General features: G+C 67.9%; 45 protein-coding genes and 1 riboswitch (1 of these 46 running past the window's edge). Of the genes, 15 read left to right on the forward strand and 30 right to left on the reverse strand.

Going from position 1 to position 57,671, the window contains the following annotated elements:
• Positions 1-70 precede the first annotated feature (70 nt).
• The 7 genes from VG561_RS18120 to rpmB all read right to left on the reverse strand — a co-directional run bounded on the left by VG561_RS18120 (position 71) and on the right by rpmB (position 6,867).
• Positions 71-397 (reverse strand): low molecular weight protein tyrosine phosphatase family protein, encoded by a 327-nt coding sequence (locus tag VG561_RS18120; protein WP_032960648.1) that lies wholly within the window; start codon positions 395-397, stop codon positions 71-73.
• 121 nt (positions 398-518) lie between these two features.
• Positions 519-2,711 (reverse strand): DNA helicase II, encoded by a 2,193-nt coding sequence (uvrD, locus tag VG561_RS18125; RefSeq protein ID WP_014648867.1) that lies wholly within the window; start codon positions 2,709-2,711, stop codon positions 519-521.
• Positions 2,712-2,720: 9 nt separating this feature from the next.
• Positions 2,721-4,142, reverse strand: a complete 1,422-nt coding sequence (locus tag VG561_RS18130) for an FAD/NAD(P)-binding protein (protein ID WP_423179852.1) — start codon at positions 4,140-4,142, stop codon at positions 2,721-2,723.
• Between the two features lie 45 nt (positions 4,143-4,187).
• Positions 4,188-5,606 (reverse strand): cardiolipin synthase, encoded by a 1,419-nt coding sequence (gene cls, locus VG561_RS18135; RefSeq protein ID WP_423179862.1) that lies wholly within the window; start codon positions 5,604-5,606, stop codon positions 4,188-4,190.
• Positions 5,607-5,731: 125 nt separating this feature from the next.
• Entirely contained in the window at positions 5,732-5,980 is a 249-nt protein-coding gene (locus tag VG561_RS18140; RefSeq protein WP_126411524.1) for a hypothetical protein, read from the reverse strand.
• Between the two features lie 472 nt (positions 5,981-6,452).
• Positions 6,453-6,620 (reverse strand): 50S ribosomal protein L33, encoded by a 168-nt coding sequence (gene rpmG, locus VG561_RS18145; protein ID WP_169411268.1) that lies wholly within the window; start codon positions 6,618-6,620, stop codon positions 6,453-6,455.
• Positions 6,621-6,630: 10 nt separating this feature from the next.
• Complete coding sequence (gene rpmB, locus VG561_RS18150) at positions 6,631-6,867, reverse strand: 50S ribosomal protein L28 (RefSeq protein ID WP_005411638.1); 237 nt, start codon at positions 6,865-6,867, stop codon at positions 6,631-6,633.
• A 279-nt stretch (positions 6,868-7,146) separates the two neighbouring features.
• Here rpmB and VG561_RS18155 point away from each other — a divergent pair, with 279 nt between their 5' ends.
• The gene (locus VG561_RS18155; RefSeq protein ID WP_423179853.1) at positions 7,147-8,361 is read left to right on the forward strand and encodes a glycosyltransferase; all 1,215 of its coding nucleotides are present in this window, start codon (positions 7,147-7,149) and stop codon (positions 8,359-8,361) included.
• A gap of 13 nt (positions 8,362-8,374) precedes the next feature.
• Here the strand turns inward: VG561_RS18155 and dnaQ are convergent, their stop codons facing one another.
• On the reverse strand, positions 8,375-8,884 hold the full coding sequence (gene dnaQ / locus VG561_RS18160; RefSeq protein WP_014648871.1) for a DNA polymerase III subunit epsilon: 510 nt from the start codon (positions 8,882-8,884) through the stop codon (positions 8,375-8,377).
• A 146-nt stretch (positions 8,885-9,030) separates the two neighbouring features.
• Complete coding sequence (locus tag VG561_RS18165; protein ID WP_423179854.1) at positions 9,031-9,924, reverse strand: LysR family transcriptional regulator; 894 nt, start codon at positions 9,922-9,924, stop codon at positions 9,031-9,033.
• Between the two features lie 108 nt (positions 9,925-10,032).
• Here VG561_RS18165 and VG561_RS18170 point away from each other — a divergent pair, with 108 nt between their 5' ends.
• The 5 genes from VG561_RS18170 (at position 10,033) to VG561_RS18190 (ending at position 16,728) form a co-directional block, all read left to right on the forward strand.
• Positions 10,033-10,422 (forward strand): RidA family protein, encoded by a 390-nt coding sequence (locus VG561_RS18170; RefSeq protein ID WP_014648873.1) that lies wholly within the window; start codon positions 10,033-10,035, stop codon positions 10,420-10,422.
• 241 nt (positions 10,423-10,663) lie between these two features.
• Positions 10,664-10,996: a hypothetical protein gene (locus tag VG561_RS18175; protein WP_164076983.1), complete on the forward strand. Its 333-nt coding sequence runs from the start codon at positions 10,664-10,666 to the stop codon at positions 10,994-10,996.
• 56 nt (positions 10,997-11,052) lie between these two features.
• Positions 11,053-12,306 (forward strand): TolC family protein, encoded by a 1,254-nt coding sequence (locus VG561_RS18180; protein ID WP_423179855.1) that lies wholly within the window; start codon positions 11,053-11,055, stop codon positions 12,304-12,306.
• Positions 12,303-13,508 (forward strand): efflux RND transporter periplasmic adaptor subunit, encoded by a 1,206-nt coding sequence (locus tag VG561_RS18185; protein ID WP_126411526.1) that lies wholly within the window; start codon positions 12,303-12,305, stop codon positions 13,506-13,508. The genes VG561_RS18180 and VG561_RS18185 overlap by 4 nt, the downstream gene beginning before the upstream one ends.
• A 10-nt stretch (positions 13,509-13,518) precedes the next feature.
• Complete coding sequence (locus tag VG561_RS18190) at positions 13,519-16,728, forward strand: efflux RND transporter permease subunit (protein WP_049442091.1); 3,210 nt, start codon at positions 13,519-13,521, stop codon at positions 16,726-16,728.
• 95 nt (positions 16,729-16,823) lie between these two features.
• On the opposite strand, the gene VG561_RS18195 is transcribed toward VG561_RS18190, so the two are convergent.
• The 9 genes from VG561_RS18195 to VG561_RS18235 form a co-directional block, all read right to left on the reverse strand.
• Positions 16,824-18,596: a DUF885 domain-containing protein gene (locus VG561_RS18195; protein ID WP_049442093.1), complete on the reverse strand. Its 1,773-nt coding sequence runs from the start codon at positions 18,594-18,596 to the stop codon at positions 16,824-16,826.
• 212 nt (positions 18,597-18,808) lie between these two features.
• Complete coding sequence (locus tag VG561_RS18200; RefSeq protein WP_014648879.1) at positions 18,809-19,156, reverse strand: lipid-A-disaccharide synthase N-terminal domain-containing protein; 348 nt, start codon at positions 19,154-19,156, stop codon at positions 18,809-18,811.
• A complete protein-coding gene (locus tag VG561_RS18205) occupies positions 19,156-19,878 on the reverse strand; it encodes a glycosyltransferase family 2 protein (protein WP_005420380.1) in 723 nt (240 codons plus the stop codon). The genes VG561_RS18200 and VG561_RS18205 overlap by 1 nt, the downstream gene beginning before the upstream one ends.
• 90 nt (positions 19,879-19,968) lie before the next feature.
• Positions 19,969-20,934 carry an NAD-dependent epimerase/dehydratase family protein gene (locus VG561_RS18210; RefSeq protein ID WP_014648881.1) on the reverse strand — a complete coding sequence of 322 codons (966 nt, stop codon included), beginning with the start codon at positions 20,932-20,934 and terminating at the stop codon, positions 19,969-19,971.
• A 45-nt stretch (positions 20,935-20,979) separates the two neighbouring features.
• Positions 20,980-21,714, reverse strand: a complete 735-nt coding sequence (locus tag VG561_RS18215) for a suppressor of fused domain protein (RefSeq protein WP_049407664.1) — start codon at positions 21,712-21,714, stop codon at positions 20,980-20,982.
• Between the two features lie 127 nt (positions 21,715-21,841).
• Positions 21,842-22,765, reverse strand: a complete 924-nt coding sequence (locus tag VG561_RS18220) for a ParB/RepB/Spo0J family partition protein (protein ID WP_014648883.1) — start codon at positions 22,763-22,765, stop codon at positions 21,842-21,844.
• Positions 22,765-23,562 carry a ParA family protein gene (locus VG561_RS18225; RefSeq protein WP_014648884.1) on the reverse strand — a complete coding sequence of 266 codons (798 nt, stop codon included), beginning with the start codon at positions 23,560-23,562 and terminating at the stop codon, positions 22,765-22,767. Before VG561_RS18225 ends, VG561_RS18220 begins: the two co-directional genes overlap by 1 nt.
• Positions 23,563-23,674: 112 nt before the next feature.
• Positions 23,675-24,313 (reverse strand): 16S rRNA (guanine(527)-N(7))-methyltransferase RsmG, encoded by a 639-nt coding sequence (gene rsmG / locus VG561_RS18230; RefSeq protein WP_014648885.1) that lies wholly within the window; start codon positions 24,311-24,313, stop codon positions 23,675-23,677.
• Between the two features lie 39 nt (positions 24,314-24,352).
• Positions 24,353-24,952: a 4'-phosphopantetheinyl transferase family protein gene (locus tag VG561_RS18235; protein WP_046433275.1), complete on the reverse strand. Its 600-nt coding sequence runs from the start codon at positions 24,950-24,952 to the stop codon at positions 24,353-24,355.
• Between the two features lie 84 nt (positions 24,953-25,036).
• Here VG561_RS18235 and VG561_RS18240 point away from each other — a divergent pair, with 84 nt between their 5' ends.
• Positions 25,037-25,288, forward strand: a complete 252-nt coding sequence (locus VG561_RS18240; RefSeq protein ID WP_014648887.1) for a GlsB/YeaQ/YmgE family stress response membrane protein — start codon at positions 25,037-25,039, stop codon at positions 25,286-25,288.
• 72 nt (positions 25,289-25,360) lie between these two features.
• Here the strand turns inward: VG561_RS18240 and xth are convergent, their stop codons facing one another.
• The 4 genes from xth to VG561_RS18260 form a co-directional block, all read right to left on the reverse strand.
• A complete protein-coding gene (gene xth / locus VG561_RS18245; RefSeq protein ID WP_423179856.1) occupies positions 25,361-26,128 on the reverse strand; it encodes an exodeoxyribonuclease III in 768 nt (255 codons plus the stop codon).
• Between the two features lie 170 nt (positions 26,129-26,298).
• Positions 26,299-27,708 (reverse strand): coniferyl aldehyde dehydrogenase, encoded by a 1,410-nt coding sequence (locus tag VG561_RS18250; protein WP_423179857.1) that lies wholly within the window; start codon positions 27,706-27,708, stop codon positions 26,299-26,301.
• 198 nt (positions 27,709-27,906) lie between these two features.
• Positions 27,907-29,571, reverse strand: a complete 1,665-nt coding sequence (locus tag VG561_RS18255) for an MFS transporter (RefSeq protein ID WP_014648890.1) — start codon at positions 29,569-29,571, stop codon at positions 27,907-27,909.
• 127 nt (positions 29,572-29,698) lie between these two features.
• Positions 29,699-31,126 carry a DcaP family trimeric outer membrane transporter gene (locus VG561_RS18260; protein WP_423179858.1) on the reverse strand — a complete coding sequence of 476 codons (1,428 nt, stop codon included), beginning with the start codon at positions 31,124-31,126 and terminating at the stop codon, positions 29,699-29,701.
• Between the two features lie 245 nt (positions 31,127-31,371).
• Here VG561_RS18260 and acs point away from each other — a divergent pair, with 245 nt between their 5' ends.
• Positions 31,372-33,315 (forward strand): acetate--CoA ligase, encoded by a 1,944-nt coding sequence (acs, locus tag VG561_RS18265; protein ID WP_180835605.1) that lies wholly within the window; start codon positions 31,372-31,374, stop codon positions 33,313-33,315.
• Positions 33,316-33,425: 110 nt separating this feature from the next.
• Entirely contained in the window at positions 33,426-34,091 is a 666-nt protein-coding gene (locus VG561_RS18270; protein ID WP_006477308.1) for a response regulator transcription factor, read from the forward strand.
• 102 nt (positions 34,092-34,193) lie between these two features.
• Here VG561_RS18270 and VG561_RS18275 read toward each other — a convergent pair whose 3' ends face one another.
• From VG561_RS18275 to VG561_RS18290, 4 genes are all read right to left on the reverse strand, one after another.
• Positions 34,194-34,649: an REP-associated tyrosine transposase gene (locus VG561_RS18275; protein WP_241887606.1), complete on the reverse strand. Its 456-nt coding sequence runs from the start codon at positions 34,647-34,649 to the stop codon at positions 34,194-34,196.
• 146 nt (positions 34,650-34,795) lie between these two features.
• Positions 34,796-35,371, reverse strand: coding sequence for a manganese efflux pump MntP family protein (locus VG561_RS18280; protein WP_032957840.1), 576 nt, complete (start codon positions 35,369-35,371; stop codon positions 34,796-34,798).
• Positions 35,372-35,459: 88 nt separating this feature from the next.
• Positions 35,460-35,549: riboswitch (yybP-ykoY riboswitch) on the reverse strand.
• A gap of 140 nt (positions 35,550-35,689) precedes the next feature.
• A complete protein-coding gene (locus VG561_RS18285) occupies positions 35,690-39,148 on the reverse strand; it encodes a hybrid sensor histidine kinase/response regulator (protein ID WP_262093727.1) in 3,459 nt (1,152 codons plus the stop codon).
• A gap of 207 nt (positions 39,149-39,355) precedes the next feature.
• Positions 39,356-41,503: a S46 family peptidase gene (locus VG561_RS18290; RefSeq protein ID WP_032957842.1), complete on the reverse strand. Its 2,148-nt coding sequence runs from the start codon at positions 41,501-41,503 to the stop codon at positions 39,356-39,358.
• A gap of 126 nt (positions 41,504-41,629) precedes the next feature.
• Here VG561_RS18290 and VG561_RS18295 point away from each other — a divergent pair, with 126 nt between their 5' ends.
• The 3 genes from VG561_RS18295 to VG561_RS18305 are packed head-to-tail and all read left to right on the forward strand — an operon-like array spanning position 41,630 to position 46,013.
• Positions 41,630-43,318, forward strand: coding sequence for a molecular chaperone HscC (locus VG561_RS18295; protein WP_046433293.1), 1,689 nt, complete (start codon positions 41,630-41,632; stop codon positions 43,316-43,318).
• Positions 43,315-44,769, forward strand: a complete 1,455-nt coding sequence (locus tag VG561_RS18300) for a heat-shock protein (RefSeq protein WP_230548429.1) — start codon at positions 43,315-43,317, stop codon at positions 44,767-44,769. The genes VG561_RS18295 and VG561_RS18300 overlap by 4 nt, the downstream gene beginning before the upstream one ends.
• Positions 44,766-46,013, forward strand: coding sequence for a heat-shock protein (locus tag VG561_RS18305; protein ID WP_111205389.1), 1,248 nt, complete (start codon positions 44,766-44,768; stop codon positions 46,011-46,013). Before VG561_RS18300 ends, VG561_RS18305 begins: the two co-directional genes overlap by 4 nt.
• A gap of 11 nt (positions 46,014-46,024) precedes the next feature.
• On the opposite strand, the gene VG561_RS18310 is transcribed toward VG561_RS18305, so the two are convergent.
• From VG561_RS18310 to glyQ, 4 genes are all read right to left on the reverse strand, one after another.
• Positions 46,025-49,879, reverse strand: a complete 3,855-nt coding sequence (locus VG561_RS18310) for a translocation/assembly module TamB domain-containing protein (RefSeq protein WP_423179859.1) — start codon at positions 49,877-49,879, stop codon at positions 46,025-46,027.
• Entirely contained in the window at positions 49,876-51,672 is a 1,797-nt protein-coding gene (locus VG561_RS18315) for an autotransporter assembly complex protein TamA (RefSeq protein WP_049407641.1), read from the reverse strand. Before VG561_RS18315 ends, VG561_RS18310 begins: the two co-directional genes overlap by 4 nt.
• Positions 51,673-51,885: 213 nt before the next feature.
• Positions 51,886-53,961: a glycine--tRNA ligase subunit beta gene (glyS, locus tag VG561_RS18320; protein WP_142235021.1), complete on the reverse strand. Its 2,076-nt coding sequence runs from the start codon at positions 53,959-53,961 to the stop codon at positions 51,886-51,888.
• Between the two features lie 87 nt (positions 53,962-54,048).
• Positions 54,049-54,960, reverse strand: coding sequence for a glycine--tRNA ligase subunit alpha (gene glyQ / locus VG561_RS18325; protein ID WP_014648902.1), 912 nt, complete (start codon positions 54,958-54,960; stop codon positions 54,049-54,051).
• A gap of 83 nt (positions 54,961-55,043) precedes the next feature.
• Here glyQ and VG561_RS18330 point away from each other — a divergent pair, with 83 nt between their 5' ends.
• The 3 genes in view from VG561_RS18330 to VG561_RS18340 are tightly spaced (at most 49 nt apart) and all read left to right on the forward strand, a layout consistent with a single transcriptional unit that may run on beyond the window.
• Positions 55,044-56,879, forward strand: coding sequence for a GspE/PulE family protein (locus tag VG561_RS18330; protein WP_014648903.1), 1,836 nt, complete (start codon positions 55,044-55,046; stop codon positions 56,877-56,879).
• Positions 56,851-57,597 carry a glutamine amidotransferase gene (locus VG561_RS18335; RefSeq protein WP_014648904.1) on the forward strand — a complete coding sequence of 249 codons (747 nt, stop codon included), beginning with the start codon at positions 56,851-56,853 and terminating at the stop codon, positions 57,595-57,597. The genes VG561_RS18330 and VG561_RS18335 overlap by 29 nt, the downstream gene beginning before the upstream one ends.
• A 49-nt stretch (positions 57,598-57,646) precedes the next feature.
• Positions 57,647-57,671 carry the beginning of a BPSS1780 family membrane protein gene (locus VG561_RS18340; RefSeq protein WP_197605212.1) on the forward strand. 887 nt of this gene lie beyond the right edge of the window, so only the first 25 of its 912 coding nucleotides appear in the window; it begins with the start codon at positions 57,647-57,649; its stop codon lies beyond the right edge, outside the window.

A 57,671-nucleotide genomic window follows, 5' to 3' on the forward strand; every position in this document is an offset into this window, starting at 1 on the left:
GGGGGGCCGATGCTGGGCTGCTTTTCGCGCCAGACGCCGCCGAGCATCGGCTCGGCTCTATAACAGCCTGTCAACGCAGGAACGGCGTGACCTTGCGCTTCAGCAGTTCCACCAGCACCGGGTCCATGTACTCGTAGTCATCCGGAATATCCAGGCAGATCACCCGCTTGCCGTTCAACCAGGCCTTGTAGCGGCTGGACAGCCGGTTGCGGTGGGCGCGCTCCATCACGAACACGATATCGGCCCACTGCAGCAGCTCGGGGCTGAGCACTTCCTCGGCGTCGGCCAGCAGCCCGGCCGAGGCGGTCTCGATGCCCGGCCAATCGGCGAATACCTGCTCGGCCGTCGGGCTGCGCAGGCGGTTCTGGCTGCAGAGGAAGAGCACATTGCGGGTCATGAGCGCAGCCTAATGGGGGCAGAGCCCTTTTCCAACGGAAAAGGCTCCGGCCCCAACCACGTGCATTCCGCGATGGGGTCAGAGCCCTCCCTGCGGGAGGGATCCGACCCCTCGACGGCGATCAGATCACCGTCAGGTTGGCGTAGGCCATCACCAGCCACTTGCTGCCGGCATCAGCAAACTCGACCTGCACGCGGGCGTGCGCGCCGCTGCCTTCGTAGTCGGTCACCATGCCTTCGCCGAACTTGGGATGGGTGACCAGCGCGCCGAGCTTGACCGGCGGCGCCTCGATCGAGGCATGGCCCATCACCCGGCTGGCGCCCATGGAGGCCGGCCGCGAGACCTGCACCTTCGGGCGCACTTCGTGCAGCAGTTCGCGCGGAATCTCGCGCAGGAAGCGTGACGGCAGGCTGTAGTTGTCCTGGCCGTGGATGCGGCGCGATTCGGCATAGCTCAGCACCAGCTTCTGGCGCGCGCGGGTGATGCCGACATAGGCCAGGCGGCGCTCTTCTTCCAGCCGCCCGCTTTCCTCCAGCGAGCGTGCGCTGGGGAACAGGCCTTCTTCCAGGCCGGCCAGGAACACCAGCGGGAATTCCAGGCCCTTGGCCGAGTGCAGGGTCATCAGCTGCACGCCCTCTTCGCCCGCCTGCGCCTGGCCCTCACCGGCCTCCAGCGCGGCATAGGCCAGGAACGCGACCAGCTCGTCCATGTCCTCGCCCACTTCCTCGATGTCGTCAGCCCGGCGCACGAAGCGCGAGGCCACCGAGACCAGTTCGTCGAGGTTGTCGGTGCGCGACTCCGAGTCCAGCGCATTGCGGCTTTCCTTGCTCCAGTGCTCGCGCAGCTGCGAGCGGGCCAGCACGTGGTCCACGCGCTCGGCCAGGGTCATGTGCACAGTCTGCGCCTGCAGCTCGTTGACCAGCCCCAGGAAGCCGGCCAGCGCATTGCGCGCGCGTGCGGCCAGCGCGTTGCCCTGGGTGACCAGCATCGTTGCTTCCCACAGCGAGATACCCTGCGCGCGTGCCTCGCGGCGCACTTCGTCCAGCGTGCGGTCGCCGATGCCCCGGGTGGGCGTGTTGACCGCGCGCTCGAACGCGGCGTCATCGTTGCGGTTGGACAGCAGGCGCAGGTAGGCCAGCGCGTCCTTGATTTCGGCACGCTCGAAGAAGCGCATGCCGCCATACACGCGGTACGGCACCTGCTCGCTCAGCAGCGCCTCTTCCAGCGCGCGCGACTGCGCGTTGCTGCGGTAGAGCACGGCCACTTCGGTGTAGCTGCCACCGTCGCGCACCCACTGGCGGGCGCGCTCGACGATGTAGCGCGCCTCGTCCATCTCGTTGTACGCGGCGTACAGGTCGATCGGCTCGCCGTCACCGCTGTCGGTCCACAACTGCTTGCCGATGCGGTCGGGGTTGTGCGCGATCACCGCGTTGGCAGCGCCGAGGATGTTGGCGGTGGAGCGGTAGTTCTGCTCCAGGCGGATGGTCTGCGCGCCCGGGAAATCGCGCAGGAAGCCCTGCACGTTCTCGACCTTGGCACCGCGCCAGCCGTAGATGGCCTGGTCGTCGTCGCCGACCACGAACACGTGGCCGGAATCACCGGCCAGCACGCGCACGAAGGCGTACTGGATGGCATTGGTGTCCTGGAACTCGTCCACCAGGATCTCGCGGAAGCGGGCGCGGTAGTGCGACAGCAGCGCCGGGTTGTCGCGCAGCAGTTCGTGCGCGCGCAGCAGCAGCTCGGCGAAGTCGACCAGGCCGGCGCGGTCGCAGCGCGCCTGGTACTCGATGTAGGCCTGGCGCATGGTCTCCAGCCACGCGTCGTGCGGTTCGGGCTGGATGTGCTGCGGGCGGCGGCCCTCGTCCTTCTGCGCGTTGATCCACCACGCGATCTGCTTGGGCGGGTACTTGCCGTCGTCCAGCTCCAGCGCCTGCACCACGCGCTTGACCAGCCGCAGCTGGTCATCCGAATCCATCACCTGGAAGCCTTCGGGCAGCTTCGCGTCCTGCCAGTGCAGGCGCAGCAGGCGGTTGGCCAGGCCGTGGAAGGTACCGATCCACATGCCACGGCTGCCATGGGGCAGCTGGGCATCGATGCGGTGGCGCATTTCGCCAGCCGCCTTGTTGGTGAAGGTCACCGCGAAAATGCCATGGGTCGGCACGCCATCGACTTCATGCAGCCAGGCGATGCGGTGGGTGAGTACGCGGGTCTTGCCGGAACCGGCACCGGCCAGCACCAGGTGGTGGCCGGGGGGAGCGGAGACGGCTTCGCGCTGGGCCGGGTTCAGGCCATCAAGCAGGTGGGAGACATCCATGCCCCCATTTTACGGCATCGCCGTCGCGGCTCCTGCGACCACCTGGGTGGCCAGTGCCTGCGCCTGCTGACGCAGTTCAGGCACCGCCAGGCTTTCCCACAGGCTGCCGATGCGCAGGCTGCCGAGTACGCCCAGCCGCGCCTGCGGCTGGCCACCGGCGGCACGCAGGCGGTCGCCCGGCACTGTGCTGTCCAGGCCCAGCCCGTGCGGGCCGGGGCGGGCCAGGCCATCGCTCTGCAGCTGTTGCAGCAAGGGATTGCGCAGCGCGCTGGCGCGGGTTTCCACGCCGGTGGCGTTGATCACGCCGCCGATCGTCCAGTGCTGATCCTTGCCGGAGGCGTCGCGACCCGACAGCCGCAGGGCATCGCCTTCGCGGCCGATGCGTTGCAGGCGGGACCGGTGAATACGCAGTTGGCCGCTTTCGATCAGCGCCTGCAGCTGTGCGTCGACCTCTTCGGCGATGCGGTGGCGGTGCACGTCCCAGTAGCGCACCACATGGCGCAGGAAGCGGCGCTGGTCGGCCGCGTCGAGGCTGCACCACAGTGCCTGCCCGTGCGGACGAATGCGGTCCATCACCCCCTGCCACGGCAGACCATCGGCCTGCGCCTGGCGCGCGAACCCGCGCAACGCGCGCAGGCGCTGGCGCAGGCTCATCGGCAGCAGCGCAGCCGGGTCGAACGAGGGCAGGCCGCCATGCGCATGCGGCAACGGCAGCAGCCCATGGCGCGAGATCACGTGCAGCGGGCCGGTGTGGCCGGCAGCGACCAATGCCAGCACGGTGTCAGCCATGCTCAGGCCGGAGCCGACGATGGCCACGGCCTGCTCACCGGCCAGGGTGCGTATGCCGTCGTAGTCCCAGGCCTCGATCACGTCATCGGCGGGCAGTGCCTCGGCACCGGCTACCGGCAGCGGCCGCATGCTGTTGCCGGTGGCGAGCACTGCCTGTGCGGCGTGCAGCGTCTGGCCATCGCCGAGTGCCAGCTGGTAGCCGTGGTCATCCGGCTGCAGGCCCAGTACCGGCTGCGCGATCACCTGCAGCTGTGCCGGGCTGGCCGCGGCGGCCTCCTGCAGGCGCCGCTGCAGGTACGCTGCAAAGTAGTGGCGGCACACGTAACGCTCGCCCAGCACCTCGCGCGCCTCGCCCGGGTAGGCGTTGGCGGCCATCAGGTAGTCGAGGAAATCGCCGGGCTGGTCGGCAAACGCACTCATCTTCGCCGCCGGCACGTTCAGCAGGTGCTCCGGCCACGGCGTGGCATAGGCGATGCCCTGCGCCAGCTGCGAAGCCGGTTCGAAGATGGCCAGCGCCAGCGGCGCCTGGGCCTGGCGCAACACCTGGATCGCCACCAGCACCCCGGCCGCACCACCACCGATGATTGCCAGGTCCAGTTCGCCATTACGCGGTGAATCAGTCATGCGCCGATTGTAGGCCATCGGCGATGACGGGCCGGATTGCCGAAGCGGGCGGTTGCCGCCGTTTCACATCAACGCATCGGCCAGCCGTGCGATACCTTCGCGGCTGCGCCGCCACGTGGGACGGCTGCGCCACTGCTCCAGGTCCAGCTGCCGCGACTCGCGCAGGTAGCCATCCTCGATCGCGCACAGCTGCTGCACCAGCGCACGGTCGTAGCAGACCAGGCCGATTTCGGCATTCAGCGCGAACGAGCGGATGTCCATGTTGATCGAGCCGAGCACGGCGATGTCCTCGTCCACGCTCATGTGCTTGGCATGCAGGAACTGCGGCTCGTACAGCGCGATGCGCACGCCACAGCGCAGCAGCTCGTCGTAGTAGGCCTCCTGCGCCCACGACGTCAGTCGCTGGTTGTTGCTGGCCGACAGGATCAGCTGCACCTGCACGCCGGACAAGGCCGCAATGCGCAAGGCGCTGAGCGTGGCTTCGTCGGGCACGAAATACGGGGTGACCATCACCAGCCGGCGCCGCGCCAGGTGGATCAGCGCCGCCACCGCATCGCGTGCGTTGCTGTAGGGATAGGCGGGGCCGCTGGGCAGCAACTGGGTGGCGATGTCGTCGCTGCACTCGGGCACATCGGCGATCACGTCCAGGCGCTGGCCGGTTTCCATGTACCAGTCGCTGGCGAACACCGCTTCCAGATGCGCCACCGCCGGGCCGCGCACGCGCGCCACCAGCTCGCGGTTCGGGTGGCCAGGCACGAACTGCGGGCCGGCCAGGTTCTGCGAACCGACATAGGCCACTTCGTTGTCGATCACCGCGATCTTGCGATGGTTGCGCAGGTCCATGCGCCCGCTGCGGCGCCAGCGCAGGCCACCGGGCAGCATCGCGCGCACTTCGATGTCGCGCGCCTGCAGGCGCTTGCGATAGGCACGCAGGCCGCGCTTGGCGCCCACCGCGTCGAGCAGCACGCGGCACTGCACGCCACGTGCAGCCGCACGCTGCAGGGCCTCGACGATCGCCTCGCCCACCGCGTCGTCGAACATCAGGTAGTACAGCAGGTGCACGCGGTCTTCGGCCTGGTCGATGTCGGCGATCAGCGTGTGCAGTGATTCGTCGTAGTCGGTCAGCAGATCGACGGCGTTGCCGTGCACCGGCATGAAGTCGCCCTGGCGCTGCACCAGCGGCACGATCTCGGCGCTGGCGGTGTCCGGCTGCGGTGTCCAGCGCAGGCGATGCTGCAGCGCCTGTTCCTCGCGGATGACCTGCGAGGCCTCGGCCTGGCGGCGGATGCGCTCGCGCGACAGCCATGGGTGGCCGAACAGCAGGTACAGCGGCAGGCCCAGCAGCGGCACGAAGCCGACCAGCAGCAGCCAGCTACGCGCCGCCCCCGGCGTGGTGCGGGTGGGGATCCAGCACAGTGCAACCAGCCGGATCAGCCAGTCGATCAGCAGCAGGTACGAACCCAGCAACCACTCGAACAGCATCGTGTCGCCCGTCGGGAGGTGATGGGCCATTCTGCCCACCGGCCCTTGTGGAGTCGAGCCGCGCTCGACGGCCTTCCGGTCCGACCGCACAGCAGCCGAGCGTGGGCTCGGCTCTACAGGATGGCTCAATGCCGCACCGGCACCTCGCACAGCCGCCGCACCGCGTCGGCATGGCGGCGGCCGTTGAGCGCCATGCAGGCGATCGCCTGTGCGGCCCGCTCCAGCTGCGCCTCCGGCAGCGGCGACGGCGCGCCGTTGGCCAGTGCCAGATGGTGGTCGCACAGCAGCAGCGCCATGCCCTCGATCCCTTGCAGCATGCGCTGCAGGCGCAGCCAGCCCAGTTCCAGGTCCTGCCGGTGTGACGGGGTGTTCATGCAACCTCCTTCAACGGATCTGGCCACCGTGAAGGTGGCGGACGATGCGTGGTTGCAATACCGGGAACGGTAGCCACCAAACCGGCGGGCGCGAGGCCCCCACGCACCGTCCGCCAAAGAGGCAGATGGGTCGCCCGCCGTCGGCGGAGTTTTTCCGGCAACGGCGGGCGAGTTTACTGGCTACCGATTCGACGGGATTGCAAGCCCGACCGCTGCAACCGCAGCGGCTTGCCATCATGGGCACGGCCACGCCCGTCGTTCCAATCGATTTGAACCGTGCGAGGCGCCGGAACCGGTAGGAAGAATCACTTATCGCATTCGGCCCATCATTCCGCGCACAGCGCCATTGGCGACAGCCTGCGCGCGGAGAGGGGGCCGACCAAGGTCGGCCGCTACCGAAGTCTAGGCGGCAGACATGAAAAAACCCGCCACAAGGGCGGGTTTCTTCGCGGGGACCAGCAATCCGTGCGGATTACTTGATCTTGCCTTCCTTGTACAGGACGTGCTTGCGCACGACCGGATCGTACTTCAGGAATTCCATCTTCCCCGGGGTGTTCTTCTTGTTCTTGTCGGTCGTGTAGAAGTGGCCGGTACCGGCCGAGGAAATCATACGGACCTTATCGCGCTTGCCTGCCATGATGCTTTACTCCTCAGACCTTTTCGCCGCGCGCACGCAGCTCAGCCAGAACGGAATCGATGCCGTTCTTGTCGATGGTGCGCAGTGCATGCGCGGAAACACGAAGCTTGACCCAGCGGTTCTCGCTGGCCACCCAGAAACGGCGCTCGTGCAGATTCGGCAGGAAACGACGACGGGTCTTGTTGTTGGCGTGCGAGACGTTGTTACCCGTCTGCACTCGCTTGCCGGAAACCTGGCATACGCGGGACATTGCGCACCTCGATAGTAGTAGTTGTCAGCCCGTAGCCCGGGCGACGGCGGCCTCGATGGTTGCCCACCACACGTCAAGAGAATCAAAGGGTTACGCTGGCGTTGGGCGGCCGGGGACGTGCTCCCGGGGGCGCCGCCCGGTAGAAAACCGGACACAGCGAGCCGCGCATTATGCACGGGTTCAAGCACTTGCGCAAGTTACCCACAGGCGGGGACTGGACCGGCGGGCGGGGGGACTTCGCCAACCGGCATACTGGCCCGGATCACTGCGGAGCTTTCCATGCGGCTGCTGGCCCTGACCTACGGAACCGAAGGCGATACGCGTCCGCTGGCCATGCTCTGCCATGGGCTGATCAGCGCAGGCCACGCGGTGACACTGCTGGCCGATGGCGGCACCCTGGGCAGCGCGCAGGCCCTGGATGTGCCCCACGCGGCCCTTGAGGGTGACATCCATGACGAAGTGGTCGCCCTTGTCTCGCGGGGCAACGGTGTTGCCGCCGCCAGTACCGGTCTGGCACGGATGGCGCTGCAGCATGTCAGCGGCTGGATGCGCCAGGCCGATGCCGCCGCCGAAGGCTGCGATGCGATTCTGACCGGCGGACTGGCGGCCCTTGTCGGCATGAGCGTGGGCGAACGTCGGGGTCTGCCGGTCATCGGCACCGGCATGATTCCGCTGACCCCGACGCGGGCCTTCCGCTCTCCGTTCCTGCCGCCCGGACGCTCGCCGGGCTGGTTGAACCGGGCCAGTTACGGGTGGGTCAACGGCCTGATCTGGCGCCAGTTCCGTCGGCCGATCAACGCGGCACGCCAGCAACTGGGGCAATCGCCGCGTCGCGCGCTGTGGTCCGGCCTGCCGATGCTCTATGGCATCTCGCCGCAGCTGCTGCCGCCACCGGCGGACTGGCCGGTCGACCACATCGCCTGTGGCCAGTGGCGGCTTCCTGATGCGCCCTGGACGCCCCCGGTCGATCTGCAGGCCTTCCTCGATGCCGGGCCCCCGCCGGTGTACCTGGGCTTTGGCAGCATGACCGGGTTTGATCGCGAGCGCGTGCTGCCGGCCCTGCTGCAGGCGCTGGCGCCGCGCCGGGTGCTGCTGTTTCCGGGGTGGGCCGGGCTGCCGACGGGCGCGCTGCCAGCAGATGTGTTCGTGCTCGGCCCGACGCCACACGAAGCACTGTTCCCGCATTGCGCACTCGCCATCCACCATGGTGGCAGCGGCACCACGCATTCGGCCTGCCGCGCCGGCATTCCCTCGCTGGTGATGCCGTTCGCCGCGGATCAGTTCTTCTGGGCCGATCGCCTGTATCGGTTGGGCGTGGCACCGGCACCGTTGTCATCGAAGCGACTGGATGCAGCAACGCTGGCGGCAGCCATCACCTTCGTTGAAACCGACGCAACACGCGCACGCGCGGCAGCCCTGGGCGCGGCGATGAGCCATGAGGACGGGGTGGCACGTGGCGTGGCGATGATCGAGCGCTGGTTGCGGCCGGTGTAACAGCGGCCAGGCCTCAGCGCAGGTGCGGAATCACCTGCGCCAGCAGATGGGCATCCTTGAGCGCGCCGTGCAGGCCGCGCTGGCTGGGAATGCGCAGGCGCTGCAGCACATCATCCAGCTTGTTGCCCTGGCCGGGCCAGCGCCCGCGCGCCAGCTTCAGGCTGCAGGTGATGCGGCAGTGCTGGGCCAGCGTGCCGGGGATACCGGACAGACGCAGCTCGTTGTCCAGGAAGCCCACATCGAAGGTGGCGTTGTGCGCGACCATCTCGCTGCCGCGCAGGAAGTCGAGCAGTTCAGCAGCCTTGCTGGAAAACAGTGGCTTGCCCACCAGCATCGCATCACTGATGCCGTGCACGCGCTGTGCACCCCAGTCGACCCTGCGCTGCGGCTGCAGGTAGGTGTGGAACTGGCGGCCGGTGAGCTGGCCATCGATCAGTTCGACGGCACCGATTTCGATCACCCGGTGCCCCAGGCGGTGGGAGATGCCGGTGGTTTCGGTATCCAGTGCGACGATGCGACTCATGCGTGGCGATGTTTCCTGTTACGTGCTGTGGTGATTTTCGCATGCCGGTAGAGCCGGGCCCACGCTCGGCTGGCGCGCGTAGCGCGGGCTTGGTGATGCCAGAAGCAGCCGAGCGTGGGCTCGGCTCTACAGATGCGCGCGCGCGATCAACCCAACGCCTCCACCACCCAATCGATGAACACCCGCAGCCGCTGGCTCATGTGCCGGTTCGGCGGGAACATCACATGCATCGGCATCGGCGGCAGCTGCCAGTCCGGCAACACCGGCAACAGCTCGCCGCGCGCCACGTGCGGCTCGGCCATGTAGCTGGGCAGCGCCACCACGCCCAACCCCGCCAACGCAGCGGCCAGATAGGCGTTTCCATCATCGAAGCCGACCGTATAGCGGCCCTGCACTTCAACGCGTTCATCGCCGCGCTGTGCAATGAACACGCGTGCGCGGCCACTGCGCGGGCTGAGGAAGCCAACCATGTGGTGATCGGGCCCTTGCAGCGCGCGCGGATCGGCCGGCAACCCGAAACGCTGCACATAGCCGGGGCTTGCGCGGAAGCCGATCGGCAGCGCCGCCAGCGGCCGCGCTACCAGCGCCGGGTCGGCCGGGGTGCCACCCCGGATCACGCAGTCGACGTTGTCGGTGATGACATCGACTTCGCGGTCACTCACGCCGATGTCCAGCTGGATCTCCGGGTAGCGCGCCTGGAAGTCCGGCAGCGCCGGCACCAGCCGCAGCCGCGCGTAGGGCCCGGGCACATCCACGCGCAGCCGCCCGCGCGGCTGGGTGGCCGCGTCGCCCAGCCCGCCCTCCACTTCTTCCAGCTCGGCCAGCAGGCGGGCGATGCGCGGGTAGTAGGCCGCGCCGTCAGCGGTCACACTGACCCGGCGCGTGGTGCGGTTGAGAAGGCGCAGCCGCAGGTGTGCCTCCAGTTGCTGCACCAGCTGGGTGGCCGTGGTGCGGCTGATCTGCAGGGTCTGCGCGGCGCGGGTGAAGCTGCCGGTTTCCACCACCCGGGCAAAGGCCCGCATCGCCTCGAAACGGTCCATGGCGGGCCATGATTGTTTGGAATTGACAATCAATCTAGGCCGATCATCGCGGTTTATCCAGACAGCGCTGACGGGGAGGATGGCGTTCTCTCCCACGGGATCTTCCCCATGTCACAGCGTGATGTCGTTTTCCCCGCCGGCCGCCAGGCCCTGTACGAGCGCAACCGCTACTCGCCTGCGATCCGTTCCAACGGCTTCCTGTTCGTATCCGGCCAGGTCGGCAGCCGTGAGGACGGCTCGCCCGAGCCAGACTTCGAAACGCAGGTGCGCCGCGCTTTCGAGAATCTCAATGCGGTGTTGGCTGCTGCCGGCTGCACGTTCGATGACGTGATCGACGTGACCGTGTTCCTGGTCGATCCAGAGAAGAACTTTGAGAAGGCCTGGGCAATCGTGCCGGAGTATTGGGGCGAGGCGCCGCACCCGACCCTGACCGGTATCGGCGTGACCTGGCTGTATGGGTTCCAGTTCGAGATCAAGGTGATCGCGAAGCTGCCGTGATACGGGTAGTGCCGGCCGCTGGCCGGCAACGCGGTGGGGTCGAAAAGCGTGTCGACCAAGGTCGACACCTACCAGAGCACATGTGCGCGGCGCACCCGAACGGTGTGGTGGGGTCAGAGCCCTTTCCGGAGGAAAGGGATCCGACCCCGCGCCCGGCCCAGCTGAACGGGAGATTCCGACGAATTCCCGAAGCGTCCATTGATATTGTATCCGGCGAAAACCGCTTGCTAGCCTGCCGTCCATGCGCTGGATCACCCACCACCTCCGTTCGACCCTGCTGATGCTGCTGATGGCGGCATTCGTGGTCGTGCCGGTGGCCGACGCGCTGGCCTGCACGGTGGAACCGCATGCCAGCACGGTGCATGTGGAGTCCGCACCGGATGCCGATGGCGATGCCGACGGCAAGCACGTCGGTGCCTGTGGCCACAACCACTGCCACCACTCCAATCTGAGCCTGCCGGCCAGTACCTTCGCCGCCTTCGGTGCGCCGCTTCCGGCGCGCTGGATGAATGCCGGCGACGCGGCGACCTATGCGGTCGCCCAAGATGAACTGACGCGTCCTCCCCGGGCGTGAGTTGAGCGCGTCCCGCATTCGCGGGCTTCGGTTCCCCTCACCTCCGGAAATTCTTCATGTCGACCCTGACACGTCGGCCGCTGCGTGCGGCCGGGCGGGTCGTCGCCGTGTTGCTGGGCCTGGCCCCGGCGGCATCGGTGATGGCGCAAGCCGCCCCTTCCTACGACACCCTGCTTGAACGCCTGGACCAGCTGCCCGGCACCCGCGTCGGTGCGGCGCTGGCCGAGGCCGCCGACGCGCGCGCCGACCAGGCCCGTGCGTTGCCCAACCCTTCCCTCTCTTACTCCGCCGAAAACGCCTGGGGCACCGGCTCCTATGGCGGCATGGGCAAGGCCGATACCGTGCTCACCCTGTCCCAGCCGCTGGAGGTCTGGGGCCAGCGTGGCGCGCGTGTCCGTGCCGCCCGTGCCGAGGCACAGGCCGCCAACCTGCGTGGTGCCCAAAGCCGCAGCGACGTGGCCAGCCAGCTGGCGGTGGTCTATGCACAGGCGGAAAGTGCACTGCGCCGCTACACCCTGGCCGAAGAAGCACTGAGCCTCACCCGCGCTGACGCCAACGCGGTCAACGCGATGGTCAAGCAGGGCCGCGAGCCGCAGCTGCGCGCCGTGCAGGCGCAGAGCGAAGTCGCCAACGCCAGCGCCGCGCTGGATGAGGCGCAGGCCTTCCGCGATGCCGCGCTGGCCCGCCTGGCCGGTGCCGCGCTGCTGGATGCGCCGGTGCAGTCGATCGCCGACAGCCTGCTCGACCGCGCGCCGCCGTTGCCACGCGGTGCCACCGATACCGCACTGGCGGTGCGCATCGCTGAAGCCGAAGCCGATGCGGCGGGCAAGCTGGTCGAGGTGGAGCGCAAGCGCGCCCTGCCCGACCTGAGCGTCACTGCCGCGCAGACCCGCTTCCGCGAGGGGGGCGAGCGCGCCTACAACCTCGGGGTCAGCCTCAGCATCCCGCTGTTCGACCGCAACCGCGGGGGCATACGCGCCGCCAATGCCGACCAGCGCGCGGCCGAGGCACGCCTGGACCAGCAGCGCCGCGACAGCGAGGCGGCACGCCTCTCCGCGGTGGCCGGTTTGAAGGCCGCCGGCAGCCGTACCCGCGCCGCCGATGAAAGCGTGGTCGCCGCCGAAGAGGCGTATCGCCTGGCCCGCATCGGCTTCGACGCCGGGCGCATCTCGCAGCTGGAACTGCGCAGCACGCGCAGCGCCCTCATCGCCGCCCGCGGCACCGCCGTGGATGCGCGCCTGTCGCGCGTCGCCGCGGAAATCGATCTTGCCCGCCTTGAAGGGCGCGCACCTTTTGTGGAGGTCCCATGACGCTCTCCCGTACTTTCCCGCTGATCGGCGGCGTGCTGCTGGCCGCGCTGCTGGCCGGCTGCGCTGGCAACGCGCAGACACCTGCCAATGAAGACCCGGCTGCGGCCAAGGCCGGCACCGACGATGGCCACGGCCATGCCGCCGACAGCAAGGAGGCCAAGGCCGAATCCGCAAAGGCGCCCGCCGATGGCGATGAGGGTGTCGTGCAGCTGACTCCTGAGCAGATCAAGGCGTCCGGTATCGAAGTGGTCGCGGTCGGTCGTGGTGGCGGTAGCTCCACGCGCCTGTCCGGCCGGGTCGAACCGTCGGTCGGTGCACGCGCCTCGGTGGCCTCGACCGTGACCGGCCGCGTCGAACGCGTGCTGGTCGCACCGGGCACCGCGGTGAAGCAGAACCAGGCACTGGCGATCGTGGTCAGCGGCGAAGCGGCGGTGTTCCGCGCCAATGCGCTGGCCGCCTCGGCCGAGGCCGAGGCCGCGCGCCTGGCCTATGGCCGCGACAAGGCGCTGGTCGACCAGGGCGTGGTTGCCCGCCAGGAGATGGAAGCCTCGCGCGCACGGTCGCTGGCGGCACAGGCCCAGGCCGCTGCCGCGCAGGCCCAGGCCGCTGCCAACGGTGCGCCCGATGCCAGTGGCCGCGTGCGCATCACCAGCCCGGTGGCCGGCATCGTCGGCAACGTGCAGGTCACTCCGGGCGGTGTAGTCGCCGCCGGCAGTGCAGTCGCCGATGTCGCCGACCCGACAATGAACGAGCTGGTGTTCACCGCACCGCCGGCGCTGGCCGCACAGGTCACGCCCGGCATGACGCTGGAAGTGAGCGTGCCGGGTGGCAGCTTCACCGCCACCGTCACCGGTTCGGCCGCCGATGTGCGCCAGCAGGGCGGCGTCGCGGTGATCCGTGCCACGCCGGTGGATGCGTCGCTGCCGCCGGCCGGTTCGCCGGTCTCGGCCGTGGTGGTCACCGAAGGCCAGGACGGCTCGCTCAGCGTCCCGGCCGATGCAGTGCAGAAGGTTGATGGCAGCAGCGCGGTGTTTGTCGCCGTCGAAGGTGGCTTCAAGGCGCAGCCGGTCCTGGCCGGGCGCCGTGCCGGTGACCGCATCGAGATCCTCGCTGGGCTGACCGGCAGCGAGCGCATCGTCGGTGCCAATGCCTTCCTGCTCAAGGCCGAGCTGGCCAAGGGCGAAGCCGAGCACGGCCACTGAGGAGGCGACCATGTTCAAGCTGATCATTGAAACAGCGGTGCGCCACCGCTGGCTGGTGGTGTTCATGGCCGCACTGATCGCCGCGGTGGGCCTGTTCCAGCTGGGCAAGCTGCCGATCGACGCGGTGCCGGACATCACCAACCGTCAGGTACAGATCAACACGGTGGCACCGGCGCTGACACCGGAGCAGATCGAGCGGCAGGTGACCTATCCGCTGGAAACCGCGCTGGCCGGCATCCCCGGCCTGACCACCACGCGTTCGCTGTCGCGCAATGGTTTCTCGCAGGTCACCGCGATCTTCACCGATGCCACCGACATCTACTTCGCCCGCCAGCAGGTGGCCGAACGCATGCGCGAGGCATCGGAAGACCTGCCCGATGGTGCATCACCGATGCTGTCGCCGGTCACCACCGGCCTTGGCGAGGTGCTGATGTGGACGGTGGACTTCACCGCGTTCGATCCGGCCAAACTGGCCAAACCCGATGAAGCGGGCTGGCAGGCCGGCGAGGTCTACCGCACACCGGAAGGCAACCTGCTGCGTACGCCCGAAGAACGTGCGACCTACCTGCGCACCGTGCAGGACTGGATCATCGCGCCGCAGATGCGTTCCAGCCCGGGGCTGGCCGGCGTCGATACGGTTGGCGGCTACGTCAAGGAATACGGCGTGCATCCGGACAGCGCCAGACTGGCCGCGCATGGCCTCGGCCTGGCCGACCTGGTCACTGCCCTGCAGCGTTCCAACGTGCAGGCCGGTGCCGGCTTCGTACAGCGTGCCGGCGAGGGCCTGGTGGTACGTGCCGACGGCCTGGCGCTGACCACCGACGACCTGGCACAGGCCCCGGTGGCGACCCGCAATGGCGTGGTGGTACGCGTAGCCGATGTGGCCACGGTGGAACTGAGCCGCGCGCCGCGGCTGGGTGCGGCCAGCCGCAACGGCCATGAAGCCGTGCTGGGCACCGCGCTGATGATTGCCGGTGGCAACAGCCGCACCGTGGCCCAGGCAGCGGCCGCGCGCCTGGAACAGGTAAACAAGTCACTGCCGGCCGACATCGTGGCGGCACCGGTGCTGGACCGCAGCGTGCTGGTCAATTCCACCATCAAGACCGTCGCCAGGAACCTCACCGAGGGCGCGCTGCTGGTGGTGGTGGTGCTGTTCCTGCTGCTGGGCAACCTGCGTGCGGCAACGATCACCGCGCTGGTGATTCCGCTGTCGTTCCTGTTCGCAGTGATCGGCATGAACCGCTTCGGCATCAGTGGCAACCTGATGAGCCTGGGTGCGCTGGACTTCGGCATCCTGGTGGACGGTGCGGTGATCGTGGTCGAGTCGACACTGCTGATGCTGGGCCAGCGCCGCGCCGAACTGGGCCGCGCGCTGACCGCGATGGAACGCCTGCGCGTAGCCGCCGATTCGGCCATTAAGATGGCGCGCCCTGCGGCCTTCGGCCAGCTGATCATCCTGCTGGTGTTCGCGCCGATCCTCACGCTGGAGGGCGTGGAGGGCAAGACGTTCCACCCGATGGCGGCCACGTTCATGCTGGCCCTGGTCGGTGCCTTCCTGTTTTCCTTCACCTTCGTGCCGGCGATGGCCGCGCTGCTGGTGCGCGAGCCCAAGGTGAAGGACGGCGATGCGCACGCGGACGACGGCGAGCACGAAACCAGGCTGATCCGCGTGCTGCGTGCGCGCATCGAACCGGTGGTGCGCAAGGCCGTCGCGCACCCGCGCACGGTGCTGGCCGGTGCGGTGATGATGGTGGTGGTGGGCATCGGCGCGTTCTCGCTGCTGGGCCGCGAGTTCATGCCGACCCTGGATGAAGGCAACGTGGCGATGCAGGCCCTGCGCGTGCCATCGACCTCGCTGGAGCAGTCACTGGCAATGCAGCTGGCGCTGGAAAAGGCGATTGCCAAGCAGCCGGAAGTGGAAACCGTGTTCTCGCGCACCGGTACCGCCGAGGCGGCGATCGACCCGATGCCGACCAACATTTCCGACAGCGTGATCGTGTTGAAGCCACGCAAGGACTGGCCCGATCCGACGCTGGCCAAGGACGCACTGGTGGCGCGCTTCGAGAAACTGGCCGGGCAGCAGCTGGGCAACAGCTTCGAGTTCAGCCAGCCGATCGAGCTGCGCTTCAACGAACTGATTTCCGGCGTGCGTACCGACCTGGCCGTAATGATCTTCGGTGATGACTTCAGCCAGCTGCAGAAGGTGGCCGACCAGGTGGCGTTGAAGCTGCGTGCGGTGGATGGCGCGGCCGACGTGCGGGTAGAACAGATCTCCGGCCTGCCCACGCTCAACGTGGCGATCGACCACGTGGCGGCGGCACAGTACGGGTTGAGCGCTGCAGATGTGAGTGATGCGCTGTCCACCGGCATCGGCGGTACCACGGCCGGCAAGATCTTCGAAGGCGACCGCCGCTTCAACGTGGTGGTGCGCCTGGACGATGCCTCGCGCAACGATCCGGACCAGCTGGCCTCGCTGCCGATCGCCACGCCATCGGGGCTCGTGATTCCGTTGTCGTCGGTGGCGCGCATTACCGTGAGCGAAGGGCCGAACCAGATCAGCCGCAACAACGGCAGCCGCCGCGTGGTGGTGCAGGCCAACGTGCGCGGTCGCGATCTGGGCGGCTTCGTCGGCGAGGCGCAGGCCGCGGTGGCCGACGTGGCGCTGCCGCCGGGCGCCTACCTGACCTGGGGCGGTCAGTTCGAGAACCTGCAGCGCGCGGAGAAGCGGTTGGCAACCGTGGTGCCGGTGGTGTTCCTGCTGATCGGCAGCCTGCTGTTCATGGCCCTGCGCAGCGGCAAGGAAGCCATTCTGGTGTTCAGCTGCGTGCCGTTGGCGCTGGTCGGTGGCATCCTCGCGCTGCTGCTGCGAGGCATGCCGTTCTCGGTATCGGCGGCAGTTGGCTTCATCGCCGTCTCCGGCGTGGCCACGTTGAACGGCCTGGTGCTGATGCAGGCGATCCGCGAACGCCTGGATGCCGGCGACCTGCCGCTGCAGGCGGCGATCAACGGTGCCTCCAGCCGCATCCGCGCGGTGCTGACCACGGCGCTGGTGGCGATCGTCGGCTTCATCCCGATGGCGATTGCCAGCGGTTCCGGTGCGGAGGTGCAGAAGCCGCTGGCCACGGTGGTGATCGGTGGCCTGATCACCGCCACCGTGCTGACCCTGCTGGTGCTGCCGACCTTCGCAGCACGGGTGGCCAAGCCGCGGCCGGTGGGGTGAGGCGAGAGGGGGTCGGAGCCCTTTCCACAGGAAAGGGATCCGACCCCGTGACCGGGTCGGGTTGCCGGCCAGCGGCCGGCACTACCCTTGCACGGTCAGGCCTTCTTGCGCTCGGCGATGTAGGCCTGGATCTGCTGTTCCAACACCGGCAGCGGCACCGAGCCCTGCTTGAGCAGGGTGTCGTGGAAGCCCTTGATGTCGAACTTGTCGCCCAGCTCCTTCTCGGCCTGCGCACGCAGGCGCACGATGGCGATCTCGCCCAGCTTGTAGCTCAGCGCCTGGCCAGGCCAGGAGATGTAGCGGTCCACCTCGGTGGTCACTTCATGCTCGCTCAGCGCGGTGTGGTCACGCAGGTAGGCCAACGCCTGCTCGCGGGTCCAGCCCTTGCTGTGCACGCCGGTGTCGATCACCAGGCGCGCGGCACGCCACATCTCGTAGGTCAGGCGGCCGAAGTCCTCGTACGGGGTTTCGTAGATGCCCATCTCCACGCCCAGTTTCTCGCAGTACAGCGCCCAGCCTTCGCCATAGGCGGAGATGTAGGCGTTGCGGCGGAACTCCGGCAGGTTCTTCTGCTCGGCGGCGATCGCGCCCTGCAGCGAGTGGCCCGGATCGGATTCATGCAGGGTCAGCGCCGGCAGGTTGTACAGCGGGCGCGACGGCAGGTTGTAGGTGTTGAGCCAGTAGGTGCCCATGCCACCGCGGCCGGCCGTCCAGAACGGTGCGATGTCCGGCGGCACCGGCACGATGGTGAAGCGCGCGCGCGGCAACGTCATGTACTTGCCCAGCTGGCCATCCGCCCGCTTGGAGATCCACGCGGCACGCGACAGCAGCTCTTCCGGTGTCTTTGCATAGAACTGCGGATCGGTACGCAGGAAGGTCAGGAACTCGGCAAAGCTGCCCTTGAACTTCACCTGCTTGATGATGTCGTTCATTTCCTTCTGGATGCGCGCGACCTCATCCAGGCCGATGCGGTGGATCTCGTCCGGCGACAGGTCCAGCGTGGTGTACTCGTGGATCTGCTGCCGGTAGTACGCCTTGCCATCGGGCATCGCTTCGGCGGCCAGGGTGGTACGCGCCTGCGGCACGTACTCGTTGACGAAGAAGGTGCGCAGCTGCTGGAACGCCGGCACCACCTTGCCGCTGATTGCTTCGCGCGCCTGCGCCTGCAGCCTGGCCTGCTCGGCGGCCGGGATGGTGGTGGGCAGCTTCTTGAACGGCGCGTACAGCGGCGACTCGGTCGGGTCCTTCAGCTCGGCGACGGTGGCGATGGACACTTCGCGGCCATCGAGCACCGCGCGCGGCACGCTGAAACCACGCTTCAGGCCGGCGCGCATGTTCTCGGTCTGCTGGCCGAAGTAGCGCGGTACATCATTCAGGCGTGCGATGTAGTTCTGGTAGTCCTGCACGGTCTTCATCTCGCGCCGGGCCATGAAGGACAGGTTGGACCAGAACGAGGAATCGGCGTTGAACGGCATCTCGTAGCCGCGCAGGCGCGTCTCTTCGGCCAGGTTGAACACCTGGTCGTGGTAGATCGCGTAGTTGACCTGGTTGTCGGCCGACAGGGTCTTCGGGTCGATCTTCTTCAGCGCGGCCAGGGTCTCATCCCACACCTTCAGGCGCGCCTGCTGCGCGGCCGGGCCGACGTCGGGCATGCGGGTGGCGTTGGCCGGGGCGTCCTCGTCCTCGCTGGCCTCGCCACCGCCCTGCTGGCGCCACTTCCATTCCTTCTCGTACAGCGCGCGGAAGGCGGCGTCGGCGGGCGATTCAGTGGCCACGCCGGACGGTGCGGCGGTGGCGGGCGGCGCGGCCAGGGCCACGGCAGGGGCGGACAGGGCGATCAGCAGGGCAACGGCAAGACGGGTTTTCACGAGCACAGGTTCCCGGGAAGGCAGACCCCGATCATGGCACCCCCCATCGCCCGTGGCATGGGACGAAGGTCCTGCCTGCGCAGCAGACCGGGGCCCCGGTAGCCAGGTACGCAGTAGACCCACGTCATGCGTGGATGCGCCGCGGATCCGGACGGGGTGATCCGGACGGGGTCAGAGCCCTTTCCCATGAAAAGGGATCCGACCCCGGGGCCTCAGTGGCTGGCCTTGTCGCGCTTCCAGCCGCGGTGCTTGATGTCCAGGTGCAGGCTGTACAGCGCGGTGAACGCCGGGAACAGGTTCTGCAGCACGCCCACCGAGTCCTGCTTGGCCGAGAACAGGAAGTAGCTCAGCGTCATCAGGCTGCCGAGCACGCTCATGTACCAGAACAGGCGCGGGATCACCGGCTTGCCGGCGCGCTTGGACGCGACGAACTGGACCAGCCAGCGGCCGCCGAACATCAGCGCGCCGGTATAGCCGATCAGCTTCCAGCCGGTCACGTGCAGGCCGGTCCAGTACAGCCAGGTCAGCGGCTGGTCGAGCCAATGCAGCTCCAGATCCATCAGCGCTCCTCCACCGCGGTGCGCTTGCTGCGGGTGATCAGCCAGGCCACGCCACGCAGGTCGCGGATGCCGACCAGCGCGCGGCCGAGGTTGTTGTACTTGGACACGCCAGCGGTACGGTGGCGGTGGTTGACCGGCACGCTGGTGGTCTTCCAGCCGGCGCGCTGCATCAGCGCCGGCAGGTAGCGGTGCATGTGGTCGAAGTACGGCAGGTCGAGGAACGCGCTGCGTTCGAACAGCTTGATGCCGCAGCCGGTATCGGGCGTATCGTCGCGCAGCATGCGTGCACGGATGGCGTTGGCCCATTTGCTGGCCCAGCGCTTGCTGCCGCTGTCCTGGCGGTTGACGCGCCAGCCGGCGAACAGCTTCACCTGCGCCTCGGCGGCGTCGCGTGCGGCGAGCAGCTTGGGGATATCGGCCGGATCGTTCTGGCCATCGCCATCCAGGGTCGCGATCCACGGCGCGCGCGCGTGCTTGACGCCGGTGCGCACCGCGGTGCTCTGCCCGCTCTGGTTCACATGGTGCAGCACGCGCAGTTCCGGGGTGGTCGCCTTCAGTCCCTGCAGCACCGCCAGGGTGTCATCGCGCGAGTGATCGTCGATGTAGACGATTTCGAACGGCAGCCGGCCACGCAGCGCGGCGGTGATTTCGGCGACCAGCGGGGCGACATTGTCGCGCTCGTTGAATACCGGGACGACAACGGAAAGCTCGGGTTGGCTCATAAGGCACTCGGCCAAAGGGGGGACAAAGACCGCGCATTCTCCGCTGCCGAGGTTATCCGAAGATGAACCCCGCGGCGTGAGGATCCATCCTCAGGCGCGATCGCCAAAATACTCGCGGCACCACTGCACCACAGGCGGCAGGCCTTCTTCGATCGGGGTCACCGCATCGAAGCCGAAAGCGTCATGTGCGCGCCGGGTATCGGCCATCGTGCGCACCATGTCGCCGGGCTGCATGGGCTTGTACACCTTCTGCGCGGGGCGGCCGGCGGCCTGCTCGATCACGCTGATGAAGCGCTCCAGCTCGACCGGCGTATGGTTGCCGAGGTTGAACACCCGGTGCGGCACCGGGCCGTCGGCCGGATGCGCGAGGGCGCCGAGGATACCGGACACAATGTCGGAGACATGTGTGAAATCGCGCTGCATGCGGCCTTCGTTGAACACGTCGATCGGCCGCCCGGCCAGCACCGCGCGGGAGAACAGCAGCGGTGCCATGTCCGGCCGGCCCCACGGGCCATACACGGTGAAGAAGCGCAGGCCGGTGGCATGCAGGCCGTACAGCTGCGCGTAGGTGTAGGCCATCAGCTCATTGGCCGCCTTGGTCGCCGCGTACAGCGAACGCGGCTGGTCTACGCGCTGGTCCTCGGAGAACGGCGGCGTGGCCGAATCGCCGTAGACCGAGCTGCTGGAGGCATACACCAGGTGCTGCACGCCGCGGTGGCGGCACAGTTCGAGCATGTTGACGAAGCCGACCAGGTTGCTGTCGACGTAGGCGTGCGGGTTTTCCAGCGAATAGCGCACGCCGGCCTGGGCGGCCAGATGGATCACCGCCGTCGGCTGCACTTCATCGAACAGCGCAGCCAGGCCCTCGCGGTCGGTCAGGTCCAGCGCGCGCAGGTCCAGCGACGGGCACAGCGCGGCCACGCGGTCGCGCTTGATCTGCGGGTCGTAGTAATCGTTGAAGTTGTCCAGGCCGACCACGGCCTGGCCGGCCTCCAGCAGTGCGCGGGCGGTGTAGGCACCGATGAAGCCGGCAGCGCCGGTGAGCAGGATGGTCATGGCAGGGGCCTGGAAACGAAGTTCAGGCCCCTGATGTTACCGGTCTCAGAACAAACCGAAACGCTTCTTCGCCACGTTGGTGCGGCCGGGTTCGATTACATCCTGGATCTTCTTCGCGTCGAAGCGGTCGAGCAGCGCCTCGGCGCCCTTCCTCAGCTTCAGGTCCATCTCTTCGGGGTACAGCGGGACCAGGCTCATGAAGCTGATGGTCTTGCCGTCGTCCAGTTCCAGCGTGGCAAAGTCCTCCGGGGTGGTTACCGGCGGCAGCACGATGGCGCCGTCGAAGCCCACGCCCGGCGCATAGGGCTCGCTGGGATGGCCGTTGGGAATGGTGTGGCCGAAGCCCAGCCAGGTGTCGTACTCGTGCGGCAACCGCGCCATGCCCTTCAGCAGGCGCACCGGCCAGTAATTGCGCTCGTCCTCGAAGGCGTCCTGGGAGATGGGCCAGTCCGCCGGCAGGGTCACCATCAGTTCCATGTAGCGCGGCACGTCCGCGTCCACCTCGGCGGGCACGGTCATCGGCAGGTCGCTCATGCCGGAGGTGACCAGGCGCAGGTAAGGGCAGTGGTCATTGGCCGGCACCACGTGCACGTCGATGTGCACCAGGTCGGAGATGATCTCGTGGAAGACACCGGACACCGGGCCCAGATGGCGTTCGAGGTGGGCGCTGATCGCCTCGATGTGGCGTTCTTCGCCGGTGGCGAGCACGAAGTCCTTTTCGCGGCGATGTACCAGTATCTGGGTGCCGTCCGGGCTGACGTCCTCGTATTCGTTGCTCATGTCCTGCTCCCTGGATGAGGCCACGGACCGGAAGGCAGTGCATTCCCACGGCGCGCGCGGCGGTACGTTCCCTGTCATTGGCGGGACACGGCAGGAACGGGCCGCGCCCCCTGTCACTGCGCCGGGCTCAGCCCTGGCGCGTGCGCAGCTTTTCCAGCACGCCGTCCAGGGTATCCAGGTCGGTGTAGTGGATGATCAGCTTGCCCTTGCCACCGCGGCCATGATTGATCGCCACCTTGGCGCCCAATGCTTCGGACAGTTCGGTTTCCAGCGAGGCGATGTCGGCCTGCTGCACCTTCGGCGTGGCCGCCGGGCGGTTGCTCGGCACCTTGCCGGCGGCGAAGGCCTGCGCACGGCGCTCGACCTCGCGCACCGACCAGCCTTCATCGGCTGCTTCCTGGGCCAGCTTGCCGGCCAGCTCGGGAGCCAGGGTCAGCAGCGCGCGGGCGTGGCCCATTTCCAGGCGGCGGGTTTCCAGCAGCAGGCGGATCGCCACCGGCAGCTCCAGCAGGCGCAGCAGGTTGGACACCGCCGCGCGCGAGCGGCCGACGGCCTCGGCGGCCTCGGCATGGGTCAGGGTGAACTCGCTGATCAGGCGCTGCAGCGCCTCGGCTTCTTCCAGCGGGTTGAGGTCTTCGCGCTGGATGTTCTCGATCAGCGCCATCGCGATGACGGTGCGGTCTTCCAGCTCGCGCACCACCACCGGCACTTCGTCCAGGCCGGCCAGCTGCGATGCGCGCCAACGGCGTTCACCGGCGACGATTTCGTAGTTGCCTGCCGGCAGCTGGCGCACCAGGATCGGCTGGATCACGCCCTGCGACTTGATCGAGTCGGCCAGCTCGGACAGCTTGCCCTCGTCCATCTCGCGGCGCGGCTGGTACTTGCCCGGCTGCAGCTGGCCGACCGGCAACTTGCGCAGCACTTCACCCGGCAGCGGCTCGATCACCGCGGTGGTGGCCTGCACCTGGCTGACCGCGCCTTTCGGGCCCAACAGCGCATCCAGGCCACGGCCGAGGCCTCGCTTCTTGGCTGCCGGCTTGCTGCTGGTCATCAGACGATCTCCACGGCCTTGCCGGCCTTGTTGCGTTCGTTGTTGCGGCGGATGATCTCGCCGGCCAGGCCCAGGTAGGCCACGCCACCGCGCGAGGCGCGGTCGTAGCCGACGATGCTCTGGCCATGGCTGGGTGCCTCGGCCAGGCGCACGTTGCGCGGCACGATGGTGCGGAACACGCGGTCGCCGAAGTGCTCGGTGAGCTCGGCCGACACTGCGTTGGCCAGGTTGTTGCGCACGTCGAACATGGTGCGCAGCACGCCTTCGATCTCCAGCGCCGGGTTCAGGCTGGTGCGCAGCGCTTCGATGGTTTCCACCAGCGCGCTCAGGCCTTCCAGCGCGTAGTACTCGCACTGCATCGGCACGATCACCGAGTCGGCGGCGGCCAGCGCGTTGAGTGTCAGCAGCGACAGCGCCGGCGGGCAGTCGATCAGGATGTAGTCGTACTCGTCGCGGATCGGCGCCAGCGCGCGCTTCAGGCGCTGCTCGCGCTCGCTCTGGCCCATCAGCTGGATCTCGGCGGCGGTCAGGTCGATATTGCCGGGCAGCAGGTCGTAACCCTCGGCAGTCTGCACGCGTACATCGGCAGCGCTGTTCTCGCCGAGCAGCAGGTCACAGGTGGAGGCGGCCAGCTCGCGTTTGTCCACGCCACTGCCCATGGTCGCGTTGCCCTGCGAATCCAGGTCGACCAACAGCACGCGCTTGGGTGCGTTGGCCAGGGAAGCGGCCAGGTTGACGGCGGTCGTGGTCTTGCCGACGCCACCCTTCTGGTTGGCGATGGCGATGATGCGGGCCATGCGGGTGTGCCTCGTCGACGTGTGCTGGGACCGGTCATTATGCGTACAACCGGCCCCTTGCGGAAATCGTGGATCGCCAACCCGTTGTTCCACAAGGGGCTGGCGGCGGGAATCAGGGGCCTGTAACAGTGACCAGGTGGCGTTCGCCGGCCAGGCCGGGCACGCTCAACGGGGTCACCTCACGCACCTGCCAGCCCGCCGGCAGGTCCGCGATCTCCTCATGCGGGTAGACGCCCTTCATGGCCAGCAACACGCCGCCGGGGCGCAGCAGGTGGCCACCGACGCGGACGATGCCGGCCAGGGTGTCCATCGCGCGCGCGGTCAACTGGTCGTAGCGGCCGGCCTCGTCCAGCGCCTCGGCGCGCGACTCGGCCACGCGGGCGTTGCCCAGGCCGAGCTGGCGCACGGCTTCGCGCATGAAGCGCGCCTTCTTGCCGTTGCTCTCGACCAGGGTGACCTGCAGGCCTGGGCAGGCGATCGCCAGCGGGATGCCGGGCAGCCCGGGGCCGGTGCCAAGGTCGGCCAGGCTGCCGTCGGCCACGAACGGCTGCATCGCCAGCGAGTCGAGCAGGTGGCGGGTGACCATCTCCTGCGGGTCGCGGATGGCGGTGAGGTTGTAGGTGCCGTTCCAGCGGTGCAGCAGGGCCAGGTAGCGCAGCAACGGCGGCGCCAGCGCGGCGTCCAGGCCCATGCTGGCCAGGCCCTGTTCCAGCGTGGCAGACACGCTGGCGGGAAGTGGGTGTTCGCTCATGCCGGCATTATCGCCGGTTTTGCGCGCCGATTCCCCGCTTCAGTGTGGATACCAGGCCAATGCGGCGCGGAACTGGCCGCTGGCCTGCCACTCGTGCAGGTGCCAGCGCGCGGCCTCGCCCAGTTCCGGGTCGCACCAGCGCAGGTGCAGGGCGCCATCGGGCCCGGGCGCCAGCTGCAGGCGGTGCAGGCCGAACGAGATGCCCTGCCCATGCGCCTTCAGGATGGCCTCCTTGACGCACCACACGCGGAAGAACCAGTGCTCGCGCCCGGCCTCATCCAGGCGTTCCAGCCAGGCCACCTCCTGCGGGTGGAAGAAGCGCCGCACGATTTCCAGCAGGCGCGGTCGCGGCCGCAGCAGCTCCAGGTCCACGCCCAGCCGGACGCCTTCGCCCAGCGCCACCAGCAGCACCTCGCCGCTATGGCTCCAGCCGGTGCCGTAGTGGGCCAACGGGCCGCTCAGTTCCGGCCGGCCCTTGTCATCGCGGACCAGCGGCAGCGTCTGCGGGTCGGCGCCCAATGCCTGCGCCAGCACCTGCCGCGCCTGCGGTTCACCACGCTGGCCCGGCACATGCGGGCGCCGCCAGACCGTCACCGGACCGAAGCGCCACGGGCCATCGAGGGTGGCTGGCAGGCTCATCCGCACACGCCCATCACGCAATTCCACGACGGGTTCACAGCCCTGCGCGTCAACTGGTCACAGTTCCCCACCGGAGGTTCGATCATGGGCATCATCATCTGGCTGATCGTCGGCGGCATCGTAGGCTGGCTGGCCAGCATCATCATGAAGCGCGATGCCCAGCAGGGCATCATCCTCAACATCGTGGTCGGCATCGTCGGCGCGCTGATTTCCGGCTGGCTGTTCGGCGGCGGCATCAACGAAGCGATCACCCTCCGCACCTTCCTGTTCTCGCTGATCGGTGCGGTGATCCTGCTGGCGATCGTCAACCTGTTCACCCGCAAGAGCATACGGTGATCTGAGGGTAGTGCCGGCCACTGGCCGGCAGATGTTCCAGAACGGGCCCGGCAATCGTCGGGCCCTGTTCGTTCAACCGATCTGCACCCAGGCCGGCGCATGGTCACTCGGGCGTTCCCAGGTGCGCGGCTCGCGGTCGATGCCCGAGGCCACCGCACTGTCCTTCAGCGCATCGGAGACCAGGGTCAGGTCGATGCGCAGGCCCAGGTTGCGGCGGAAGCCGGCGGCACGGTAGTCCCACCAGCTGAAGGTACCCGCCTCGTCATTGTGCAGGCGGAAGCCATCGTGCAGGCCCAGCTGCAGCAGCTTGTTCAATGCGCCGCGCTCGGCGGTGGAGGTCAGGATGTGGTTGTCGTTCCACACCGCCGGGTCGTGCACGTCGCGCGCGTCCGGGGCGATGTTGAAGTCGCCCATCACGATCAGCTTCGGGTGGCGCTGCAGCTCTTCGGCGATCCAGGCATGCACCGCTTCCAGCCAGCGCAGCTTGTAGTCGTACTTGTCGGTACCGATGTCCTGGCCGTTGACCACGTACAGGTTGATCACCCGCAGGTCGCCGAAGGTGCCGGCGATGACGCGCTTCTGCTCGTCCTCGAAACCGGGAATGCCGATCTGCACGTCCTGCGCCGGCTCACGCGACAGCAGCGCCACGCCGTTGTAGGTCTTCTGGCCGGCGAACACGCTGCGATAGCCCGCGGCGATCAGCGCCGAATCGGGGAACTTGTGGTCCTCCAGCTTGGTTTCCTGGATACCGACGATGTCCGGGCCGAACTCCCTGAGCCATTGCTCCAGGTGCGGCAGGCGGACATTGAGCGAATTGACGTTCCACGAGGCGATTTTCATGCGGGCATTCTACCCGGCTGGGCCACCCATGCCCGGTAGTCGCCAACCTTGGTTGGCGCCGAGGCCCCCATGTGCCAACCAAGGCTTGCACCCACCGGTAGTGCCGGCCGCTGGCCGGCAACCCCATGAACCGTCGGCAAGACCCTGCAGTTGCCGGCCAGCGGCCGGCACTACCGAAGCAGCAGCTTCAACAACCCCGCAATCTTCGAATACGGCGGCCGCAGCCGGTCGCTGGCCGCCCAGCGCGACTGCCACAGCACCGGCAGCCGCTTGCTCATCGCATCGAACCCGGCGCGGCCGTGGTACGCGCCCATGCCGCTGGCCCCTACCCCGCCAAACGGCAGGCCATCGGCGGCGAAGTGCAGCAGCGTGTCATTCACCGTCACCCCGCCGGCCACCACCTGGCCAAGGATGCGCTCCACCGTCGCCGTGTCGTGGCTGAAGGGATACAGCGCCAGCGGCCGGTCGCGGGACAGCACGTCGCCCAGCGCGGCGTCCAGATCCGGGTAGGCCCGCACCGGAAGGATCGGGCCGAAGATCTCCTCGCGCATCAGGTCCAGGTCGTCCGGCGGGTCCAGCACCACGGTCGGCACCAGCAGGCGCTCGCGGTCGGCGCGCGCGTCATCCACCTGCGCCAACGGAATCACCGGCACCCCGCGTTGCCGCGCCTGTGCCAGATAGCCCTGCAGGCGCCGGTACTGACCTTCATTGATGATGCGGGTGTAGTCGTCGGCATCGCTGAAGTCGCCATAGCGCTCGCGCACCTGCTGCTGCAGCGCCTGTACGAATTCGCGCTGGCGAACGGTATCGATCAGCACGTAATCCGGCGCGATGCAGGTCTGGCCCGCGTTGAACCACTTGCCGGTGGCCAGCCGCGCAGCGGCTTTGTCCAGCGGGAAATCGCGACAGACAATCGCCGGCGACTTGCCGCCCAGCTCCAGTGTGACCGGTACCAGATGCTCAGCGGCGGCGGCCATCACCTTGCGGCCAACCGCCGTCGAGCCGGTGAACAGCAGATGGTCCAGCGGCAGCGACGACACCGCTGCGGCCACATCCGCCCCGCCCTGCACCACCGCCACCCGATCGGGCGGTAACACGCTGGCCAGCAGATCGGCCAGGAACGCGCTGGTGCGCGGCGTGTGCTCAGACGGCTTCAGCAGCACGTGGTTGCCCGCAGCGATGGCGGTGGCCAAAGGCACCAATGCCAGCGTGACCGGGTAGTTCCACGGTGAGATCACCCCGACCACGCCGAGCGGCGTCGGCCGCAGCTGCGCGCGCGCCGGCCACAGCTTCCAGCCGGCCGATACGCGCTGCGGCTTCGACCAGCGCCGCAGGTGGCGCCGCAGGTGGTCGATGGCCGACAGCACACTCATGCCATCGGCCAGTTTCGATTCAACGTGGGCGCGATGCCCGAAGTCCTCGGCGATGGCCTGGGCCATTTCGTCCAGGCGCGGCTTCAATGCCTCGCGCAGACGGCGCAGGTCGGCTTCGCGCTGGTCGAGCGTGGGGCGCTGGGCCTGCCAGGCGCTGCGCAGGGTGTGCAGGAGGGCGGGAAGGTCGGCCGGCGTGGTGGTGGTCATGGGCCGACTATACGGGGTGCTGCGCAACGCAATGGTAGTGCCGGCCGCTGGCCGGCAAGGGCTTCATGTCCGCGGCGATTCAGGAGGTTGCCGGCCAGCGGCCGGCACTACCGGATGCGGGCCGAGTGGGCACGGCCCACAAGCAGAAAGGCCGCGGTCTGCACCGCGGCCTTTCCTTCACTGCATGGAACCCACCGGTTACTTGGTGATATCCACGTTCTTGGTCTCGCGCAGGAACAGGCCGCCGATCACCACCGACATCAGTGCGATCGCGATCGGGTACCACAGGCCGTAGTACAGGTTGCCGGTACCGGCCACCAGCGCGAACGAGATCGCCGGCAGGAAGCCACCGAACCAGCCGTTGCCGATGTGGTACGGCAGCGACATCGAGGTGTAGCGGATGCGGGTCGGGAACAGTTCGACCAGGTAGGCGGCGATCGGGCCGTAGACCATGGTCACGTACAGCACCAGCAGCCACAGCATGAAGATGGTGCCGGCGATGTTGATGCGGGCGCCATCGGCCTTGGCCGGGTAGCCGGCGGTGGTCAGGGCGGTCTTCAGTTCCGCACCGAACGCATCGGCCTTGGCCTTGCCTTCTTCCTTGGTCAGGCCGGCGGCCTCATACGAGGTGACGCTGGCGCTGCCCACGTTCACCATCGCCAGCGAACCGGCGGCGGCGGGCTGCACGTCGTACGGCACACCGGCCTTGGTCAGCGCGGCGGTGGCCACGTCGCAGGAGCTGGTGAACTTGCGCAGGCCGACCGGATCGAACTGGAACGAGCAGGTAGCCGGATCGGCCACGACCAGGGCCGGCGAGCTGCTGCGGGCTTCTTCGATGGCCGGGTTGGCGAAGTGGGTCAGGCCCTTGAAGATCGGGATGTAGGTGATGGCCGCCAGCAGGCAGCCGGCCAGGATGATCTTCTTGCGACCGATGCGGTCGGACAGCCAGCCGAAGAAGATGAAGAACGGCGTGCCCAGTGCCAGCGCAGCGGCGATCAGCAGGTAGGAGGTGGTGGCATCGACCTTCAGCATGCTGCTGAGGAAGAACAGCGCGTAGAACTGGCCGCCGTACCAGACCACCGCCTGGCCAGCCGCCGCACCGAGCAGGACCAGCAGCATCAGCTTCAGGTTGCCACCCTTCAGGCTGTCGCGGAACGGGGTCTTGGAGCCCTTGCCTTCAGCCTTCATCTGCTGGAACAGCGGCGATTCGCTCAGCTGCAGGCGGATCCATACCGAAATGCCCAGCAGCAGGATCGAGACCAGGAACGGGATGCGCCAGCCCCAGGCTTCGAAGGCCTCGTTGCCCAGCGTCATGCGGCAGGCCAGGATGATCAGCAGCGACAGGAACAGGCCGAGCGTGGCGGTGCACTGGATGAAGCTGGTGTACAGGCCGCGCTTGTCGTCCGGCGCGTGCTCGGCCACGTAGGTGGCGGCACCGCCGTACTCGCCGCCCATCGCCAGGCCCTGGGCCAGGCGCAGGATGATCAGGATCACCGGTGCGGCGAAACCGATCGAGGCGTAGTTGGGCAGCACGCCGACCAGGAAGGTCGAGATGCCCATGATCAGGATGGTGACCAGGAAGGTGTACTTGCGGCCGATGCGGTCGCCGAGGCTGCCGAAGAAGGCCGCGCCGAACGGACGCACGAAGAAGCCGGCAGCGAACGCCAGCAGGGCGAAGATCATGCCCGTGGTTTCATTGACGCCACTGAAGAACTGCTTGGCGATGATGGCCGCGAGCGAGCCGTACAGGAAGAAGTCATACCACTCGAAGACCGTGCCGAGGCTCGAGGCGAAGATGACTTTCTTGTGGCCCTTGGTCAGGGTGCCCGCCGCATGGTGCGGGCCTGGTGCAGTGCTGGACATAAGACGCTTCCCCTCCGAAGCAATCGTTGTGGGTGGGTGCCGACCGTTGGCCGGCACTCAATTCGGTAGGTGCCAACCTTGGTCGGCGCCCCATCTCGGTAGGTGCCGGCCGCTGGCCGGCACGCTCTTAGAAGCTGTACTTCGTGGTGAACTGCAACCGGGTGATGTCACCCTTGTTGCCGTTCTCCACTTCGCGGCGGCCGTACATCAGCTCGGCGCCGATATCGACCTTGGGCAGCGGCGAATAGAAGATGTTGCCGCGGATGCTCTGCACGCTCTTGGTCACCAGCGGGCCGAGGATGCTGTCGTTGTCGTAGTCGCTGCGCGCGTAGATCAGGTTGGTGCGCAGCTTCGGCGAGAACGCATGCCGCCAGCCCACGTAGCCGGCCAGCACGCCGGTCGGGTTGAGCTCGTCGCGGGCCACGTCGTAGGCGCTGTCGGCGGTGATGCCCAGGCCGATGTAGCGGGCGATGCCTTCGCCGCCGGTCAGCTGGTAGTGCAGCGAATCGCTGCCACCCATCACCCACTTGCCGCCCAGGGTCAGGCCGCCAGCCACCTTGTCGGCCTTCGCGCCGGTGGACTGGTTGTCCACCTTCAACTGGCGGACGATGCCACCGACACCAAAGGTGCCCCAGTCGCCCTTCCAGCCATAACGCATGGTCAGGTCGGGCAGGCTGCCACGGTCGGAGTTGGCGCTGGCGTTGGTCCAGGCCCCGGTGACCGGGTTGCGGGTACCGGTGAGGGTGGTGGTTTCCGGGTTTTCCAGTGCGACGCTGAAGCCGCCCTGGGTGTAGCGCACCTGGGCCTGGCGCACGAAGATCACGCCGTCGGTGGGGCCGACGAAGTCGACCGCCTCCGGCAGCGCGGCCGCGTCCATGAAGTTGGACCAGGTCTGGCCGGCCATCCAGTTGTTCCAGTACATGTAGGCGTGGCGCAGGGTCACGCCATAGGTATTGGTGGCGGTCTGGTTGCCCAGCGAGTTGCCGAAGAAGTCCATCTCGAAGAACGCACCGGCCTTGTTGCCCGATTCGCTCACGTTGTCGATGCCCAGGTTGAAGCGCGAGAACTTGGCGTGGGCGTTGAAGTCGGTGCCCGAACGCTTGCCGCTGCCGCCGGCGCCTTCCACCGGGGTCTGGCCCGGCAGGTACAGCGAACGGCCGGTGGCGTCGTCGGCCAGCTGGCCATCGCTGGTCTGGGTGGCCAGGAAGTCGGCCTTGATGAAGCCACCGATCTTGACCGTGGTGCCGGGCGCGGCGCCCGGAGTGATGGTGGTGACCTGGATCGGCTGCTTGCCCGCCGGCACCGAGGCGACCGGCTTCTGCCCGGCCTGCACCGTGCGCACTTCGGTCACCGCCTGCTGGGTCTGGCTGATCTGGGTCTGTTGTTGTTGCTGCGAAGACAGCAGCAGCTGGACCTGGCGTTCCAGTTCGGCAACGCGTGCTTCCAGTGCCTTCTCTTTGGCGGTCTCTGCGAACGCCATGCCCGGTGCGACCAGGGCGACCAACAGGCAGGCCGCCAAAGGTGTGCGCACGGCTTTCAACGTACGGTGGCTCATGTTGCCCTCTCTCCCAAGTGGCAAGGTGATGCCGCGCGTGGGGCACGGTCGAGCCGAGACTGCGGGGCGTTCGCGCACAGCGGCTATTGGCCATTGGTCGAACCCGGCCCTGCTGGGCGCTCACTTTCGACCATGGTCTAACCAGGGTGGTGACGCGGCCGGGGGTGGATGGGGCAAACTGAGGGGGATCGGTCGTTGCGATGCTGCGACCGCACATACAAAGTCAACGTGCAAGTGAGGGTGCCATGGCTGATATCTACCCCGTCGATCCGCAGTTCGCCGCCAAGGCACGCATCGACAAGACGTCGTACGAACAGCAGTACCAGGCGTCGGTGACCGACCCGGATGGTTTCTGGGGCAAGGCCGCCGAGCGCCTGCAATGGATGCGCAAGCCGACGAAGATCAAGAACGTCAGCTATGACCTGTCCGACTTCCACATCAAGTGGTTCGAAGATGGCGAGCTCAATGCCAGCGTGAACTGCCTGGATCGCCAGCTGGAAACGCGCGGCGACAAGACCGCCCTGCTGTTCGAGCCGGACGGCCCGGATGCACCGGCCCAGCACGTGACCTATCGCGAGCTGTACGAGCGCACCTGCCGCCTCGGCAACGCGCTGCGCAACCTCGGCGTCAAGAAGGGCGACCGCGTCACCATCTACCTGCCGATGATCGTCGACGCCGCGGTGGCCATGCTGGCCTGTGCGCGCATCGGTGCGATCCACTCGGTGGTGTTCGGTGGCTTCGCGCCGAATTCGATCGCCGACCGCGTCAGCGACTGCCAGAGCAAGCTGATCATCACCGCCGACGAGGGCCTGCGCGGTGGCCGCAGGATTCCGCTGAAGGCCAACGTCGATGCCGCGCTGAAGCTGCCGGGCACGAATACGGTTGAAACCGTGCTGGTGGTGCGCCACACCGGCGGCGCGGTGGACATGCAGGCCCCGCGCGACCGCTGGTTCCACGATGTGGTGGACAGCCAGCCGGCCAGCTGCGAACCGGAACGCATGAACGCGGAAGACCCGCTGTTCATCCTCTACACCTCCGGTTCCACCGGCAAGCCCAAGGGCGTGCTGCACACCACCGGCGGTTACCTGCTGTACGCGGCCTACACCCATGAAGCGGTGTTCGACCTGCGCGAAGACGACGTCTACTGGTGCACCGCCGATGTCGGCTGGGTCACCGGCCACAGCTACATCGTGTACGGGCCGCTGGCCAACGGCGCGACCTCGCTGATGTTCGAAGGCGTGCCGAACTACCCAGATACCTCGCGTTTCTGGAACGTCATCGACAAGCACAAGGTGACCATCTTCTACACCGCCCCGACCGCCATCCGCGCGCTGATGCGCGAAGGCGAGGAGCCGGTGAAGAAGACGTCGCGCGCGTCGCTGCGCCTGCTCGGCAGCGTCGGCGAGCCGATCAATCCGGAAGCCTGGCGCTGGTACTACGAAGTGGTCGGCGACAGCCGCTGCCCGATCGTCGATACCTGGTGGCAGACCGAGACCGGCGGCATCCTGATCTCGCCGCTGGCCGGCGCGATGGACCTCAAGCCCGGTTCGGCCACCCTGCCCTTCTTCGGCGTGCAGCCGGCGCTGGTCAATGCCGATGGCGAGGTCCAGGACGGCCCGACCGAGGGCAACCTGATCATCCGTGATTCCTGGCCGGGCCAGATGCGCACGGTGTACGGCGACCACCAGCGCTTCATCGATACCTATTTCCGCACCTACCCGGGCAGCTACTTCACCGGCGACGGTTGCCGCCGCGACGAGGACGGCTACTACTGGATCACCGGCCGCGTTGACGATGTGATCAACGTGTCCGGCCACCGCATCGGCACCGCCGAAGTGGAAAGCGCGCTGGTCTCGCACCCGAAGGTGGCCGAAGCGGCCGTGGTCGGCTTCCCGCATGACGTGAAGGGCCAGGGCATCTACGCCTACGTCACCCTGGTGGCCGAAGAGGCGCCGAGCGACGAGTTGCACAAGGAACTGGTTGCCTGGGTGCGCAAGGAAATCGGCCCGATCGCCACGCCGGACCACCTGCAGTGGGCGCCGGGCCTGCCGAAGACCCGCTCGGGCAAGATCATGCGCCGCATCCTGCGCAAGATTGCCGAGAACGCGCCGGACCAGCTTGGCGACACCTCGACCCTGGCCGATCCGTCGGTGGTGGCGTCGCTGGTGGACGAGCGCAAGGTGCGCTGACGTACGACCCGGGGTCGGATCCCCGGGGTCGGATCCCGTTCCGCCAGGAACGGGCTATGACCCCGGAGGATCTGGCCCCATGCAGTTTCCCCCCACGGTTCCCCCCGACCATGACCACCCTCCTGATTGCCGATGACCACCCGCTGTTCCGCGAGGCCCTGCGCGGGGCCGTGCAGCGGGTCATCCCCGGCGTGCAGCTGTTCGAGGCCGACAGCGTGGAAGCGCTGTATGCACTGGCCGACCAGCACAATGACGCCGACCTGGTCCTGATGGATCTCAACATGCCGGGTGCGCAGGGTTTCAACGCGCTGGTGCACATGCGCTCGCTGCATCCGCACCTGCCGGTGGTGGTGGTGTCCGCGCGCGAAGAAGCCACGGTGATGCGCCGTGCCCTCGACCACGGCGCGCTGGGCTTCATTCCGAAGTCGGCCGACTCGGACACCATCGGCCACGCACTGGGCACCATCCTCGATGGCGAGACCTGGGCACCGCCGGAAGCGCACAACGTGCCACCCACCGGCAGCGAAGAACGCGAAGTCGGCCAGCGCCTGCGCGAGCTGACCCCGCAGCAGTTCCGCGTGCTGCAGATGCTGGGCGCCGGCCGCTTGAACAAGCAGATCGCCTACGACCTCAACGTCTCCGAAGCGACGATCAAGGCCCACGTCACCGCCATCCTGCGCAAGCTGGGCGTGACCAACCGCACCCAGGCCGTGCTGATGGCCGGCAAGCTGGCCATCGACGACGACGCCATCGTGCTGCCGCCGGAAGAAGATTGATCGTAACGGACTGCGGAGCCGAGCATGTGCTCGGCTCCGCAGCCTTCATGATGCCCCTGTAGAGCCGAGCCCATGCTCGGCTGCTCTTGGCCTCAATACCGATCACCCCCAAAGCCGCCATCGACTCCATACATAGGGGTATTCCCCGATGCGCGTGGCCAGCCGAGCACGCACGGGATTGGCCGCAATGTACATCGCCTGCGTGCGCAGGCACTCATCGCTGCGCAACGCATGGTCGTAGTACCCCGGCTGCCAGATCGGTGCGTTCGCATCAACGCGCCTGGCGATGGATCTTCCACTCCGGGACTTCAGGATCTGCATGCAGCCGGCCAGCGTTCCGGTACGCAACTCGACCAACCAATGCAGGTGGTCCGGCATGACCACCCAGGCGAGGGAGGAGGTCCGCCCCGTCCGCTCTACGGTGCGCAGCGCTTCGATCAGCAGATCGACATTGGCCTTGTCGTCGAACCAGGGACGGCGTGCGCGTGTCACAGCCGTGATCGCGTAGACATTGCCGGTCTGCGACCAGCGACCAAAGCGGAGTGCGGGACTGGCCATGCGAAGAGGCTATGGCACGCATGACAGCCTCTCCATCAGCGAAATGCCGTGCTGCATGTCGGCGAATGCTCCAATGTAGAGCCGAGCCCACGCTCGGTTGCCATGTGAAGCAGCCGAGCATGGGCTCGGCTCTACAGGGGCGGGCGTTACCCCACGCCGTGCAGGTGTTCGTACAGGATCGTTGCGCCGATGATCACCAGGATCACGCCACCGATGATCTCCGCACGCTTGCCGACCATGCTGCCCAGCACGCGGCCGAGCATGATGCCGACGGTGACCATGGTCAGCGTGCACAGGCCGATCACCGCAGCCATCACGCCGATATGTACATCCATGAAGGCCAGGCCGATGCCCACCGCCATCGCGTCGATGCTGGTGGCGAAACCGGTCAGCGCCAGCTTCCAGAAGCCGTGGTGTTGCGACGGATCTTCGTCGTCCTCAGCACTGTCGGGGCGCAGGCCGTTGTAGATCATGTGGATGCCCAGTGCGCCGAGCAGGCCGAAGGCGATCCAGTGGTCGAAGGCTTCGACGTATTGCAGGGCAGCCCGACCGAGCAGCCAGCCGATGATGGGCGTGATCGCCTCGATGACGCCGAAGATGATGCCGGCACGCAATGCATCGCGGAACACCGGCTTGCGCATGGCCGCACCCTTGCCGATTGCAGCGGCGAAGGCATCGGTGGACATGGCAAAGCCGATCAGGAGGATCGAAATGGGGGACATGGGCGGTGGCTGAGGTCGGGCTGGGACGGACGCACGGCCTGCGCTCGCGCCCAACCTGACGTTGCGCGCGCGGGCCGCTGGTCTCGCCAACCATCATGGTTGTCCACGCCACGGCGCACTGGCCGAGTATGTTGACGTGGACGATTCCTGCGAAGGAATCCGGCTACTCCCCAAGGGGACGCGAAGCTTAGCATCGCGATCCGCACGTGGCGCATTTCCAGCGAAACGCGCAGGCAGGGCTGGTTTGTATAGCGATGGCTATATCGGCGCCGCCATGCGTTCGGGAGCCGAGCACGGGCTCGGCTCTACAATTGCCGATCAGGCATCGCTATTGCCGGCATCGCGCAGCGCGCCCAGGAAGGCGCGCAGCGAGGCCGGCTTGATCGGCTTGGTCAGCACGCGGTAGCCGCGTTCGCGTGCCATCCGCTTCAGTTCGTCGCGGCCATCGGCGGTCAACAACGCACCCGGCAGCGGGTAACCGGCGGCTTCACGCAGCGCCACCAGCGCATCCAGGCCGTCCATGCGGTCGTGCAGGTGGTAGTCCACCAGCATCACCTGCGGCCGGTCGGCCACTTTCTCCAGCGCCTGATCCACCGTCGATGCCGTAATCACCTGCACCTGCCAGCGACCGAGCAGCGCGCGCATGCCGTCGAGGATCTCTTCGTCGTTGTCTACGCACAGCACGCGCAGGCCCGCCAGCGAATCGCTGCGCAGCGGCGCGGCTGCGGCCTGTACCGGCGCGGCCAGTTCGGTATAGCCCGGCAGCGGCGCCACCCGCGGCAGGATGATCGAGAACATCGAGCCCTTGCCAACCCGGCTGCGCGCATTGAGGCGATGGTCAAGCAGGCGCGAGATGCGCTGGCAGATCGACAGGCCCAGGCCCAACCCCTGTTCGCCCCAATCGAACGGCTGCTGGTAGCGGTGGAACTCGTCGAAGATCTGCCGCATGTGGTGCTCGGGAATGCCCGGGCCGGTATCCCATACCTGCAGCTCCACTTCGTTGCCACGCTGGCGCACCGCCAGCACGATGCGGCCCTGGCGGGTGTAGCGCAGCGCATTGGCCAGGAAGTTCTGCAGCACGCGGCGCAGCAGGCGGCGATCACTGCGCACCCAGGCCGGACGCGTGAACAGGTCCAGGCGCAGGCCACGGCCGGCGGCGACCGGCGTGTACTGCGCGGCCAGTTCGCGCATCAGCGCGCTCACGTCGAACTCGCCGATCACCGGGTGCAGGCCACCGGCATCCAGCCGCGACACGTCCAGCAGGCCATCAAGCAGTTCTTCGGCAGCACGCAGCGACGCATCCACGCGCTCGGCCAGGTGCTTCTGCTCGTCGCTCACATGGTCGCTGTCGCGCAGCGCCGAAGCAAACAGCCGTGCGGCGTTCAACGGCTGCAGCACGTCATGGCTGATCGCCGCCAGGAAGCGGGTCTTCGACTGCTGGGCGACCTCGGCCTCGTGCGAGCGCTCGGCCACGCGCTGTTCCAGCGTCTCGTTGGCCTCCAGCAGTGCTTTTTCCGCGTGCTTGTAGTCGGTGATGTCGTTGTAGCTGGTCACGTAACCGCCGCCGGGCAGCGCCTGGCCGCGCATCTCGATCACCTTGCCGTCGCTGCGGGTGCGCTCGAACACGTGCGGTGAACCGGCACGCATGTAGCCGATGCGGCGGTTGATCTGCACTTCGATATCGCCCTCGCCCAGCTCGCCGCGCTCGGCGTTGTAGCGGATCAGGTCGGCCACCGGGCGGCCCACGTAGAGCATGCCGTCGGGGTAGCCGAACATGTCCTGGTAGCGGCGGTTCCATGCGGTCAGGCGCATGTCCGGATCAACCACGCTGACCCCGGCGCTGATGTTCTCCAGCGTGGTCGACAGGATCTCGCGGTTGAAGCGCAGCTCCTGCCCCGCTTCGTCCAGCACCGCCACCACTTCGCCCAGGTCCATGCCCGAGCCACGCAGCAGGCTGGTCAGCAGCAGGCGCGCCGATGCCGCGCCGATCGAGGCCGCCAACAGACGCTCGGTGAACTGTACCCACGGCCGGTCCGCAGGCGCCGAGGATTGCAGCTCGCGGCCCAGCGACTGCGCCTGCTCGAAGAACGAACGCCGCGCGTGGCGCTCGCCGACCACGCGCGAGGCCAGTGCCAGCAGGTCGCCCACGTGCACGTGGCCGGGCCAGCCGCCGGCCACCGACGGGCGTTCGGCATACGGGTCGAGGAAGGGGGCAGCGCGCAGGCGCTCGTCGACGCCGGGTCGCCAGCGTGCGGACACCAGCATCATCGTCGCCGCATTGACCAGCAGCGACCAGAACGTGCCATGGGTCAGCGGATCCCAGCCGGTCATGCCGAACAGCTGCTGCGGGCGCAGCCACTCAATGCCGAACGGGCCGTGCTGCACCCAGGCGGCATCGACCCAGCCGGCCATGGTCATCGCCGGCAACAGCAGGGTGTACAGCCAGGTGGCGAAGCCGAGCAGCATGCCCACCTCGACGCCACGCCGGCTGGCACCGCGCCAGTACAGGCCGCCGATCAGGCCGGGCGCGAACTGCGCCACCGCTGCGAACGCCATCAGGCCGTACGAGGCCAGGGTGCTGTCGTTGCTGCTGGTGCGGTAGTAGCTGTAGGCCATCAACGCCAGCAGCAGGATCGCCAGGCGGCGGATCCACAGCACGCGCGAGGCGACGTCGGCGGCCTCCTGGTGGTCACCGCTCCGACGCAGCAGCACCGGCATCACCAGGTCGTTGCTGACCATGGTGGCCAGTGCGATGGACGACACGATGACCATGCCGGTGGCCGCCGAAAAGCCGCCCACGTAGGCGATCAGCGCCAGCGCATTGCGGCCTTCGGCCAGCGGCAGAGCCAGCACCATCGAGTCGTCGGCGACGCTGCCGCCGGTGCCGAACAGGGTCACGCCGGCGGTGGCGATCGGCAGCACCATGCCCGAGATCAGCACCAGGTAGCCGCCGAACATCCAGCGCGCGCGGCGCACGTCGCGCACATCGCCGCACTCGACCACGGCCACGTGGAACTGGCGCGGCAGGCAGATGATGGCCAGGAAACTGAGCAGCGTCTGCGAGATGAAGCCCACCGGCGGCAGGCCGGTGAACAGCGTATGCACCGACTCGACCACCGCGTCGGTGCGGTTGCTCAGCCACAGGTAGGCGAACACGCCCACGGCCAGCATCGCCAGCAGCTTGATCACCGATTCGAAGGCGATGGCCAGCATCATGCCGTGGTGGTGTTCGGTGGCATCGACCTGGCGGGTACCGAACAGGGTGGCGAACAGCGCCATCAGCAGCGCCACGTACAGCGCGGGATCGGTGAAGAAGCCGGTCGGGCCGGTGTTGCCGGTCAGCACCTGCAGGCTCATCGCCACCGCTTTGTACTGCAGCGCCAGGTAGGGAATGATGCCGATCAGCGCGATGATCGCCACCAGCGCCGCCAGCCGCCGCGAGCGACCGAAGCGCGAGGAGATGAAATCGGCGATGGAGACCACGTTCTGGCTGCGCGCGATCAGCGCCAGGCGCTCGATGATGCGCCAGCCGAACAGCAGCAGCAGCAGTGGGCCGATGTAGATGGGCAGGTAGCCCACGCCGTTGCGCACGGCGGTGCCGACCGCGCCGTAGAAGGTCCACGACGAGCAGTACACGGCCAGTGCCAGGCTGTAGACCACCGGCCGCAGCCACGGCCGGTCGGGGTACATCGGCCGACGGTCGCCCCACCACGCCACGCCGAACAGCAGCGCGGCATAGGCAACCGAGACCAGCAGCAGGATCCAGCTGGAGACCACGCGTGCGTTTCCGTCAGGACAGGGGTCAGTAGATCACGACCGCTGGTCGTGCGGGTAGGTCATGGCGGTGGGTCACGACCATTGGTCCGTCTGGTGGGTCACGACCGTTGGTCGTGACGGGGACATCCGTGCCCACTAACAGTGGGCACCTACCGGGAATCAATGGGCACCCACCAGGAAGCGGTGGGCGCCTGCCAGGTACCGGCGTTATTGGGCCGGCACGCCCATTTCCTTCAGCAGCTCGGGCGCCGGGTAGACCTTGGCCAGCAGCCAGCGCAGGTAGCGCATGTCCACGTGCACGGCGCGCTTGTAGCGCGGGTCGAACCACCAGCTGGCGCTGACCGACTCCCAGTTGCTGTCGAAGTTCAGGCCGATCAGTTCGCCCCTGGCGTTGAGCACCGGCGAGCCGGAGTTGCCGCCCGTGGTGTCCAGGTTGGTCAGGAAGTTGACCGTCTGGGTCTTCAGTGCCGGATCGGCGGTGCTGCCGAAGTCACCCTTGGCGATGGCGGCCAGCAGCGGCTTGGGTGCATCGAACGGGTAGGCGTTGGTGTTCTTCTCGACGATGCCGGCCACGGTGGTCACCGGCGAGTAGGTCACGCCATCGCGCGGGTGCAGCGCCTCGACCTTGCCGTAGCTGATGCGCAGGGTGCGGTTGGCATCCGGATACACCGCGCGGCCCTGCTTGGCACGCCAGGCGAACAGCGCCTGCATGTACGCCGGGCGCAGGCGCAGCTGCTCGCCTTCGCGGGTCTTGCTCTCGTTCTCGATGCGCAGCTGCGCGGCCACCAGCGGACCGGCCACGCTGATCAGCGGATCGGCGGCCAGTGCCTTGCCTTCGCGTGCGGCGGCAAAGCGCGACAGGCGCTGCGCTTCCTCACCCAGCTGGGTACCGGCATACAGGGTGTCCAGCGCCTTGGCCAGCTGCTGCGGGGTACGACCAAAGGCCGCGTCGAACTCGGCCACGCGCTGCGCGTCCGGCAGCTGCTGGTAGCGGGTCAGCAGGGTGGTCAGCAGGGCCTTCTCGACCTCCGGCGCGTAACGGCGCTGGACCTGCTTGAGCACCCCTTCGATCATCGCCTGGTCGCGCTGCTGGTAGCCGCTCTCGCGCTGCGCATCCGGCTTGGCCGATTCGATGCGCAGGCGTTCCAGCAGCAGCGCCGAGCGCAGCAGCTGGCTCTGCGCGGCCATCTGCTCCAGCAGCAGGTCACGCTCGCCCACCGCCGCACCCTGCGACAGGTTGGCCAGCAGCGCCTTGATGTCACCCTGGTACCTGCGGTCGGTGGCAGCCAGCATGGCCGTCTCGTCGGCGGCACGCTGGGCCTTCGCATCGCTGCGCAGCAGGCCTTCCAGTTCGCCGGCGGCGCGCTTGCGGTTGTTCTTCAGCGACTGCAGCTGCGAGGCGTAGCGGGTACGCGCCTGCGCGTCCTTGGCGCTGGCGGCCTCGATGGTGTCGATCATCTGCTGGAACACCGATACGCGGCGCGGCAGCACGGTATCGATCTGGCCGGCGAATTCGGCCGCGGTGCGGTGGCGGTAGGTGATGCCCGGGTAACCGGCCAGCATCGCGTAATCGCCTTCCTTCGGGCCTTCCACCGACATCTGCAGGTGTGCCGGCGCCTGGTAGGGCACGTTGTCCTTGCTGTAGGCGGCCGGCTTGCCGTCCTTGCCCACGTAGGCGCGCAGCAGGGTGAAGTCGCCGGTGTGGCGGGGCCACATGAAGTTGTCGATCTCATCGCCGTAGTTGCCGATCGCGCGCGGCGGCGCATACACCAGGCGCACGTCGCTCAGTTCCAGCTGGGCAATGCGGTAGAAATCGGTGCCGTAGTACATGTTGGCCACCGAGCAGCGCACGCTGCCGTCCTTCTCGCACTCGGCCACGATCTGCTTGCTGGCTGCATCCACGGCATCGAAGTAGGCACGGCCGGTCTTGCCACGGGCCTGCGCCAGCACCTGGTCGGTCACCTTGTCGAAGCCGACGGTGACCAGCACGCGGAAGTCCGGGTTGGCCGGGCGCTCGTCGGCACGGTCCCTGGCGATGAAGCCACCAGCGATCAGGTCGTGCTCGGGCGAGCTGTTGTACTGGATCACGCCCATCGCCACGTGGTGGTTGGTCAGCAGCAGGCCGTCGGCGGACACAAACGAACCGGTGCCACCACCGGCGCGCACCACGGCGCTCAGCGGCGGCGCGGTGACGTTGGCCAGGTCGGCCGGATTGCCCTTGAAGCCAGCGGCCTGCAGCGGTTGGGCCAGGTCCGGCAGCTGCGTCGGCATCCACATGCCTTCATCGGCGTGGGCGCCGGTGGCGAGGGTCAGGCCCAGGGCCAGGGCGGTGGGGAGGGCTTTGCGTGGTGACATGAGGCAATCCGGTACGACAGAACAGCCCGGGACCATAGCCCGTGGGGCGCTGTCGGGCAACGCCCGATAGTCAGGCCTGCGCCGCGCTCCTAGAATTGCCGTTTTCTGCACATCGGACGTTCGCAGATGATCGTCGGCATCGATCTTGGCACCACCCATTCCCTCATCGGCAGGCACACGGCAGCAGGGCCGCAGCTGTTCCCCAATGCCCATGGCGAGCTGTTGACCCCTTCGGTGGTCAGCCTCGTCGATGGTGCCGTACTGGTCGGCCAGCCGGCCCGTGACCGCCTGGTCAGCCATCCGCAGCAGACCGTGGCCCATTTCAAGCGCTGGATGGGCAGCGACCGTGAGACCCGGCTGGGTGAGCGCAGTTTCCGTCCCGAGGAGCTCTCGGCCATGGTGCTGCGCTCGCTGCTGGCCGACGCCGAAGCCGCCCTGGGCCACAAGGTGGAGGAAGCGGTGATCAGCGTGCCGGCCTACTTCTCCGACGCCCAGCGCAAGGCCACCCGGGCCGCCGGCGAACTGGCCGGCATCCGCGTCGAGCGCCTGATCAATGAACCCACGGCCGCTGCGCTGGCCTATGGTCTGCAGGAGCGTGACGGCGAAGGCCGCGTGCTGGTGCTGGACCTGGGCGGCGGCACCTTCGACGTCTCCATCCTGGAACTGTTCGATGGCGTGGTCGAAGTGCATGCCAGCGCCGGCGACAATTTCCTGGGCGGCGAGGATTTCCTGCAGGTACTCGTGCAGGCCTTCCACGCCGACCAGGGCACGTCCGCCAGCGACCTGTCCGCTGCCGAGCAGGCGCAGCTGCTGCGTCGGCTGGAACTGTTCAAGCGCGAACTCAGCCAGAGCGGCACTGCCAGCCTGCAGTTGCCCCTGGCCGGCAGCGAACGCCAGTGGCAGCTGGATGAAGCTCGCTACGCCCAGCTCTGCGAGCCACTGCTGCTGCGCATGCGCGCGCCCATCGAGCGCGCGATCCGCGACGCCCGGCTCAAGCCCGAGGCGCTGGACGACATCATCCTGGTCGGCGGTGCGGTACGCATGCCGATGGTCAGCAGGCTTGCGACCCGCATGTTCGGCCGGCTGCCGCTGCGCCATGTCCATCCGGACCAGGCGATTGCCTTGGGTGCCGCCGTTGCAGCGGGATTGAAGGCGCGCGACGAATCGCTGCGCGAAGTCGTGCTGACCGATGTCTGCCCCTACACGCTTGGCACGCAGGTGTCCCGCCAGGATGCTGCCGGTGGCGAGCGCAGCGGCTATTTCCACCCGATCATCCAGCGCAACAGCGTGGTGCCGGTCAGCCGCGAGGATCGCTTCTACCCGCTGCACGAGCGGCAAAGTGCCATCCGCATCGACGTGTTCCAGGGCGAGAGCCCGACGGTGGATCGCAACATCAAGCTCGGTGAGCTGACCGTGCCGCTGACCCATTCTGTCCCGATGCAGGAACGCAGCGTCACCGCCCGCTTCACCTACGACGTGAACGGGCTGCTGCAGGTCGAAGTCACCGAGGATGCCACCGGCAGGCGCCACGAGCTCATCCTGGAACAGAATCCCGGGCTGCTGTCACCCGAAGAGATCCAGCAGCGCCTGCGCGCGCTGGAAGCGCTGAAGATCCACCCGCGTGACGCCCAGCCCAACCTCGCGGTGATCGCCCGCACCGAGCGCCTGTACGAGGAACGCATCCATCACCGTGAACAGTTGCAGTCGTGGCTGAGCAGCTTCCGCCATGTGCTGGAGAGCCAGGATGCCGTTGCCGTCGAGCGTCATCGCCGTCAGCTGGACGAGGCACTCGACGCCCTCGAGCGCGATGCATGAGCTGGGCACTGCACGTCCTGGAGCTGGACCAAACGGCTGACGAGCGCGCGGTCAAGCGCGCCTATGCAAAGCGCCTGCGGGTGACTCGACCCGACGAGGATCCGGTCGCCTTCCAGCACCTGCATGAGGCCTATCAGGCGGCATTGGACTGGGTCCGCCAGGAAGCGCTGGCCGATATCGCGGACGAAGACGAACCGGCGGAGCATGCAACCGACATCGCACCCTGGCCGCCCGACGCAGACGTGGCATGGGCGCCGCCCGAAACGCGTTCGTACTCGCCTCCATGGCCACCTCGCGGCACGCCTGTGCTGCTGCGCACGGCACCAGTGGCGGAACTGGAGGGAGCGGTCCACGTATCGGGCCATGCGCACACGATCCTGCGCATGGCCCATCTGTCTTCCCCTGAAGACTTCGGCCCCTGGCTGGAGGCCACGCCGGTGCTGTGGTCGCTGCGCTACAAGCCATTGGTGGGCGACGCGCTGCTGGATGAACTGGCACGCAGTCACAACAGCGTCAGCGCAGCCAACATGGGTCTGCTGGCACGCTGCTTTGGCTGGGATGATGTACACGATGGCGTGGATCCGGACAGGCTGGCATCGATCCAGTCGCGCGGTCATCGGCGCTGGGCTGCCGAATCCGGCAATGCGGCGGAGCTGTCGGCGCTGCTGGAGGAGGAGGGCAGCCTGCGGCTGGGGAGGGTCACCCTTGCGCGTTGCCTGCGCTACCTGTCGCAGCCATGGCACGCGCGACGATCCCTCTGGCAGGCGCAGCTGCCCGAGCACATCATTGAGGTCAACGCGCTGCTGGATGCGCTGGAACGCGGCGGCCAGGAGCCATTGCCCGCCGCCTGGGATCGGCAGCAGGTGCAGTTCTGGCGCAGCCTTGCCGACGTTTCCCGTCCCAACCGCTGGCGTTGCCAGGTCAATGCGCTGCGGGGCGGCCTGTTGGCTGCCCTGACGCTCGCGATTGCCGGTGGCTCGACTCTCATGAGTCTTGCCCAGCGTGACCTGCGCACCGCCGCCGCGCTCGGCATAGGCGGCGTGCTGCTCGGGGTCCTGCTCGCCCTGGCCGGCGCTCTGTGGGTCCATGTCCGTTGGGCGCTGCGCCAGCTGACGCTGGATCTGTCCCCTTCGCGCTGGGGATGGCTGCTGGCGTTGCCAGCGCCGCTGATCGCCCTCGCCAGCCTGATCCTGGTCCATGGCCTGGATCTGCGGCTGGAAGGTACGTTGCTGCTGTTCCCTGGCCTTGCTCTGGCGACGGCACGCTGGATCCGGCGCGAGGATGGCCGGGGATTCCGGCCGCGCAACCTGATTGGACCGGGCATCGGCATGTTCGTCCCCGAAGTGGGCTGCGCCCTGGTCCTGCTGCTATGGACCACCTGGTTCCTGCGTGACAGGTGCCGTCGCCTGTCGATCGACCTGCCTCCTCCTGCTTCTGGAAACACCGTGTGAACCGGGCACTGGACGCTCTCGGGCTCGACGCCAGCGCCGACGAAAAGGCGATCAAGCGCGCCTATGCGCAGAGACTGCGCGCGGCACGCCCGGACGAAGACCCGGTGGCATTCCAGGCGCTGCACGAGGCTTACCAGCAGGCCCTGCTGTGGGCACGCAGCCGCACGCAATGGCAGGAGGAAAGCAGTGCAGAAGCGCTGTCGACGCCACCTGCAGACAACAGCCCACCCGGCCCACCGGCGCCGTACGACAGCCATTCGCCGATGGACCACATGCCGGTGCTGCATCATCCATGCACGCCCGACACCGACATGCCGGACGATGTGGTGGAGCCATCATTGAACCTGCCCCGGTTTGCGCGCCTGCTGATCAACACCGCCGGCGACGCCGACCCGGCCAGCTTCGAGCACTGGCTGGCCCATCGCCCGGAGCTGTGGTCATTGGCCGACAGGCCGCGTATCGGTGACGTGGTATTGCAGCAGCTGCTGCACCAGGGCCAGCCGCTGTGCGAGTCCAACTTCGATCTGCTGGGTCGATACTTCTGCTGGGATGAGATCCGGGCTGATATCGATCCCTACCGGGTCCGCGCACGGCGCAACCTGCTGCATCGCCGCTGGCAGCTGCAGCCGCGCAACCACACGGCCCTCACCGCAGCCCTGGACCGACCGCATGACCGGGTGTCCGTAACCGAGGCCCATGCCCGCATGGAACGCTTGACCCGACCGTGGCACTGGCTGCAATCGCTGCTGTCGGCCAGCGTGCCCGGGCGTGCTGGCATCATGCGGCAAACGATGCAGCGTCTGGGAGTGCATGGTGTCCGTGACACGCTGGCGCCACTGGACACGGATCAGGTCGCCTTCTGGATGGCGGTATCCCAACCCGGGCACTTCAATCTCATGAAGATGCAGGTGGCCATTGTCCGCTGCCTGCTGGGCGCTCTCGTCGTGCTGGCCGTTCTGGCGGCGCTGGCATTGCTCGGTGATGCCGCTCGCCCTATCGCGATCAGCACGTCCAGCATGAAACACGTGGCAATCCATGCCTCGGTGGTCATCGTGTCTGGCGTCCTCATGCTGACGCCTTTCGTTGGAGGCACCCCATCGCGGACGGCGTCCGCGCCAGCGCCCGTCGAGCCACCGTCGGCGCTTGATGGGCACGGCATGCTCACGCACGGGCCTCGTCCGCGCAGGCCAGCCCCCTCCTTCGCCGTTGTCAGCCAGACCGATCCCGACACAGAGGGTGGTTGAGGGGCAGCGGGTTATTTCTCCCGCCGCCAGTTGATCGACCCGCGGTTTTCCACGGTGCTCGACTCCACTTCCACGTCGAACCCGCGGCGCAGCAGGTACTTCAGCGTGATCACCGAACCGGCACCGACCAGCGACACGCCGTAGCCGACGTACAGCTTGGGCGAGATGTACTTGCCGACACCGATCACCGAGCCGCCCAGCGCGCGCGACTGGCTCACGCCGGCGTCGTCCAGGCCCAGCTTGGCGCCCAGCTGCGAAGCCAGCAGGCCGCTGCCCGCCGAGAGCGCCGCCGAGGCCGCGTTGACCTGCTGCGCCTGGTCGCTGCTGGCACCGGTCAGGCTGCGTCCCAGCACCAGATAGGCCAGTGCCTCGGACTGCGACATCGCCGGATCGGACCACACGTCCGCGCGCGGCTGCTGCGCACGCCCGGTCACGTCGATGCCGGCGGTGACATCACCGATCCGGCGCTCGGCGCGGATGTTGATGCGCGGGTCGGACACCGCGTTGTAGTTCCAGGTGAGGTTGCCGCGGGTGATGGTCAGGTCCTGCCCATACGCCTTGTAGCGGCCGCTCACTTCCAGGCCGCCATTGGCGGTCATTTCACGGCCGGGCTTGGCCCAGACCTGCATCTTGCCGGTCAGCGCGCCCTTCAGGCCGAACCCGGTCATCTTCACCTTGTCGCCGAGGCTGACCGTCAGGTCCATGTCCAGCGGCGAGGTGCGCGACTCTTCCGGATCGGCCGGGTCCAGCACCACCACGTCTTCGGACACCGAGGTGCCACGGTCCAGGCGCTCCAGGTCGATGTCGGCCTCGGGCACGTGCACGGTGCCACGCAGCTCCATCGCCGCCTTGGCCAACGTGAAGTCGAGGTTGGGGTTGGCGACGATGCGCAGCTCGCTGGTGTTGGACAGCAGCACGTTCTCGCCGTGGATCTTCAGCTGCAGCGGCTGTGCATCACCGAACCACGACAGGCCGCCGTCGACATACAGCGTGCCCTGGCCCGAGTTGGCCTGCGCGGTGATCTTGGCCGAGCCGTCGGGCTGGGCCACGAAGCTGCCCTTGCCCTGGTCGAAGGTCAGGCCAAGCGCGGGGAATTCGCCCTTGAAGTTGCTCAGCTGCGCGTCGCCGCCCAGCGACGGCTGCCCGCGCGTACCGCGCAGGCTGACGTGGCCTTCGATCAGGCCGGTCGGGCGCACGATGTCCGGCGAGAACAGCTCCAGCCAGTACAGCCGCGACATGTTGAGGTAGAGCTCACCGTTCAGCGGTGCGCTGGCTTCCCAGCCGGTCTGCATCTTCGCGTCGACGAAACCATTGCCCTGGAAGCCCATGCCCAGGTAGCCCTTGATGCTGGCCGGGGTCATGTCGAGCTTCAGCGAGAACTGGTCATAGCGCACCAGCTCGCCGCGGGTGGTATCGCCCACGGTGTTGCGGTTCTCGCCCAGGCGCACGCCGCCTTCCTTCGAGCGCACTTCCACATGGCCTTCCCAGGCCGCGCCACGCGGGCGGATCTGCGCGTCCAGGCTGACGTCGCCGCGCAGGTAGATGCGGCGGCCGGACTGCGGCGGCAGCCACGGCTGCACCAGCGCCAGCGGCAGCGCGTCACTGCGCAGCACCAGGCCTTCTCGCGGCCAGTTGGCCTGTGCGCACAGCGCGCCGCTGCTGGCGGCGGCCAGGCAGGCTTCGGACAGGGTGTAGGTGCTGCCGTTGATCGCGAACGCCGCCGGTGCACGCAGCGACCACGCATCACCCTTCACCGGTGCGATGCGCAGCGAGGCCAGCTCGCCACGCCACTGCGCCCCCTGCTGGCGCACACTGCCCTGCAGCTCGATCGCGCCCATCTCATTGCGGGTCTGCGCAGCCAGGCGCAGGTTGGACACACTGCCCTGCGCATCCACGTTCAAGCGCTCCAGCAGCATGCCGGCGTTGACCTGCTGGCCCTGCACCGCCAGCGTGCCGCTGTCGCCGCGCCACGGCAGGTGGCCCTTGATGCTCACGCTCTCGGCGCCGTAGCCCTCCCAGTTGAGGTTATTGCCGACCAGGTCGGCGGTGATGTCCGGCGCATCGCGCGGCCCCTTCACCTGCACCTGGCCGCGCAGGCCGCCGTCGGCGCCCGGCAGCAGGTCACTCAGCTGCAGCGGTTCGAAACGTGCATCGATGTCGAGGCGGTCGCCGACCTTGCCCGACGCGGTCACCCGGCTGCTACCCAGCGACAGCTTCAGGTCACCCTGGCCCTGCGCGCCCTGCAGCGCGAACTTGCCCTGTGCATCAAGGTTGCGCTGGCGCAGGATGCCCTTCAGCGACGGCAGGTCGACGGTGGCTTCCAGCGTGCCGGCCGTGCCCGGTGCGGCATTGGCCGGCGGCGGCAGCTGACGGCCCTTGGAGGCCAGGTTGCCGGACAGGCGGCCGTTCCAGCCCGGCACGAAATAGCCGGGGTCGAAGTCCTTCAGCGTGGCCTTGGCGTCCCAGTCCAGCTGCGGCGCCCAGGCCACCTGGCCTTCCACCTGCAGCTGCCCACCCGGCGTCTGCGCCTGCAGCTGGTGGATCGACGCGGCCTGGTCATTGCCGCGTACGTCGAACTGCAGCTGCGCCTTCTGCGCCTCGCGTTCGATCTCGGCACGGCCGATAGCCGCCCAGGCCTTCAGGGTACCGGCCAGGCCGAAGCGTGCTTCCTTCAGGGTGACCGGCACCGGTGCGCTGCCAGCCGTGTTCGGGTCGGGTGCCGGCACGTAGGTCAGATCGCGTGCGACCACCGAGAAATTGAGTTTCTGCTGATCGTCCTGGCTGAAGTCGGCGGTGCCTTCCAGCCGCGCTTCGCCACCGAGGCCCTTCACCAGCAGCGGTGAGACCTTCAGCACCTGGTCCTGCAGCGACACCACCGACGGTGCCAGTTCCAGCTCCTGGTCGCCCTGCTTCACCCTGCCGCGCAGGTTGGCATTGCCGCCCTTGCCGGCGGCGGTGAAGTCCAGCGACAACGGCGCAATCGCCGAGCTCGCCAATGCTGGCGACAACAGCGCCAGATCCAGCTCGTCACTGCGGATGCGGGCGCTCCAGCTCGGGTCGGTGCGGCCATCGAACACCAGCATCGCGTGCAGCGGCTTCGGCGCGCGCCCGGCTACGGCCACTTCCATGTGCGACAGGTCGCCACGTGCGACCAGGCCCACCGTAGCGGTGCGCCCACGCGGTGCTGGCAGCACCGCCGTCACCGTCACATCGGTGTCGTAGTCCTTGGCCGGAATGTAACGGCCCTGGGCGGTGAAATTGCCCATGTCGCTGTCCACGACCAGCTTGTGCGCCTGGAACTCGCCATTGGCGATCTCGATGCCGCCGCGCACCCGGCTGATGTCGATCACCGGTTCGTTGGCCTGGCTGATGCGGAAGCCGTCGATGGCGATGGCATCGGCCTGGATCGCCAGCGGCATTTCGATCTGCGGCAGCGAATCCGGCCACGATGGCAGCTTGAACGGCTCGTCACTCTTGGCCAGGTTCAGCGTGGCGTTAGTCAGCTCCAGCTTGTCCAGCAGCAGCTTGCGGCCCAGCAGCGGGCGCAGGTCCGGCTCCAGGTGCGCACGCTCGGCGTGGAAGTGGATGTCGTCGTAGCGGAAGTCGACGTTGTACAGGGTCAGCGGACCGGCTACCGGGCCTTCCACCTTGTCCCAGGTGAAGCTGGCGCCCACCGGCAGCCGCGCCACCACCTGGGCCAGCAGCACATCGCGGCCGGCCACGGTCTGCAGCAGCCAGTACACCGCCAGCAACGCCAGCAGCACCAGGCCGATCACGCCCACGCCGGACCACGCCCAGAAGCGGCGGCGGCGGTAGAAACGCACGCGCGGCGGCGGCGTGTTCGGGGTGGGTGCGGGCGTGCTCACAGGTCCGCTCCGATGTTGAGGTACAGCTGGAACTGCGAGTCCGGATTGTTCAGGCCGTGCGCGATATCCACCCGCACCGGGCCCACCGGCGATTTCCAGCGCACGCCGAAGCCGACGCCGGTATGCAGGTCAATGGTGTTGTCGAAGGCACTGCCGGTATCGACGAACACGGCCGCGCCCCAGGGGCCGCCATTGAAGTAGTGTTCGTACTCGGCCGAGCCGATCACCAGGTTCTTTGCGCCCAGCGCATATTTGTCGGGTTTGGGCGTGCGCGGACCAACTTCGCGGTAAGCGTAGCCGCGGATGCTGCGGTCTCCGCCGGCGAAGTAGCGCAGGCTCGGTGGCATCGCCACCAGGTCGCTGGTCCAGGTGGTACCCCCCTCACCGCGCAGGATCAGGCGGTTGCTTTCACCCACCGGGATGTACCAGCGCAGCACGGCGTTGGCCTGCACGAAGCTGGTATCCGAGCCGGCGCCTTCCACGCCGGCACGCACCGTCGCCGCGCCGCTGATGCCCTTGCGCGGGAACATCTCGTCGTCGACGTTGACGTAGTCGGCAACCATCTGCGGGTACACCAGCGTCGAGGTGTTGTAGACGGCGTCGGTGAATTCGGTGCCGGACGCGTAGCGCCAGCGCTCGCGCAGTGCGTTGATCGAGGCGATCGCGGTCCAGTGCTCGTTGATCTCGCCGCTGCGGCTGGCGATCAGCTTGAAGTTGCGCAGATCGATGTAGTCGGTCTGCTCGTCGTACGCGCTGGCGGCGAAGGTGTACCAGCCGTCGAGCCAGTTGAAGGCCGGAATGCGGTAACTGGTGACCAGGCTCTTGCGCTTCTGCGCATAGTCCAGCTGCGTGTTCATCTTGTGGCCGCGGTTGTTCAGGAAGCGCCGCTCGATGCCACCGCGTACACCCGGGCCGCTCTCGCTGCCGTAGCTCAGGCCGGCGGTATAGATGGTGCGCTTGGCGCGCGTCAGCTTCACGTCCACCGGCACTTCGCCGTTCTCGTCGGCCTGGTCCGGGCGCGGCTGGATGTCGATCACGCTGAAGTAGTCCAGCTTGGTCAGCGACTCGCGCAGCCGGTCCAGCTTGCCCTCGTGGTAGTAGCTGCCCTGGTCCCAGTAGACCAGTGGATCGAACAGCTTGTCGACGAAGTAGTCCTGCTGGAAGCGCACCGGGCCCATGTTGTAGCGGCGGCCGCTGTCCCAGGTCAGGTCGATGTCGGCGGCGTTGTCGGCGCGGGTGATCTGCACCTGGCGCTGGGTGTAGTCGGCGTCGAAGTAGCCGCGCTCGGCCAGGCGCCGGGTGATGGTGATCTTGCTGGCTTCGTACTGGGTGTGCTCGAAGCGCTGGCCCTTGCGCGGCTTGAACGCGGCCAGGTCATCCTGCAGGTACTGGTCGTACATCGCCGGGCCGGTGATGTCGATGTGCTCGCGGCGCACGGTCACCGGGGTGCCCTTGTCGACATGGATCAGCACGCGCACGTGTTCGTCCTCGCGCGGTGCCTCGACCTTGATCACCGGGTTGTAGTACCCGAACGGTTCCAGTGCCTGGCGGGTCTGCCGCTCGGCCTGCGACAGCAGGTACTCCAGGCGTGATTCGCCCTGTTCCTTGCCGATCGTGTCGTACAGCGACAGCGATTCCTGGATGTTCTCGATGATTGCGGCGTCGTCGCCCTTGTCCAATCCCTTGATGTCCACCTTGTCGATGGTGCCGCGCGCGTGGACCACGGAAGTGGCGGCCAACGACAGGACCATCAGCGGCAGGGCGTATTTCTTTGGCTGCATGCGGGACAGCATACCGACCGAAGGTGACGATGCGAAATGCATCACGTCATTCGGGATCGGTTGTTAAGTGGCGGTCAAAATACGCACCTTTGTGGCGATCATCGTGAATGCAGGCGAGGATGCCGGCATCGTGCGCGATGCCGGCAATGACCCCGATGGACATCCACCGGCGATGCGGTGCGCGGGGGTAATGCCGGCCAGCGGCCGGCACTACCGATACGGGCATCAGCTCGACAGATGCTCGATCGCCGCGACCTTGCCCAGGCGCTCGCCCAGCATCGTCAGCAGCGCCAGGCGGTTGCCACGCAGCGCCAGATCGTCCGCATTGACCATCACCCCGTCGAAGAACGCGTCGACCTGCGGGCGCAGGCGCGCCAGGCGTGCCAGCACGGCCACGTAGTCCTTCTGGTGCAGGCTGGCGCCGGTGTCGTCGATGGCGGCGGTGACCGCTTCGGCCAGCGCGCGCTCGGCGTCTTCCTGCAGCAGCGCCGGGTCGATCTGCGCCGGAATGTCGCCCTCGGCCTTGCGCAGGATGTTGCGGATGCGCTTGTTGGCCGCAGCCAGTGCTTCGGCTTCCGGCAGTGCGGCGAAGGTGCCGATCGCATCCAGGCGGCGGTCGAAGTCGTACAGCGAGGCCGGCTTCAGTTCGGCCACCGCGTTGAAGTGCGTGGCCGGCACGCCCTTGTCGCCGTAATAGCCCTTCAGGCGGTCGAGAATGAAGTCGTACAGCTCGCCGACATCGGCCTGCACGTTGCGCGCGGCCAGGCCGGCGTTGGCGCTGGCCAGCAGCGCGCGCAGGTCCAGCTCGAAGCCGCTTTCGATGATCGTGCGGGCCAGGCCCAGCGCATTGCGGCGCAGCGCGAACGGGTCCTTGTTGCCGGTCGGCTTCAGGCCCGCGGCGAAACCACCGGCCAGCGTGTCGACGCGTTCGGCGATGGCCAGCACCTTGCCCAGCGGCGACAGCGCGATGTCATCACCGCCGAAGCGCGGCTGGTAGGCCTCGTCGATGGCCAGCGCCACCTCGGTCGATTCGCCACCGGCCACGGCGTAGTGGCGGCCGGCGATGCCCTGCAGCTCCGGGAACTCGTTGACCATGCGCGACTGCAGGTCGTTCTTGGCCAATTCGGCAGCCCGCCTGGCCTGCACGGCATCGGCACCCACCTGGGGTGCGATCACTTCGGCCAGGGCGGCCACGCGCGCCACCTTGTCGGCCACGCTGCCCAGCTTGGCCTGGTAGGTCACTGTCTTCAGGCCGTCGCCCATCGACGCCAGGCCCTGCTTCAGGTCCTCGTCGAAGAAGAACTTGGCGTCGGCGAAGCGCGGGCGGATCACCCGCTCGTAGCCCTTGGCCACTTCGGCCACGTCCTTCGATTCGATGTTGGCGATGCCGATGAACTTCTCGGTCAGCGTGCCTGCGGCATCCAGCACCGGGAAGAACTTCTGGTTGATCTCCATCGTTTCGATCAGCGCTTCCTGCGGCACTGCCAGGAACGCACGTTCGAAGCTGCACAGCACCGCCGACGGCCACTCGACCAGGTTCACCACCTGCTCCAGGTTGTCGTCGGTGATGCGGGCGCTGCCACCGGCCCTGGCCGCGGCGGCCTCGACCTCGGCGACGATGCGCGCACGGCGCTCGCGCGGGTCGACCAGCACGAAGGCGGCGCGCAAGGCTTCAACATAGTCCTGCGGCTGGGCCAGCGACACGGGCTGGTCGTGGTGGAAGCGATGGCCACGGCTGACACGGCCGGCCTGCAGGCCGAACAGTTCGGCCTCCACCACCTCGGTACCGTGCAGCAGCACCAGCCAGTGCGCCGGGCGGGCAAAGCCCCAGGTGTGGTCGCCCCAGCGCATCGGCTTGGGAATCGGCATCGCTGCAATCGCCTCGCGCAGGATCTCCGGCAGCAGGCTGGCGGTGCGTGCGCCCGGGGTCACCGCGCGGTGCACGAAGCGCTCACCCTTGTTGTCGGTGGTCTTCTCCAGCGCGGTCCAGTCGATCCCGGCCTTGGCGGCGAAGCCCTGCAACGCCTTGGTCGGCTGGCCTTCGGCGTCCAGTGCGATGTTCAGGTACGGGCCCAGCACTTCGCTGTGCTGTTCCGGCTGTTCCAGGCCCACGCCCGGCAGCAGCACGGCCAGACGGCGGGGGGTCGACAGCGGGCGTGCATCACCCAGTTCCAGCGCGACGCCGCGCGTGCGCAGGCCTTCGACAACACCGTCGAAGAACGCCTGGGCCAGGCCCGGCAGCGCCTTGACCGGCAGCTCCTCGGTGCCCAGTTCGATCAGCAGGGGGGACAGTTGGCTCATCGGTTCGATCCTGTGGTGGGGGCGCAGCGCGCGACGCGTCCGGCGCCCCGGGTAGTTGATGAAAAGCGGGTGGGTGCCGACGGCCCGTCAGGCCTTCTTCGCGCCCGGGAAGCCCAGCTTCTCGCGCTGCTCGTAGTACGCCTTGGCCACCGCCTGGGCCAGCGCGCGCACGCGCAGGATGTAGCGCTGGCGCTCGGTCACGCTGATCGCGCGGCGTGCATCGAGCAGGTTGAAGGTGTGGCTGGCTTTCATCACCTGCTCGTAGGCCGGCAGCGGCAGGCCCACCTCGACCAGCTTCTGCGCTTCACGCTCGCAGGCATCGAAGCGGTGGAACATTTCGTCCACGTCGGCGTATTCGAAGTTGTAGGTGCTCTGCTCGACTTCGTTCTGGTGGTAGACGTCGCCATAGGTCACCGGTTGCCCGTCCGGGCCGTAGGTCCAGACCAGGTCGTAGACGTTGTCGCAGTTCTGCAGGTACATGCACAGGCGTTCGAGACCGTAGGTGATCTCGCCCAGCACCGGGCGGCACTCCAGGCCACCGGCCTGCTGGAAGTAGGTGAACTGGGTCACTTCCATGCCGTTGAGCCAGACTTCCCAGCCCAGGCCCCAGGCGCCCAGCGTCGGCGATTCCCAGTTGTCCTCGACGAAACGCAGGTCGTGCACCAGCGGGTCGATGCCCAGCGCCTTCAGCGAATCCAGGTACAGCTGCTGGATGTTGTCCGGCGCCGGCTTCATCGCCACCTGGTACTGGTAGTAGCGCTGCAGGCGGTTCGGGTTCTCGCCGTAGCGGCCATCGGTCGGGCGGCGCGACGGCTGCACGTAGGCCGCGTTCCAGCGTTCCGGACCGATCGCACGCAGGAAGGTGGCCGGGTGGAAGGTACCGGCGCCCACCTCCAGGTCGAGCGGCTGGATGAGCACGCAGCCCTGCTGTGCCCAGAACTGGTTCAGGGTCTGGATCAGGCCCTGGAAGGTGATCGGAACGGTCGGGGTCGCGGACATGCGTACGAGTCTTGGCCGGCAAGGGGGTGCGTTAGTATAACGGCCGACCTGCGGGGCATTCCGTACCCGGGAGGAGCAGGCAGATGGAACATCGGCTGCCGGTGGGCACGCCCGGCGAGCCAGGCGACATCCCGCTGCCGTGGGGCCGCCTGCATTTCGAACAGGTCTGCGCAGCGCTGCTGGCCGATGGCCTGGTGGCCGAGCACGACGTCGAGCGCATGCGGTTTTCCGCACAGGGCGCGCGCAATGCCAGTGAAGTACACCCGCTGGTGTTGCTGTCCAACCTCAAGCTGGCCGCCCGCGACGGTGGCGAACTGACCCTGGAACGCCTGACCGAATGGCTGGCCCGGCGCACCGGCAGCCGCTACCTGCGCATCGATCCGACCCGGGTCGACGTCGCTGCGGTCACCGCGCTGGTCTCCCACGCCTACGCCCGCCGCCACCGCTTCCTGCCGCTGGCGGTGGATGCCGAACGGGTGCTGGTGGCCACCAGCGAGCCGCTTGTGCAGGAGTGGCGCCGCGACCTGCAGCACCTGACCCGCCGCAGCATCGAGCTGGCGGTGGTCAATCCGCTCGACCTGCACCGCTACACCATGGAGTTCTACGGGGTGACCCGCTCGGTGCGTGGCGCGCGCGGCGATGTCCGCGGCGAAGCCAGCACCACCCTGCCCAGCTTCGAGCAGCTGGTCGAGCTGGGCCGTACCGGCGACGTCAATGCCGACGACCAGCACATCGTGCACATCGTCGACTGGCTGCTGCAATATGCCTACGAACAGCGCGCCTCGGACATCCACCTGGAACCGCGCCGCGAGATGGGGCGCATGCGCTTCCGCATCGATGGCGTGCTGCACAAGGTCTTCGAGGTGCCACCGGCGGTGATGACCGCCGTGGTCAGCCGCATCAAGGTGCTCGGCCGCATGGACCTGGCCGAACGCCGGCGCCCGCAGGACGGCCGCATCAAGACCCGCTCGCCGGGCGGCCGCGAGGTCGAGATGCGCCTGTCGACCATGCCCACCGCCTTCGGCGAGAAGTGCGTGATGCGCATCTTCGACCCGGATGCCGCCTTCAAGAGCATCGACCAGCTGGGTTTCAGCCCGCAGGAGGCCGCCGGCTGGAATGCACTGGTCGAACGCCCGCACGGCATCGTGCTGGTCACCGGCCCGACCGGCTCAGGCAAGACCACCACCCTGTATTCCACGCTGAAGCGGCTGGCCACGCCGGACGTGAACGTGTGCACCGTGGAGGACCCGATCGAGATGATCGCGCCCGAGTTCAACCAGATGCAGGTGCAGGCCAACATCGACCTGGACTTCGCCAGCGGCGTGCGCACCCTGCTGCGGCAGGACCCGGACATCATCATGATCGGCGAGATCCGCGATCTGGAAACCGCGCAGATGGCGGTGCAGGCCTCGCTGACCGGCCATCTGGTGCTGTCCACGCTGCATACCAACGACGCGCCGTCGGCGGTCACCCGCCTGCTCGACCTGGGCGTGCCGCACTACCTGCTGGCCAGCACCCTCAACGGCATCCTCGCCCAGCGCCTGGTGCGCACCCTGTGCCCGCACTGCAAGCAGCCGCACACCCTTGGTGCTGCCGACTGGGCGGTGCTGGCTGATAGCCAAGCTGCATATCCAGATGCCGCCACGCCCTGTCGGCCGGTTGGTTGCCTGGAGTGCCGGCGCACCGGATTCCTCGGCCGCATCGGCCTGTATGAGTTGCTGCCATTGGGCTCGCGGCTGCGTGGGCAGATCCGCGCCGACATGGATCTGGCCGGTTTCACCCGTGCCGCGCGGGCTGAAGGGCTGCGAACCCTGCGCCAGGCCGGGCTTGAAAAGGTGGCGCAGGGGCTGACTACAATCGAGGAAGTCCTGTCAGTCCTGCCGCCCCCGGATGAACCCAGCCCCGTTCCTGATCCTTGAAACCGGCCGCCCGGTGCCGTCGCTGCGCCGCTACGGGCGCTTCCCGCACTGGATCCGGGTGGCCGCCGGGCTGGAAGAGCACGAGACGGTGGTGGTCGATGTCGAACACGGGGATGCCCTGCCCGACCCGCATGCCTTCGCCGGCGTGCTGGTGACCGGCTCGGCCGCCTTCGTCACCGACCACGCCGAATGGAGTGAGCGCAGTGCCGCATGGCTGCGCCAGGCCGCCCACGACGACCTGCCGGTGTTCGGCATCTGCTACGGGCACCAGCTGCTGGCGCACGCGCTGGGCGGGGAGGTGGCCTACAACCCGGCCGGGCGCGAGTCCGGCACGATCGAACTGGAGCTGCAGCCGCAGGCCGCGCAGGACCCGCTGTTCCAGGGCCTGCCGCAGCACTTCGCCGCCCACGCCACCCACCTGCAGACCGTGTTGCGCGCGCCCGACGGCGCCGAAGTACTGGCACGCTCGCCGCTGGATGGCTGCCATGCCTTCCGCTGGGGGCGCCAGGCCTGGGGCGTGCAGTTCCACCCCGAGTTCGCCACCCACCACATGCGCGGCTACGTGCGTGCCCGCGCCGACTGCATCGGCCGCCATGGCGGCTGTGCCCGCAGCATCGAGCGCGCGGTCAGCGCCGCACCGCTGGCGCGCCAGCTGCTGCGCCGCTTCGTTCGCCAGGCGCGGCTGTCTTCAGCCCAGCCGGCGGCAAAACAGGGATAATCGGCGGCACGGGCAAGCGCCCGGCCCCTCCTGTCCTTCCCGGATGTCCATGAAAGAGATTCGCAAGCTGCCGG

The organism is Stenotrophomonas sp. CASM110, from assembly GCF_049384345.1.
GTDB lineage: Bacteria > Pseudomonadota > Gammaproteobacteria > Xanthomonadales > Xanthomonadaceae > Stenotrophomonas > Stenotrophomonas muris.

Coding starts and splice junctions, on each gene's coding strand:
- VG561_RS18120 (WP_032960648.1), bottom strand. CDS start 397: ATGACCCGCAATGTGCTCTTCCTCTGCAGCCAGAACCGCCTGCGCAGC.
- uvrD (WP_014648867.1), bottom strand. CDS start 2,711: ATGGATGTCTCCCACCTGCTTGATGGCCTGAACCCGGCCCAGCGCGAA.
- VG561_RS18130 (WP_423179852.1), bottom strand. CDS start 4,142: ATGGCCTACAATCGGCGCATGACTGATTCACCGCGTAATGGCGAACTG.
- cls (WP_423179862.1), bottom strand. CDS start 5,606: ATGCTGTTCGAGTGGTTGCTGGGTTCGTACCTGCTGCTGATCGACTGG.
- VG561_RS18140 (WP_126411524.1), bottom strand. CDS start 5,980: ATGAACACCCCGTCACACCGGCAGGACCTGGAACTGGGCTGGCTGCGC.
- rpmB (WP_005411638.1), bottom strand. CDS start 6,867: ATGTCCCGCGTATGCCAGGTTTCCGGCAAGCGAGTGCAGACGGGTAAC.
- VG561_RS18155 (WP_423179853.1), top strand. CDS start 7,147: ATGCGGCTGCTGGCCCTGACCTACGGAACCGAAGGCGATACGCGTCCG.
- dnaQ (WP_014648871.1), bottom strand. CDS start 8,884: ATGAGTCGCATCGTCGCACTGGATACCGAAACCACCGGCATCTCCCAC.
- VG561_RS18165 (WP_423179854.1), bottom strand. CDS start 9,924: ATGGACCGTTTCGAGGCGATGCGGGCCTTTGCCCGGGTGGTGGAAACC.
- VG561_RS18170 (WP_014648873.1), top strand. CDS start 10,033: ATGTCACAGCGTGATGTCGTTTTCCCCGCCGGCCGCCAGGCCCTGTAC.
- VG561_RS18175 (WP_164076983.1), top strand. CDS start 10,664: ATGCGCTGGATCACCCACCACCTCCGTTCGACCCTGCTGATGCTGCTG.
- VG561_RS18180 (WP_423179855.1), top strand. CDS start 11,053: ATGTCGACCCTGACACGTCGGCCGCTGCGTGCGGCCGGGCGGGTCGTC.
- VG561_RS18185 (WP_126411526.1), top strand. CDS start 12,303: ATGACGCTCTCCCGTACTTTCCCGCTGATCGGCGGCGTGCTGCTGGCC.
- VG561_RS18190 (WP_049442091.1), top strand. CDS start 13,519: ATGTTCAAGCTGATCATTGAAACAGCGGTGCGCCACCGCTGGCTGGTG.
- VG561_RS18200 (WP_014648879.1), bottom strand. CDS start 19,156: ATGGATCTGGAGCTGCATTGGCTCGACCAGCCGCTGACCTGGCTGTAC.
- VG561_RS18205 (WP_005420380.1), bottom strand. CDS start 19,878: ATGAGCCAACCCGAGCTTTCCGTTGTCGTCCCGGTATTCAACGAGCGC.
- VG561_RS18210 (WP_014648881.1), bottom strand. CDS start 20,934: ATGACCATCCTGCTCACCGGCGCTGCCGGCTTCATCGGTGCCTACACC.
- VG561_RS18215 (WP_049407664.1), bottom strand. CDS start 21,714: ATGAGCAACGAATACGAGGACGTCAGCCCGGACGGCACCCAGATACTG.
- VG561_RS18220 (WP_014648883.1), bottom strand. CDS start 22,765: ATGACCAGCAGCAAGCCGGCAGCCAAGAAGCGAGGCCTCGGCCGTGGC.
- VG561_RS18225 (WP_014648884.1), bottom strand. CDS start 23,562: ATGGCCCGCATCATCGCCATCGCCAACCAGAAGGGTGGCGTCGGCAAG.
- rsmG (WP_014648885.1), bottom strand. CDS start 24,313: ATGAGCGAACACCCACTTCCCGCCAGCGTGTCTGCCACGCTGGAACAG.
- VG561_RS18235 (WP_046433275.1), bottom strand. CDS start 24,952: ATGAGCCTGCCAGCCACCCTCGATGGCCCGTGGCGCTTCGGTCCGGTG.
- VG561_RS18240 (WP_014648887.1), top strand. CDS start 25,037: ATGGGCATCATCATCTGGCTGATCGTCGGCGGCATCGTAGGCTGGCTG.
- xth (WP_423179856.1), bottom strand. CDS start 26,128: ATGAAAATCGCCTCGTGGAACGTCAATTCGCTCAATGTCCGCCTGCCG.
- VG561_RS18250 (WP_423179857.1), bottom strand. CDS start 27,708: ATGACCACCACCACGCCGGCCGACCTTCCCGCCCTCCTGCACACCCTG.
- VG561_RS18255 (WP_014648890.1), bottom strand. CDS start 29,571: ATGTCCAGCACTGCACCAGGCCCGCACCATGCGGCGGGCACCCTGACC.
- VG561_RS18260 (WP_423179858.1), bottom strand. CDS start 31,126: ATGAGCCACCGTACGTTGAAAGCCGTGCGCACACCTTTGGCGGCCTGC.
- acs (WP_180835605.1), top strand. CDS start 31,372: ATGGCTGATATCTACCCCGTCGATCCGCAGTTCGCCGCCAAGGCACGC.
- VG561_RS18270 (WP_006477308.1), top strand. CDS start 33,426: ATGACCACCCTCCTGATTGCCGATGACCACCCGCTGTTCCGCGAGGCC.
- VG561_RS18275 (WP_241887606.1), bottom strand. CDS start 34,649: ATGGCCAGTCCCGCACTCCGCTTTGGTCGCTGGTCGCAGACCGGCAAT.
- VG561_RS18280 (WP_032957840.1), bottom strand. CDS start 35,371: ATGTCCCCCATTTCGATCCTCCTGATCGGCTTTGCCATGTCCACCGAT.
- VG561_RS18290 (WP_032957842.1), bottom strand. CDS start 41,503: ATGTCACCACGCAAAGCCCTCCCCACCGCCCTGGCCCTGGGCCTGACC.
- VG561_RS18295 (WP_046433293.1), top strand. CDS start 41,630: ATGATCGTCGGCATCGATCTTGGCACCACCCATTCCCTCATCGGCAGG.
- VG561_RS18300 (WP_230548429.1), top strand. CDS start 43,315: ATGAGCTGGGCACTGCACGTCCTGGAGCTGGACCAAACGGCTGACGAG.
- VG561_RS18315 (WP_049407641.1), bottom strand. CDS start 51,672: ATGCTGTCCCGCATGCAGCCAAAGAAATACGCCCTGCCGCTGATGGTC.
- glyS (WP_142235021.1), bottom strand. CDS start 53,961: ATGAGCCAACTGTCCCCCCTGCTGATCGAACTGGGCACCGAGGAGCTG.
- glyQ (WP_014648902.1), bottom strand. CDS start 54,960: ATGTCCGCGACCCCGACCGTTCCGATCACCTTCCAGGGCCTGATCCAG.
- VG561_RS18330 (WP_014648903.1), top strand. CDS start 55,044: ATGGAACATCGGCTGCCGGTGGGCACGCCCGGCGAGCCAGGCGACATC.
- VG561_RS18335 (WP_014648904.1), top strand. CDS start 56,851: ATGAACCCAGCCCCGTTCCTGATCCTTGAAACCGGCCGCCCGGTGCCG.